This window comes from Alkalibaculum bacchi, assembly GCF_003317055.1.
Classification (GTDB): Bacteria; Bacillota; Clostridia; order Eubacteriales; family Alkalibacteraceae; genus Alkalibaculum; species Alkalibaculum bacchi.
In genome coordinates this window covers 1-57,671 of sequence record NZ_QNRX01000002.1, presented here as the reverse complement: position 1 = coordinate 57,671, position 57,671 = coordinate 1, and the positions used below count along the sequence as shown (strand labels likewise).

Annotated in this window: 58 protein-coding genes, 1 tRNA gene, 1 other RNA gene and 2 pseudogenes; 53 read left to right on the top strand and 9 right to left on the bottom strand. The window is 34.4% G+C overall.

The annotated features are described in order from the left end of the window. The first annotated feature begins 316 nt into the window (after positions 1 to 316). The 19 genes from prmA to ppdK all read left to right on the top strand — a co-directional run bounded on the left by prmA (position 317) and on the right by ppdK (position 18,411). Positions 317 to 1,258: a 50S ribosomal protein L11 methyltransferase gene (gene prmA / locus DES36_RS01730; protein WP_113919493.1), complete on the top strand. Its 942-nt coding sequence runs from the start codon at positions 317 to 319 to the stop codon at positions 1,256 to 1,258. Between the two features lies 1 nt (position 1,259). Further along, positions 1,260 to 1,991: a 16S rRNA (uracil(1498)-N(3))-methyltransferase gene (locus tag DES36_RS01725; RefSeq protein WP_113919492.1), complete on the top strand. Its 732-nt coding sequence runs from the start codon at positions 1,260 to 1,262 to the stop codon at positions 1,989 to 1,991. Positions 1,992 to 2,269: 278 nt separating this feature from the next. Next, entirely contained in the window at positions 2,270 to 3,574 is a 1,305-nt protein-coding gene (mtaB, locus tag DES36_RS01720; protein WP_113919491.1) for a tRNA (N(6)-L-threonylcarbamoyladenosine(37)-C(2))-methylthiotransferase MtaB, read from the top strand. Positions 3,575 to 3,583: 9 nt separating this feature from the next. Next, complete coding sequence (locus DES36_RS01715) at positions 3,584 to 3,925, top strand: histidine triad nucleotide-binding protein (RefSeq protein WP_113919490.1); 342 nt, start codon at positions 3,584 to 3,586, stop codon at positions 3,923 to 3,925. Between the two features lie 120 nt (positions 3,926 to 4,045). Then, the gene (gene rpsU, locus DES36_RS01710; protein ID WP_113919489.1) at positions 4,046 to 4,231 is read left to right on the top strand and encodes a 30S ribosomal protein S21; all 186 of its coding nucleotides are present in this window, start codon (positions 4,046 to 4,048) and stop codon (positions 4,229 to 4,231) included. Positions 4,232 to 4,242: 11 nt separating this feature from the next. Beyond that, positions 4,243 to 4,683 (top strand): GatB/YqeY domain-containing protein, encoded by a 441-nt coding sequence (locus DES36_RS01705; RefSeq protein WP_113919488.1) that lies wholly within the window; start codon positions 4,243 to 4,245, stop codon positions 4,681 to 4,683. A 367-nt stretch (positions 4,684 to 5,050) separates the two neighbouring features. Next, entirely contained in the window at positions 5,051 to 5,335 is a 285-nt protein-coding gene (gene yqfC / locus DES36_RS01700; protein ID WP_113919487.1) for a sporulation protein YqfC, read from the top strand. A gap of 11 nt (positions 5,336 to 5,346) precedes the next feature. Then, positions 5,347 to 6,522: a sporulation protein YqfD gene (locus DES36_RS01695; protein WP_170128134.1), complete on the top strand. Its 1,176-nt coding sequence runs from the start codon at positions 5,347 to 5,349 to the stop codon at positions 6,520 to 6,522. 45 nt (positions 6,523 to 6,567) lie between these two features. Further along, the gene (locus tag DES36_RS01690) at positions 6,568 to 7,509 is read left to right on the top strand and encodes a PhoH family protein (RefSeq protein WP_113919671.1); all 942 of its coding nucleotides are present in this window, start codon (positions 6,568 to 6,570) and stop codon (positions 7,507 to 7,509) included. Positions 7,510 to 7,967: 458 nt separating this feature from the next. Then, complete coding sequence (gene ybeY / locus DES36_RS01685) at positions 7,968 to 8,417, top strand: rRNA maturation RNase YbeY (protein ID WP_113919485.1); 450 nt, start codon at positions 7,968 to 7,970, stop codon at positions 8,415 to 8,417. 11 nt (positions 8,418 to 8,428) lie between these two features. Next, complete coding sequence (locus DES36_RS01680; RefSeq protein ID WP_113919484.1) at positions 8,429 to 8,779, top strand: diacylglycerol kinase family protein; 351 nt, start codon at positions 8,429 to 8,431, stop codon at positions 8,777 to 8,779. A 199-nt stretch (positions 8,780 to 8,978) separates the two neighbouring features. Then, positions 8,979 to 9,380, top strand: a complete 402-nt coding sequence (locus DES36_RS01675) for a cytidine deaminase (protein WP_113919483.1) — start codon at positions 8,979 to 8,981, stop codon at positions 9,378 to 9,380. 123 nt (positions 9,381 to 9,503) lie between these two features. Beyond that, on the top strand, positions 9,504 to 10,394 hold the full coding sequence (era, locus tag DES36_RS01670; protein ID WP_113919482.1) for a GTPase Era: 891 nt from the start codon (positions 9,504 to 9,506) through the stop codon (positions 10,392 to 10,394). Positions 10,395 to 10,403: 9 nt separating this feature from the next. Then, complete coding sequence (recO, locus tag DES36_RS01665) at positions 10,404 to 11,138, top strand: DNA repair protein RecO (RefSeq protein ID WP_113919481.1); 735 nt, start codon at positions 10,404 to 10,406, stop codon at positions 11,136 to 11,138. Positions 11,139 to 11,471: 333 nt separating this feature from the next. Beyond that, positions 11,472 to 11,996 carry a DUF4342 domain-containing protein gene (locus DES36_RS01660; protein ID WP_113919480.1) on the top strand — a complete coding sequence of 175 codons (525 nt, stop codon included), beginning with the start codon at positions 11,472 to 11,474 and terminating at the stop codon, positions 11,994 to 11,996. A gap of 635 nt (positions 11,997 to 12,631) precedes the next feature. Beyond that, positions 12,632 to 14,020: a glycine--tRNA ligase gene (locus DES36_RS01655; RefSeq protein WP_113919479.1), complete on the top strand. Its 1,389-nt coding sequence runs from the start codon at positions 12,632 to 12,634 to the stop codon at positions 14,018 to 14,020. A 272-nt stretch (positions 14,021 to 14,292) separates the two neighbouring features. After that, complete coding sequence (gene ccpN, locus DES36_RS01650) at positions 14,293 to 14,934, top strand: transcriptional regulator CcpN (protein ID WP_113919670.1); 642 nt, start codon at positions 14,293 to 14,295, stop codon at positions 14,932 to 14,934. A 13-nt stretch (positions 14,935 to 14,947) separates the two neighbouring features. Beyond that, complete coding sequence (locus tag DES36_RS01645; RefSeq protein WP_113919478.1) at positions 14,948 to 15,769, top strand: pyruvate, water dikinase regulatory protein; 822 nt, start codon at positions 14,948 to 14,950, stop codon at positions 15,767 to 15,769. Then, positions 15,766 to 18,411 (top strand): pyruvate, phosphate dikinase, encoded by a 2,646-nt coding sequence (gene ppdK / locus DES36_RS01640; protein WP_113919477.1) that lies wholly within the window; start codon positions 15,766 to 15,768, stop codon positions 18,409 to 18,411. Before DES36_RS01645 ends, ppdK begins: the two co-directional genes overlap by 4 nt. Before the next feature lie 170 nt (positions 18,412 to 18,581). Here ppdK and DES36_RS01635 read toward each other — a convergent pair whose 3' ends face one another. The 3 genes from DES36_RS01635 to DES36_RS01625 form a co-directional block, all read right to left on the bottom strand. Beyond that, positions 18,582 to 18,800, bottom strand: a complete 219-nt coding sequence (locus DES36_RS01635; protein WP_113919476.1) for an RDAC family protein — start codon at positions 18,798 to 18,800, stop codon at positions 18,582 to 18,584. Positions 18,801 to 18,873: 73 nt separating this feature from the next. Next, complete coding sequence (locus DES36_RS01630) at positions 18,874 to 20,151, bottom strand: alkaline phosphatase family protein (RefSeq protein WP_113919475.1); 1,278 nt, start codon at positions 20,149 to 20,151, stop codon at positions 18,874 to 18,876. A 315-nt stretch (positions 20,152 to 20,466) separates the two neighbouring features. Then, positions 20,467 to 21,702 carry an MFS transporter gene (locus tag DES36_RS01625; RefSeq protein ID WP_113919474.1) on the bottom strand — a complete coding sequence of 412 codons (1,236 nt, stop codon included), beginning with the start codon at positions 21,700 to 21,702 and terminating at the stop codon, positions 20,467 to 20,469. 326 nt (positions 21,703 to 22,028) lie between these two features. On the opposite strand from DES36_RS01625, the gene DES36_RS01620 reads away from it, so the two are divergent. From DES36_RS01620 to DES36_RS01560, 14 genes and pseudogenes are all read left to right on the top strand, one after another. Further along, positions 22,029 to 22,247, top strand: coding sequence for a FeoA family protein (locus DES36_RS01620; protein WP_113919473.1), 219 nt, complete (start codon positions 22,029 to 22,031; stop codon positions 22,245 to 22,247). Positions 22,248 to 22,304: 57 nt separating this feature from the next. Further along, positions 22,305 to 24,470, top strand: a complete 2,166-nt coding sequence (gene feoB / locus DES36_RS01615) for a ferrous iron transport protein B (RefSeq protein WP_113919472.1) — start codon at positions 22,305 to 22,307, stop codon at positions 24,468 to 24,470. A gap of 44 nt (positions 24,471 to 24,514) precedes the next feature. After that, on the top strand, positions 24,515 to 24,685 hold the full coding sequence (locus DES36_RS01610) for a FeoB-associated Cys-rich membrane protein (protein ID WP_113919471.1): 171 nt from the start codon (positions 24,515 to 24,517) through the stop codon (positions 24,683 to 24,685). A gap of 377 nt (positions 24,686 to 25,062) precedes the next feature. Beyond that, positions 25,063 to 26,061: a deoxyguanosinetriphosphate triphosphohydrolase gene (locus DES36_RS01605; RefSeq protein ID WP_113919470.1), complete on the top strand. Its 999-nt coding sequence runs from the start codon at positions 25,063 to 25,065 to the stop codon at positions 26,059 to 26,061. Positions 26,062 to 26,080: 19 nt separating this feature from the next. Next, a complete protein-coding gene (locus DES36_RS01600; protein WP_113919469.1) occupies positions 26,081 to 26,530 on the top strand; it encodes a DUF188 domain-containing protein in 450 nt (149 codons plus the stop codon). Between the two features lie 37 nt (positions 26,531 to 26,567). After that, on the top strand, positions 26,568 to 28,346 hold the full coding sequence (gene dnaG / locus DES36_RS01595) for a DNA primase (protein ID WP_113919468.1): 1,779 nt from the start codon (positions 26,568 to 26,570) through the stop codon (positions 28,344 to 28,346). A gap of 39 nt (positions 28,347 to 28,385) precedes the next feature. Continuing rightward, positions 28,386 to 29,459, top strand: a complete 1,074-nt coding sequence (rpoD, locus tag DES36_RS01590; RefSeq protein ID WP_113919669.1) for an RNA polymerase sigma factor RpoD — start codon at positions 28,386 to 28,388, stop codon at positions 29,457 to 29,459. 176 nt (positions 29,460 to 29,635) lie between these two features. Further along, a tRNA-Asn gene (locus DES36_RS01585) sits at positions 29,636 to 29,710 on the top strand. A gap of 229 nt (positions 29,711 to 29,939) precedes the next feature. Beyond that, positions 29,940 to 30,629, top strand: a complete 690-nt coding sequence (locus DES36_RS01580) for a tRNA (adenine(22)-N(1))-methyltransferase (protein ID WP_113919467.1) — start codon at positions 29,940 to 29,942, stop codon at positions 30,627 to 30,629. After that, positions 30,620 to 31,738, top strand: coding sequence for a Nif3-like dinuclear metal center hexameric protein (locus DES36_RS01575; protein WP_113919466.1), 1,119 nt, complete (start codon positions 30,620 to 30,622; stop codon positions 31,736 to 31,738). The genes DES36_RS01580 and DES36_RS01575 overlap by 10 nt, the downstream gene beginning before the upstream one ends. 128 nt (positions 31,739 to 31,866) lie before the next feature. After that, positions 31,867 to 32,592, top strand: a complete 726-nt coding sequence (locus DES36_RS01570; RefSeq protein ID WP_113919465.1) for a hypothetical protein — start codon at positions 31,867 to 31,869, stop codon at positions 32,590 to 32,592. 180 nt (positions 32,593 to 32,772) lie between these two features. Beyond that, an RNA gene (gene rnpB / locus DES36_RS01565) (RNase P RNA component class A) lies at positions 32,773 to 33,140 on the top strand. A 117-nt stretch (positions 33,141 to 33,257) separates the two neighbouring features. Continuing rightward, positions 33,258 to 33,404 (top strand): LDCC motif putative metal-binding protein, encoded by a 147-nt coding sequence (locus tag DES36_RS14700; protein WP_170128133.1) that lies wholly within the window; start codon positions 33,258 to 33,260, stop codon positions 33,402 to 33,404. A gap of 187 nt (positions 33,405 to 33,591) precedes the next feature. Then, positions 33,592 to 33,843: pseudogene (locus tag DES36_RS01560) on the top strand (N-acetyltransferase family protein); the annotation flags it as partial. A 237-nt stretch (positions 33,844 to 34,080) separates the two neighbouring features. Here DES36_RS01560 and DES36_RS01555 read toward each other — a convergent pair. Next, a complete protein-coding gene (locus tag DES36_RS01555; RefSeq protein WP_113919463.1) occupies positions 34,081 to 34,293 on the bottom strand; it encodes a PF20097 family protein in 213 nt (70 codons plus the stop codon). A 384-nt stretch (positions 34,294 to 34,677) separates the two neighbouring features. Here DES36_RS01555 and DES36_RS15015 point away from each other — a divergent pair, with 384 nt between their 5' ends. The 3 genes from DES36_RS15015 to DES36_RS01540 all read left to right on the top strand — a co-directional run bounded on the left by DES36_RS15015 (position 34,678) and on the right by DES36_RS01540 (position 36,398). Next, positions 34,678 to 35,139 carry a hypothetical protein gene (locus DES36_RS15015; protein ID WP_207657416.1) on the top strand — a complete coding sequence of 154 codons (462 nt, stop codon included), beginning with the start codon at positions 34,678 to 34,680 and terminating at the stop codon, positions 35,137 to 35,139. A gap of 249 nt (positions 35,140 to 35,388) precedes the next feature. Continuing rightward, entirely contained in the window at positions 35,389 to 35,709 is a 321-nt protein-coding gene (locus tag DES36_RS01545; protein ID WP_423230745.1) for a DUF7010 family protein, read from the top strand. Between the two features lie 182 nt (positions 35,710 to 35,891). After that, positions 35,892 to 36,398, top strand: coding sequence for a GNAT family N-acetyltransferase (locus tag DES36_RS01540; RefSeq protein ID WP_187387043.1), 507 nt, complete (start codon positions 35,892 to 35,894; stop codon positions 36,396 to 36,398). A gap of 396 nt (positions 36,399 to 36,794) precedes the next feature. Here the strand turns inward: DES36_RS01540 and DES36_RS01535 are convergent, their stop codons facing one another. After that, complete coding sequence (locus tag DES36_RS01535) at positions 36,795 to 37,475, bottom strand: GerMN domain-containing protein (protein WP_113919462.1); 681 nt, start codon at positions 37,473 to 37,475, stop codon at positions 36,795 to 36,797. 582 nt (positions 37,476 to 38,057) lie between these two features. Here DES36_RS01535 and DES36_RS01530 point away from each other — a divergent pair. From DES36_RS01530 to DES36_RS01480, 11 genes are all read left to right on the top strand, one after another. Beyond that, positions 38,058 to 39,986: a sigma-54-dependent Fis family transcriptional regulator gene (locus tag DES36_RS01530; RefSeq protein ID WP_113919461.1), complete on the top strand. Its 1,929-nt coding sequence runs from the start codon at positions 38,058 to 38,060 to the stop codon at positions 39,984 to 39,986. A gap of 211 nt (positions 39,987 to 40,197) precedes the next feature. Beyond that, complete coding sequence (locus tag DES36_RS01525) at positions 40,198 to 40,506, top strand: DUF6506 family protein (protein WP_113919460.1); 309 nt, start codon at positions 40,198 to 40,200, stop codon at positions 40,504 to 40,506. 35 nt (positions 40,507 to 40,541) lie between these two features. Beyond that, a complete protein-coding gene (locus DES36_RS01520) occupies positions 40,542 to 41,636 on the top strand; it encodes a glycerol dehydrogenase (protein ID WP_113919459.1) in 1,095 nt (364 codons plus the stop codon). Between the two features lie 181 nt (positions 41,637 to 41,817). Next, positions 41,818 to 42,807, top strand: a complete 990-nt coding sequence (gene pdhA, locus DES36_RS01515; RefSeq protein WP_423230744.1) for a pyruvate dehydrogenase (acetyl-transferring) E1 component subunit alpha — start codon at positions 41,818 to 41,820, stop codon at positions 42,805 to 42,807. Then, a complete protein-coding gene (locus tag DES36_RS01510; RefSeq protein ID WP_113919458.1) occupies positions 42,804 to 43,790 on the top strand; it encodes an alpha-ketoacid dehydrogenase subunit beta in 987 nt (328 codons plus the stop codon). The genes pdhA and DES36_RS01510 overlap by 4 nt, the downstream gene beginning before the upstream one ends. 50 nt (positions 43,791 to 43,840) lie before the next feature. After that, a complete protein-coding gene (locus tag DES36_RS01505; RefSeq protein ID WP_479722697.1) occupies positions 43,841 to 43,978 on the top strand; it encodes a hypothetical protein in 138 nt (45 codons plus the stop codon). A gap of 14 nt (positions 43,979 to 43,992) precedes the next feature. Beyond that, a complete protein-coding gene (locus tag DES36_RS01500; RefSeq protein ID WP_113919457.1) occupies positions 43,993 to 45,297 on the top strand; it encodes a dihydrolipoamide acetyltransferase family protein in 1,305 nt (434 codons plus the stop codon). 12 nt (positions 45,298 to 45,309) lie between these two features. Further along, the gene (gene lpdA / locus DES36_RS01495) at positions 45,310 to 46,704 is read left to right on the top strand and encodes a dihydrolipoyl dehydrogenase (RefSeq protein WP_113919456.1); all 1,395 of its coding nucleotides are present in this window, start codon (positions 45,310 to 45,312) and stop codon (positions 46,702 to 46,704) included. A 694-nt stretch (positions 46,705 to 47,398) separates the two neighbouring features. Next, positions 47,399 to 47,911, top strand: a complete 513-nt coding sequence (locus DES36_RS01490; RefSeq protein WP_113919455.1) for an NADH-quinone oxidoreductase subunit NuoE family protein — start codon at positions 47,399 to 47,401, stop codon at positions 47,909 to 47,911. 12 nt (positions 47,912 to 47,923) lie between these two features. Further along, on the top strand, positions 47,924 to 49,633 hold the full coding sequence (locus tag DES36_RS01485; protein WP_113919454.1) for a (2Fe-2S) ferredoxin domain-containing protein: 1,710 nt from the start codon (positions 47,924 to 47,926) through the stop codon (positions 49,631 to 49,633). A 12-nt stretch (positions 49,634 to 49,645) separates the two neighbouring features. Beyond that, a complete protein-coding gene (locus DES36_RS01480; protein WP_113919453.1) occupies positions 49,646 to 51,397 on the top strand; it encodes an NADH-dependent [FeFe] hydrogenase, group A6 in 1,752 nt (583 codons plus the stop codon). 227 nt (positions 51,398 to 51,624) lie between these two features. Here the strand turns inward: DES36_RS01480 and DES36_RS01475 are convergent, their stop codons facing one another. Beyond that, the gene (locus DES36_RS01475; RefSeq protein ID WP_113919452.1) at positions 51,625 to 51,813 is read right to left on the bottom strand and encodes a hypothetical protein; all 189 of its coding nucleotides are present in this window, start codon (positions 51,811 to 51,813) and stop codon (positions 51,625 to 51,627) included. 78 nt (positions 51,814 to 51,891) lie between these two features. Next, a complete protein-coding gene (locus DES36_RS01470; RefSeq protein WP_207657415.1) occupies positions 51,892 to 52,149 on the bottom strand; it encodes a hypothetical protein in 258 nt (85 codons plus the stop codon). 335 nt (positions 52,150 to 52,484) lie between these two features. Between DES36_RS01470 and DES36_RS01465 the strand changes: the two genes are divergently transcribed. From DES36_RS01465 to DES36_RS01445, 6 genes are all read left to right on the top strand, one after another. Next, entirely contained in the window at positions 52,485 to 53,423 is a 939-nt protein-coding gene (locus tag DES36_RS01465; RefSeq protein WP_113919451.1) for a hypothetical protein, read from the top strand. Between the two features lie 301 nt (positions 53,424 to 53,724). Further along, on the top strand, positions 53,725 to 53,916 hold the full coding sequence (locus DES36_RS01460; protein ID WP_113919450.1) for a DUF4177 domain-containing protein: 192 nt from the start codon (positions 53,725 to 53,727) through the stop codon (positions 53,914 to 53,916). Positions 53,917 to 53,965: 49 nt separating this feature from the next. Then, positions 53,966 to 54,133, top strand: a complete 168-nt coding sequence (locus DES36_RS14695; RefSeq protein WP_170128132.1) for a hypothetical protein — start codon at positions 53,966 to 53,968, stop codon at positions 54,131 to 54,133. A 125-nt stretch (positions 54,134 to 54,258) separates the two neighbouring features. Beyond that, positions 54,259 to 54,750, top strand: coding sequence for a GNAT family N-acetyltransferase (locus tag DES36_RS01455; protein ID WP_113919449.1), 492 nt, complete (start codon positions 54,259 to 54,261; stop codon positions 54,748 to 54,750). 64 nt (positions 54,751 to 54,814) lie between these two features. Continuing rightward, complete coding sequence (locus DES36_RS01450) at positions 54,815 to 55,285, top strand: YbaK/EbsC family protein (RefSeq protein ID WP_113919448.1); 471 nt, start codon at positions 54,815 to 54,817, stop codon at positions 55,283 to 55,285. A gap of 218 nt (positions 55,286 to 55,503) precedes the next feature. After that, a complete protein-coding gene (locus tag DES36_RS01445; protein ID WP_113919447.1) occupies positions 55,504 to 56,055 on the top strand; it encodes a GNAT family N-acetyltransferase in 552 nt (183 codons plus the stop codon). 37 nt (positions 56,056 to 56,092) lie between these two features. Here the strand turns inward: DES36_RS01445 and DES36_RS01440 are convergent, their stop codons facing one another. Then, the gene (locus DES36_RS01440; protein WP_113919446.1) at positions 56,093 to 57,478 is read right to left on the bottom strand and encodes a HAMP domain-containing sensor histidine kinase; all 1,386 of its coding nucleotides are present in this window, start codon (positions 57,476 to 57,478) and stop codon (positions 56,093 to 56,095) included. A gap of 13 nt (positions 57,479 to 57,491) precedes the next feature. Continuing rightward, positions 57,492 to 57,569, bottom strand: a pseudogene (locus DES36_RS15415) (hypothetical protein); the annotation flags it as partial. Positions 57,570 to 57,671: the final 102 nt, after the last annotated feature.

Here is a 57,671-nt window from a genome sequence, read left to right as displayed (position 1 = left end):
GTTGCAACGGTGAGGCACCGTTCCCAACTTTATCTCGTCTGAAGGCCAGTATACTTTCATAGCCAACTAATTACTTTTTCCAATTTTACAACATACCAACATTTCAACTTAAAAGTTCTGCTTTCCGCTTTCAGCATTCCGCTGATTAAGGTTTTCTCATCCAACCGTCCAACCATTTCACTTTATGTCTTTTAAGGTTTTGATTTTTGTTTTTTGGTTTTGCTTACCACCTGACCACCTCATACCACCTTATCACTTGACCAAAGAAATTCCTTTATATATAATATACCAATAGTATTTTCTAGGAGGAATTACAATGATTTGGACGGAAATAAAGATAAAGTCTACTCCAGAGTCAGAAGAAGCAATATCTAATATTCTTTATGAAGCTGGTGCAGATGGAGTAGTAATAGAGTCACCAAACAATTTATCTATATTAAAGAACAAAGAAGTACTATGGGATTATATAGATGATGATTTAATAAACATGGATCCAGAGGTTTCTATAATTAAAGGGTATATAAATGAAACGGAAAATGTAAAGGAAGCAATTGCTCAGATTAAAAAAAGGATTGATCAATTGCCTTCTTTTGGTTTGAATACGGGAAATGTAGAAACTACAATTACAGAAGTGGATCAAGATGATTGGGAAAATTCGTGGAAACAATATTACAAACCTACTTTAATAGGACAACATTTTATCATAAAACCAAGTTGGGAGCCCTATATATCGCAGGAAGGTGATCTGATTATAGAAATGGATCCTGGTATGGCCTTTGGATCAGGTTTACATGAGACAACTCAACTTTGTATCATCAATTTAGAAAAACACGTAAAAGAAGGAGATATAGTCTTTGATATAGGCTGTGGATCAGGAATATTATCTTTGGCTGCAGCAAATCTCAATTGCAAAAAGGTAATAGGAGTAGACGTAGATTCTCTAGCAGTACAGGTAGCTAAGGAAAATGCAATTCACAATCGTTTAGATAAAATTATCGATGTTCGTCAAGGTGATCTTCTAGACGTAGTAGATGAAAAAGCAGATGTAATAGTAGCCAATATTCTAGCGGAAGTCATTGTAAAATTAGCAGATCAAATAAAGCCTTGTTTAAAGGAAAATGGAATCTTCATTTCTTCAGGTATCATACTAAGTAAAGTAGAATTAGTAGTAGATAGTCTTCTAAGTAATGGTTTTGAAATAATTGAAGTTCAACGAATGGGAGAATGGGCGGCAATAATGGCTCAATATAAGGGATAAAATGCATCGTTTTTTTATAGAAGATCATCAAATTGTAGACGAGCAAGTATATATTAGTGGTGAAAATCATGAACATATGACCAAGTCTTTGCGCGTGAAAATAGGCGAAAAGGTAGAGCTGAGCAATGGAAAGGGTTTAGAATATATAGCCACAGTACAAGAAATAGACAAAAATCAAGTCTTATTAGAAATCATAGAAAAAACTACAAATTCTTCTGAAATGCCAGTTAAAATAACCTTATACCAAGGTCTTCCTAAAGCTACAAAAATGGATTTAATTGTACAGAAGACAGTTGAATTAGGTGTGACAAATATTGTGCCAGTGATTATGGAGCGGACGATTGTAGAAATGGATAAAAAGGCTAATAAGAAAATCGAACGATGGCAAAAAATTTCAGAAGAGGCAGCAAAGCAGTCTAAGAGAGGCATTATTCCCATAATAAAGCCTGTTGTAAAGCTAAAAAATATAGATAAAGAATTTGAAAAAAATGATTTGAATCTTATAGCTTATGAAAATGAAGATGATAGCAATTTAAAAAAAATTTTAGAGGCACATAATAAAGTACAGAAAATAGGCGTATTAATCGGACCAGAAGGCGGCATATCCGAAAAAGAAGCTCAGTATTTAAAAGAACTTAAAGCAAAATCCATTTCCTTAGGGAAAAGAATACTTCGAACGGAAACAGCCGGCATGGCTGCACTTTCTATGCTAGTTTATCATTTTGAATTATAAGGTGGTTAGGTGGTCAGGTGGTCAGCAAAAACTTAAAAACTAAAGATTCTTCGGCTAAAGCCTCAGAATGACAAAGAAGGAGCTAGAGCTAAGAGAATAAGCTAGAGCCAAGAGAATGAGCATTGGCAATTAAAGTCTCACAGCACCAGCCCTACCTAATACCCTAGTCATTCTGAGCAAAGCGAAGAATCTTTCAAAACAGCCACCACTGGTGGCTAAATTTCAGCTTTCCGCTTTCAGCATTCCACGCATTTAAGAGAAAAGGAGAATTTATATAGATGAAAACCGCCGCTTTTCATACATTAGGTTGTAAAGTAAATACCTATGATACTGAATCGATGATGGAATTATTTGAAAAAGCAGGTTATGAAATAGTGAGTTTTGAGGAACAAGCAGATGTTTATATCATTAACACTTGTACAGTAACAAATGTAGGTGATAGAAAGTCTCGTCAGATGATACGAAAGGCAAAGAGAGTAAGTCCTCAAGCTATAGTAGCTGTAACAGGTTGTTATGCTCAAACATCTCCTGAAGATCTAAAAAAGATTCCAGAAGTCAATATTATTATAGGCAATCAAGATCGAAATCGAATTGTCCAATTAGTAGAAGAAAAAAAGGTATCTGGTCACAATATAGATATTGTACAAGATATTATGAAGACAAAAGAATATGAAGAATTAAAAATATCTAAGGTAAAAGATCATGGGAGAGCCTTTATAAAAGTTCAAGAGGGTTGCAATAATTTTTGCTCTTATTGTATTATTCCTTATGCCAGAGGTCCAGTAAGGAGCAGGAGTATAGAGAATATTCTTGAAGAAGGCAGGCAAATAGCAGGACAAGGTTATAAAGAAATCGTCATAACGGGTATTAATGTATCTTCTTATGGTAGAGAATTAGAGGGTGTTACTTTAATTGATGTGCTAAAAGGTTTAAATAAGATAGAAGGTATAGAGCGTATTCGTCTTGGCTCCTTAGAACCTATGTTGTTAGACGAAGAGTTTATTATGGGTTTAGAAGATATCGATAAATTGTGTGACCACTTCCACTTATCTTTACAAAGCGGAAGTGATGAAGTACTAAAGAAAATGAATCGTAAATACGACACAAAAACGTATAAAACCATTATAGATAATATTAGAAAAGTTTTTCCCCAAGCATCTTTGACCACAGATATAATGGTAGGATTTCCAGGAGAGAGCCATGAAAACTTCAGAGAAAGCTACGAGTTTATTGATCAAATTGGCTTTAGTAAACTCCATGTATTTAAATATTCAAAAAGGCAAGGTACTCCTGCGTCAAAGATGGATAATCAAATACCGGAGTCTATAAAAGAAGAGAGAAGTAAAGAAATTATTCAACTTTCTGACAAATTGGAAAAAAGGTATTATAAACAATTTTTGGGTAAAAAAATGACTGTATTGATTGAACAAAGCTCAAAAGAAGATTATAATATTTATCAGGGACATACTACAAATTATATATTGGTAAAAATACAGAGTAATAAAAATATGATCAATCAAACAATTCCTGTAGAGATTAAAGAAATACGTACAGGTTTTGTCAATGGAATCCATAAAGAATAGGAGATTTATATGGACGATTGTTTGTTTTGTAAAATTGCAAGTAAAGAAATTCCTGGCGAAATAGTCTATGAAGACGATAATGTAATAGCCATAAAAGACATTAATCCTCAAGCACCTATACATCTTTTGCTTATACCAAAAGAGCATTACGATTCCGTGCTTACCGTACCAGCTGGCAATGAAATCATCACCCAAATACACACTGTTGCAAATCGATTAGCCTTAAAGTTTGGCATAGTAGATACTGGATTTCGATTAGTAAATAATTGTGGTGAAGATGGAGGACAAACGGTACTTCACTTACACTATCATTTATTAGGTGGAAGAAATTTGGGTTGGCCTCCAGGTTAGAATTATTTGACATGATATAATTGTATATTATATAATAATAGTGTTAAATGCCCGCTATTACGATAGTAGCAATAACTCTAACAATCTGTTACATTAATGTAGTAGAGGGGAGGGTGGAAAATGTCTGAAGTAAAAGTTAAAGATGGTGAATCATTAGAGAATGCTCTACGCAGATTTAAGAAAAAAACAGCTAGAGCAGGTGTATTGTCTGAGGTTAGAAAAAGAGAACATTACGAAAAGCCTAGTGTTAAAAGAAAAAAGAAATCTGAAGCTGCTAGAAAAAGAAACACTAAAAAGTTTAGGTAAGAGGTGTTTACATGTCCCTCAAAGAGCAATTAGTCGCTGACTTAAAGCAGTCAATGAAGGATAAGGATACAATCGCAAAATCAGCCATCACATTAGTAAGAGCAGCAATACTTCAAGTCGAAAAAGATGAAAGACGAGAATTGTCTGAAGATGACATTATCGGCATCATTTCGAAACAAGTAAAGCAGCGAAAAGATGCGCTTATAGATTTTCAAAAAGCAAATAGGCAAGACTTAATCGATCAAACGGAAAGGGAAATCGAAGTTTTAACGGAATACCTTCCCCAACAATTAAGTGAAGAAGAACTAAAAGTCATTGTACTTGATGCGATAAATGAAGTTGGCGCAACCTCCATGAAAGATATGGGCAAAATCATGGGCATAGTAATGCCTAAGATTAAAGGCCGTGCTGACGGTGGAATGGTCAATAAAATAGTAAAAGAAAATCTGTAGTTTAAAAAAGTCCGAGAACTTGCGTTCTCGGACTTTTTTTAGCTATCAACCAGCAAAATGGCTACCAAAGGTAGCTGTAATGCTTTATGTATCTTGCTTATCATTTGTAGTCAATTAATCCCACCTCGCAATATTCTGTCTTCTGATTTATTTTATTTAATAAGAAGTTCTACTTATATACATTAAACAATGTGTGAATTATTGTGCAAATGCTACTACTAATTCTAAATGACCCGAAAGGAATGCAATAAACTAGTAGCTGATCGCTGATTGCTCATCATTGGCAGCTGCCAATGATGTTTAAGTCATATCTACAAATTCTTAAACATAAGATACCATATGGAGAGATACCATATGGAGGGGTTCTATGGGAAAAAAAGAGAAAATTGAAAATATAAAAGAAAATGTAAGTGATGCGTTAGAGTTACCAAAGGAAATCACCTTAAATCTGCCGAAAGTGACTATGGTAGGAAGTACACAAATTCGGATAGAAAATCATAAGGGTATAATAGAGTACAGTGAGAGTAAAATAAGAGTCAACTCCAAAATTGGCATTATCGTAATAACTGGCAAAAATCTGTTTATTAGAAATATCATTAAAGAAGAAGTGCTCTTAGAGGGGAAGCTTGAGAGTGTACAAATAGATGGATAGGAGGTGTTAACTTGATCATTGTTAAGTTATGGCATTATATTAGAGGTTATGTTATTATTAACATAAAAGGCAGACATCTTGAGAGATTAATCAATCTTATCCACCATAATAATATTTTGATCTGGGATATTTTTAGAATAAGCTCAGAGGAAATAAGCGCGAAAATAGAGATAGGGGATTACAAAAAAGTTTCTGAATTATCGGATCAGTTATCTTGTACTATTGAAATCATAAGAAAATCAGGAATGACATTATGGAAATGGAGAGTAAAAACGCGAAAAATTTTTGTCATAACTTCTTTTCTTGTCTTACTAGGCATTTGTTTTATATCTTCTTTAGTATTAACCGTCGATGTAATGGGTGATATCACTGTAGATAAAAATGAAATTATAGAGGATATAGCAAGTAGAGGTTTAAAACCTTGGAAATTAAAAGGTACTGTAGATATCGAAGAAATTAAAACATCTTTTTTAAACGATTATAAAAACTTTGAATATATAGATATTGAATTTAATGGGACGAAAGCTATTATTGATTTAGTAGAGGCAAAAAAGATAGAAAAAATATATGATAAATCCCTTCCTGTAGATCTTATAGCTAAAAAAGATGCTATTATTAAAGATATTCTAATTATCAACGGTACTGCTAATGTAGAAGTAGATCAAGAAGTGAAAAAAGGAGATTTATTAGTAAAAGGTGAAATAGTCACCTCTAAACAAAATGATGAAGGAGAAGAGATCTTTTTCAATCAGATTCACGCTAAGGCTAAGGTCATGGGTTTAGTAGATTATACAGAAAAATACGATATACGAAAATATAAAATGATTGATGAAGATCGCTATAAAATAAATAGAGTAATACATATCGGAGATTTAGTGATTAATTTCCTCGATAGCGACGAAAACTATTATTATCACAGCAGTGAAGAGGCAAATCTTCATATTTTTGATTTTAAACTTCCTGTTAAAATCAATAAAATAAAGTATTATGAAAAAGAAAACTGTGTTAATAAATCGAAAGAGGAATTAGAAGACGAAGTACAGGAAAAAGTAAAAAAGAAATACAGAGAAATTGGTCAAGTGCAGGATATACAGATTGTTTCTATTCAGGAAGAAAATAATATTAATAAATATGAGGTAAAAGTCCATGTACTTGAGGAAATAAGTGAGGAGCAGCTCCTCGATTAAAACACACTAAGGAGGAATCACTTTTTGTCAGATTATACAATAAGTATGACCATTGAAGATGGGGAACTACTAATGAAATTGCTAGGCCAATACGATGAAAACCAAAAAATAATTGAAGAACAAATGAATGTACACCTTGTATTTAGAGATGGAGATCTCAAAATTGTTGGTGAGCAGAAGAATACCGAGAATGCTAAACGAGCCATTGATAAAATGGTGCAAACCATTAAAGATAGCGGCCCAATCGACTCTCAAAAGGTATCTTATATTATTGAACTAGTAAAAAAAGATCATGAAAATGATTATGATAAATTGAGCGATATTATTTGCTATACTCATAAAGGGAAGCAAATTCGCTGTAAGACTTTAGGACAAAAAAAATATATTAAATCCATAGAAAAAAATGAAATTGTTTTTGGGATTGGACCAGCTGGTACAGGTAAGACTTACCTTGCCATGGCTATGGCTGTAAAGGCCTTTAAAAGAGAAGAAGTCAGTAGAATCATCTTAACTCGTCCAGCAGTAGAAGCTGGAGAAAAACTCGGCTTCTTGCCAGGAGACTTACAGGATAAAGTAGATCCATATCTAAGACCATTATACGATGCATTGTATGATTTAATTGGCGCAGAAGCCTATACTCGTTTTAGAGAAAAAGGATTAATTGAAGTAGCTCCATTAGCGTATATGAGAGGAAGAACTCTAGACGATTCCTTTATTATATTAGATGAGGCTCAAAATACAACCCCAGAACAAATGAAGATGTTCTTAACTCGTATGGGCTTTGGTTCAAAAGTAATCATAACAGGAGATATTACTCAAGTTGACCTGCCTATGGGCAAAGTTTCCGGTCTGACAAGAGCAGAAAAAATTCTAAAAGATATTAAGGGCATCGAGTTTATCTATTTAACAAAGGACGATGTAGTAAGACACCGAATTGTTCAGAAGATTATAGAGGCTTATGATAAATATGATAATGAACATTTATAAGGTGGTCAGGTGGTCAGCAAATATGCGACTACGTCGCAGTGAGCAATGAATATGGAACAATGAACAGTTAACAATGCAATAAGAAATTTACTATAAAGTCGCATATTTGTACTGTTCAATATTCAGTGTTTATTTTTCATTGTTCAATTTAATATTAAATTCTTATACAGTGAATTTATTTATAGTTAGCATGCAGAGATCCTTCGCTGCGCTCAAGAATGACAAAGCAGTAGCTAGGGTAAGACCCAAGAGACAGCTTTAACTAACTGCCTAGGTCATCCTGAGGAGCTTGCGACCAAGGATCTTACAGAACTAAATACTAATACTAGTTAACATAAATCAATTCAAAAAATATACGGGGTAACATTTGCTCGCCTTCGGGCGAGGTATGTTTTTGCTTACCATCTTGTCTTACTTAGAACTTACAACATAAAACTTAGAACTAACATGGAGGATTAATGGAATTATTTATCGATAATAGGTACGATATTGAAATAGATGAAGAGCTTGTTGCAAAATTAGAAAAATGTGCTCAGGAGTGTTTGAAGGTAGAGGAATTTCCTGATAATGTGGAAATTAGTTTGTCTTTAGTAGATAATGAAGAAATTCATCAATTAAATAAACAGTATAGAGGAAAGAACTCGCCTACTGATGTACTTTCTTTTCCTATGGTTGAAGATGATGATGACTTAGGTCAAGAGATGATTCTTTTAGGAGATATTATCATCTCTATTCCCAAAGCACAAGAACAAGCCATAGAGTATAGGCATAGTTTTGAAAGAGAATTGTGTTACCTTACAATTCATAGTATGTTTCACCTTTTAGGTTATGACCATATGGAAGAAGAGGACAAGCGAGTTATGAGGGGAAAAGAAAAACAAGTAATTAAAAACCTAAATATCTGTTAGTTGGTGTATATATGAAAAAATTAATATCTAGTTTTAAGTACGCTTTTCAAGGTATTCAATATGCCTTTACGACTCAAAGAAACATTAAAATTCATTTTGGAATAGGAATAATAGTGCTCCTTCTAGGTATTTACCTCAAACTGAGTTTATTACAATGGTGCATTTTATTTTTGACCATAAATATGGTTATTACAGCAGAAATGATCAATACAGCTTTAGAAAAGACAATTGATTTAGTTACAGAAGAATATAGGATTCTTGCAAAAATCGTCAAAGACGTAGCAGCTGGTGCAGTACTTATAAGTGCTATATTTTCTGTTATTATAGGGATTTTATTGTTTTATCCAAAAATCTTTGGATAAAACAGTGGAATGCGGAAAGTGAAACCAGAATGGAAAAAAATCATCTCGCTTATAGATGAGAAATTATAAAGATAGTACGTTAGCTTTTATCACTCATTAGGCCACTCTAAGTGGTTTGAATTTTTCCGTTTTCCGCTTTCCACTAGAGATTAATTGGGAATATCTACTTAGAGCTTATATTGTAATTAAGGAGGCAAATATGAACGAGCGATACACAGAATTAGTAAATGCGGCCATTGCTGCAAAGGAATTTTCTTATTCACCTTATTCACATTTTAGAGTAGGTGCTGCAATACTTTCTGAAGATGGACAGATATTTAAAGGTTGCAATATTGAAAATGTATCCTACGGAGCCACCAATTGTGCGGAGAGGACGGCTATTTTTAAGGGCGTTTCTGAAGGGGTAAAGTCTATAAAAGCGATTGCCATTACATCAGATGAAGAAGATTTCACCTATCCGTGCGGAATATGCAGACAAGTAATTTGTGAATTTGGAACAGAAGTTGATATCATACTAGTCAATAATAAGGGGGAAACTAGGATGAGTTCCATCGAAGAATTGTTGCCTAGTAGTTTTTCGAAGGAGACGCTACTGGATTAAAAAGCAGGTGGTCAGGTGGTCAGGTGGTCAGTAAAACCATATCTCGCCTATAGGAGAGTAAATGTTTTCCCGTCCAACGATCCAACCGCTTTTATAAAACTTAGAACTCAAACGGAGGAATATATGAATAAATTTAAATCAGGATTTATAACGATTATTGGGCGTCCTAATGTAGGGAAGTCTACATTGCTTAATAATATTATTGGGGAGAAGATGGCTATTATGTCGTCAAAGCCTCAGACTACGAGAAATACTATTCGGTGCGTTCACACTACAGAAGATTATCAGATGGTCTTCATCGATACACCAGGTATGCACAAACCTAAAAATAAATTAGGCGATTATATGGTGGATGTAGCTACTTCTACATTAAAAGAAGTAGATGTAGTACTTTTTCTTGTAGATGAACCAGGTAAAATGGGACCAGGAGACCAGTATATTGTCAATATCTTAAAAGATCTTAAAACAAAGAAGATTTTAGTAATCAATAAGGTGGACAAGATGAGCCAAGAAGAGCTTCTTGGTAAAATTGATGAACTTAAAGAGTATCATTTTGATGAGATTGTGCCCATCTCTGCAATTGATGGAAAAAATGTAGATACTTTATTAAATCTCGTATACAAATACATCCCAGAGGGTCCACAATATTTTCCAGAAGATACTATAACGGAACAACCTGAAAAAATTATTGTCGCAGAATTTGTTCGTGAAAAAGCCCTACAATTTCTCAAAGATGAAGTGCCCCATGGTATAGCTGTGGAGGTCATGAGCATGAAGGAAAGAAAAAATGGGGAATTATATGATATAGAAGTTAACATTTATTGTGAACGAAAAAGCCATAAAGGGATTATAATAGGTAAAGAGGGTAAAATGCTAAAGAAAATTGGTACTCGTGCCCGACAAGATATTGAAAATCTATTAGGGTGCAAAGTAAACCTGCAACTTTGGGTAAAAATACGTCCAGATTGGAGAGATAAAGACTTTGACCTGAGAGATTTAGGGTATAGGAAATAGAGGAATACAATGGAAAAAGTCTCTGGCGTAGTAATAAAAAGAACAGATCTAAGTGATAACGATGTAATTGTAACCATCTTCACAAAGGAAAAAGGAAAGATTCAGGCCATTGCAAAAGGCGCAAAAAAACCCAAAAGTCAGTATACAGGTACAACACAATTATTTTGTTACTCAAACTTTGTCTACTACCCTGGAAAATCGTTGGGTTATTTAAGCCAATCGGAATTAATTGAATCTTTTTATAAGTTGAGAAATAGTCTTGAAAAACTCTATTCTGCTACATATATAATAGAGATGATTAATGCAACCTTTTTGGAAAGTGAAAAAGACGAAAGAATCCTCAGCTTACTCCTTCATACACTCAGTTTATTGGCAAGCGACAAGACCAGAGATATAAGAACAGTACTATTGTCTTTTCAATTAAAATTTGTGGGATTTTTAGGTTATGTGCCTCATTTAAATCATTGTAGCCGATGTACGAAGGAATACGAAGAATACTATTTTTCAAAAAAAATTGGTGGTCTGATTTGCCCTAAATGCAAAGGAAACAGTACTTTTGAAAGAAAAATCAGCAGAAATGGTCTTGAAATACTAAAGACAATTCTATACTACGATATTACAAAAATCAGTCAGTTAATATTTAATGAAGAGCTGATGAAGTACTTAATTAAGCTAATGAATGATTATATTGTATATCACATCGATAAAAAGCTATATTCCTTTGAGTTCCTGGAGACAATATGAATAAGGTGGTCAGGTGATAAGGTGGTCAGGTGGTAAGGTGGTCAGGTGGTAAGGTGGTCAGGTGGTAAGGTGGTAAGGTGGTCAGCAAAAGCCAAAACCAAAAGCCAAAACCAAAAGCCAAAACCAAAAGCAAAGCCAAAAGCAAAGCCAAAAGCAAAGCCAAAACCAAAGCCAAAAGCCAAAAGCCAAAAGCCAAAAACCAAAACTAAAAGTCAAAACTAAAAGTGGAAAGTGGAAAGTGGAACATGACTCGCCTTTGGCGAGATAGATAATTTTCAATTCTTAATTCTCAATTAATAATTGTGCACGAAGTGCACAAACGGAGGTGGTAATATGAGTTCTATTACAGAGATTGCCAATAAACTCATCGAAGAGACCAATTGTACTACTGCTGAGGCTATTGAAGCTCTTGCTGAAGCCAATGGCGATTATGAAGCTGCATTGCAGTTTTTAAGAGAAAAAAATGCACAACCCATCAATATTGTCTTAGTAGAAAAGGAAGAATCCCAGAAAGAAAATCAAGAAGAGGATGAAGAAAAGACAAACAGCAAAGAAGAGTATACTGCTAAGGGTAAGGATATTTTAAAGCTTATTAAGAAGCTTTTAAAAGAAGGTAATGTAACAAAGCTTACGGTTAAAAAGAAGGATGAAGTAGTCTTAAATATTCCTGTTAATGCAGCAGCAATAGGTGTTGTGTTAATACCTTATCTATCCATTTTAGCAGGAATTGCAGCTATTGCTACAGATTGTACCATACAAGTAGAAAGAAAAGGCGATGTAGTCGTAAATGTAAATGATACACTGAAGAATGCTAGCGACAAAGTTGAAAAGACAGTAAAAGACATACTAGACCGCTAATTGTTATGTACTAAAAATCTACTTTAAACAATAACTTCATCTCAGTCATCCTGAGCGAATGCGAAGGATCTTTGACGCGTAAGACTTGACGTTGATAATTATTTACTAGTGGCTAAACAAAAAGTTTCCCTTGACATTAACCCCGTAATTTAGTAATTTATTAGTTATAGATAAATGAATATATGCAATGACAAAGAAGAGTAACTTGGGAACGTATCTAGCGAGTGGAGAATGGTGTAAGCTCCATTATGAAACCATGTGAAGGGAGCTTTGGAGCATAAACTAAAAAAAAGTTGGGTAACTGTACCAAATAGGGTGGAACCGCGGTAATAATCGTCCCTTGCTGATGAAGCAAGGGATTTTTTTAATTTAAGGTGGTAAGGTAGTAAGGTGGTAAGGTGGTAAGGTGGTAAGCAAAACCATCCTCGCCTAAAGGCGAGATAATGTAAGATTCTTCGCTTCACTCAGAATGACAGAAGTAGTAACTAGAATTAATGCGCAAGGTGCACATAGGTTATCATGGGCTCTAATCTAAAGGATCTTTCATAACAGCCACCAACGGTGGCATAAATGTTTTTGCTGACCACCTTGAAGCTGACCACCTGACCACCTAAAAGAAAATAGGAGGATAACGAATGAGTAAGCAACTAGAGATTAGTGAGATTGTAAGTATTTGCAAGATGAGAGGTATTGTATTTCCTGGTTCGGAAATATACGGAGGTTTAGCGAATAGTTGGGATTATGGCCCACTTGGCGTAGAAATTAAAAACAATGTCAAAAAAGCATGGTGGAAAAAGTTTGTGCAAGAATCTCCATATAATGTAGGATTAGATAGTGCAATTTTAATGAATCCTCAAGTTTGGGTGGCTTCTGGTCATGTAGGTGGCTTTAATGACCCACTTATGGATTGTAAAGAGTGTAAGACAAGATATAGAGCAGATAAACTTATTGAAGATTATCTATTTGAGAAAGGCAAAGATGCAGTTGTAGATGGCTGGAGCAATGATCAAATGAAGGACTATATCTTAGAACATGAGATTAAATGTCCTAACTGTGGATCTTTAAACTATACAGATATACGACAATTCAATTTGATGTTTAAGACTTTCCAAGGTGTTACAGAAGATTCTTCAAGTGAAATCTATTTAAGACCAGAAACAGCTCAAGGGATTTTCGTGAACTTTAGTAATGTGCAAAGAACCACTCGAAAGAAAATTCCCTTTGGTATAGCACAAATAGGTAAATCCTTTAGAAATGAAATTACACCAGGTAATTTTATTTTTAGAACTAGAGAATTTGAGCAAATGGAATTAGAATTCTTCTGCGCACCAGGAGAGGACATGGAATGGTTTGATTATTGGAAGAATTATTGCCTAAAATGGTTATCGGACCTAGGAATGGAAGAAGAAAGCATTCGAGTAAGAGACCATTCCGCAGAAGAATTGTCCCACTATAGCAATGCAACAAGTGATATTGAATTTAAATTCCCATTTGGTTGGGGTGAACTTTGGGGCATAGCAGATCGTACGGATTTTGACTTAAAGCAACATGGCAACCATTCAGGAAAAGAAATTATTTACACAGATCCAATGACAAATCAGAAATATGTACCCTATTGTATAGAACCTTCACTAGGTGTAGATCGAGTATTACTTGCCTTCTTATGCAATGCATTTAAAGAAGAAGAACTTGAGGATAATGATAAGAGAACTGTATTACAATTACATCCATTCCTTGCACCTTTTAAAGCTTGCGTACTTCCTCTAACAAAGAAATTAAAGGATAAAGCTGGTGAAGTTTACAGTGAACTTTCTAAATATATGATGGTAGACTACGATGAGGCTGGTAGTATAGGTAAAAGATACAGAAGACAAGATGAAATAGGCACACCTTACTGTATAACCATTGACTTTGACACTTTAGAAGATAACACAGTAACCATAAGAGACAGAGACTCGATGGAACAAATACGAATTAGTATAGCAGAATTGAAAAGTTTCTTAGAGAAAAAGATGGAATTTTAAAAAAATAAATATAAATAATACCTCAAATATGTTATACTTTATTATGTCAATCATAATAAGTATAACATATTTTGCGTTTCTAACGAGCTAAGCGAAAGCGTAAGCTTTCGCAGTACATAGATGATAAAGCAGCCAAATAGCTTGCCAATTTGGCTGAGAAATCATATATGTACGTAAATGAAAGTTTTAGCTTTCATTTAGTGAGTAGCACTGCAGAAATTTGTGTATCAAATTTCTGCAGTGCTAGCTTCCCAATACTATATCATCAGGGGGTGGACTTTATCCAACTTTCAAAACGGCAAATGGAAATAATGGAAATTGTAAAAGCAGATCAACCAATTACTAGTGAACAAATTGCAGAGAAGCTTGGATTAACTCGAGCGACTTTAAGGCCAGACTTAACTGTTCTAACTATGATTGGCATACTAGAAGCAAGACCAAAAGTGGGATATTTTTATTCAGGCAAATCTTTACTTAGTGTTATGGGAAGTTACATTAAGAATTTAAATGTAATGGATGTGAAAACACACCCGGTGGTTGTATCAGAAGAAACCACAGTATATGACGCTATAGTAACTATGTTTTTAGAAGATACAGGAAATATATTTGTCCAACATAATGGATATTTATCTGGAATTGTTTCAAGAAAAGATTTTATCAAAGTTACCATAGGAACAAACGACATCAAAACATTACCTGTCGCTATGATCATGACGAGAATGCCTAATATTGTATATGCAGAGACCCATGAATCTGTCTTTGATGCAGCACAAAAGCTAATTCTCCACGAAGTAGATTCGCTTCCTGTTGTTGAAAAAGTAATCTCTGACAATTCAGTAGTCTATCTAAAGGTCATTGGGAAAATCTCAAAAACAACGATTACCAAAGTCATGGTACAAATCGGGAATGAGTAGGGAGGAAAAACAAATGTCAGATAATAAAACAGGGGTTATATATGTGGTTTCTGACTCCCTTGGCGAAACAGGAGAGTTAGTTGCAAAGGCGGGAAAAATTCAATTTAGTAGCATTAGAGAAATCAAAAAGTTTCCTTTTGTCTTAGAATATGAACAAATTGATGAAATTATTGAAGAAGCTTCTCAACACAACTCCATTATTATATACACTTTGGCAGTTCCTGAAATGAAGGAATACATGAACAATGCTGCTAGTAAATACAATATTAAAGCAATTGACGTATTGGGACCAGTAATTCATACTTTGAGGGATATTACAGGTCAGGAACCTCTTTATGAAGCCGGTTTAAATAGACGATTAGATGCAAATTATTTTAAAAAAGTAGAGGCGATTGAATTTGCCGTTAAATACGACGATGGCAAAGATCCAAGAGGTATTAAAAAAGCAGATGTAGTACTAGTAGGTGTGTCTAGAACATCAAAGACTCCCCTAAGTATGTATCTAGCCAATAAAAATCTCAGAGTTGCTAATATTCCTCTTGTGCCGGAAGTAGACGCGCCTAAGGAATTATTTGAAATATCGAATAAAAAGATTATTGGACTGACGAATAATCCTGATAAATTAAATGGTATCCGCAAGGAAAGGTTAAAAGCATTAGGCCTAGACTATACTGTTGCAAACTATGCCAGTTTAGAGCGAATCATGTTAGAGTTGCAATATGCCGATGATCTCTTTCGCAAATTAAGGTGTCCTGTTATTAATGTTTCTCATAAAGCAATAGAAGAAACTGCAAATATAATATTATCAATAATTCGTAAGGAGGATTTACTTTGAGCAAAAAATATGTATATTTATTTAAAGAGGGCAATGCAGAAATGAAAGCAATTCTTGGCGGGAAAGGTGCTAATTTAGCAGAGATGACTAATATTGGTTTACCTGTACCTCCAGGTCTAACAGTCTCTACTGAGGCTTGTACAGTATTTTATGAAAACGATAAAAATCTTACAGATGAAATAAAAGAGCAGATAGATGCGGCGCTATTACACCTTGAAGAGCAAACAGGTAAAAAATTTGGTGATCAAGATAACCCACTACTAGTTTCTGTTCGTTCAGGTGCAAAATTCTCTATGCCAGGAATGATGGATACGATATTAAATCTCGGTCTTAATGATCAAACGGTATTAACTCTTGCTGAAAAATCAAATAATTCACGTTTTGCTTATGATAGTTATAGAAGGTTTATACAGATGTTTGGAGATGTAGTATTAGAAATTGAAAAATATAAATTTGAAGGCGTATTAGATCGATTTAAAGAAGATAATGGTTATGTGGATGATACTCAGTTAACAGTTGAAAATCTAAAAGATATTGTTGAAGAATTTAAAGCTATTGTGAAAAAAGAAAGAAGAATCGATTTTCCACAAGATCCAAAAGAGCAATTAATGTATGCTATTAATGCCGTATTTATGTCTTGGAACAATCCTAGAGCAATTACATATCGTAATTTAAATGAAATACCACACGATATCGGTACTGCTGTAAATGTACAATCTATGGTATTTGGAAATATGGGTGATGATTGTGGTACAGGAGTTGCTTTTACAAGAAACCCATCTACAGGTGAAAAGAAATTATTTGGCGAATTTTTGATTAATGCACAAGGAGAAGACGTTGTAGCAGGTATTAGAACGCCAAAATCTATTGATGAATTATCAGAAATCATGCCTGAAATTTACAAGCAATTTGAAGATATTACACAGCTTCTTGAAAAACACTATAGAGATATGCAAGATGTGGAATTTACAATAGAACAAGGTAAATTATATATGCTTCAAACGAGAAGTGGTAAAAGAACCGTTCATGCTGCACTAAGGGCTGCAACTGAGATGGTAGACGAAGGTTTAATCACAAAAGTAGAAGCCATTCAAAGAATAGAGCCAAAGCAATTAGATCAATTACTTCACCCTAATTTTGATCCTGAAACGATGAAGGCAGCAACTCCTTTAGCGCAAGGATTACCAGCTTCTCCAGGAGCAGCTACAGGTAGAGTATACTTTAATGCAGAAGATGTTGCTAAAGCTGTTGCAGATGGAGAAAAGGCAATTTTAGTTCGTAGAGAAACATCACCAGAAGATATTGAAGGAATGATTGCTGCAGAGGGAATCTTAACATCTAGAGGTGGTATGACTTCTCATGCTGCAGTTGTAGCAAGAGGTATGGGAAAATGCTGTGTAGCTGGTTGCGAAATGGCAAAAGTAGACGAAGAACTAAAATTATTCATTATAGGTGATGTAAGAATTGCTGAAGGCGATTACATCTCCTTAGACGGTAGTACTGGAAAGGTATACAAAGGAAGCATTAAGACTGTAAAACCAGAATTATCTGGAAACTTTGGCATCTTAATGAATTGGGCAGATGAGGTTCGAAGAATGAAAGTGCGCACAAATGCAGATACGCCAAGAGAGGCACAAACTGCATTAGATTTTGGAGCAGAAGGTATCGGTTTATGTAGAACAGAGCACATGTTCTTTGATGAAGAAAGAATCCCTGTAGTCCGCCGCATGATTTTATCTACCTCAACGGAGCAAAGGGTGCAGGCTTTAGACCTATTAATGCCAATGCAAAAGGGAGACTTTAAAGGTCTTTACAAAATAATGAAAGAAAAGCCAGTAACTGTTCGATTATTAGACCCACCGCTTCATGAATTTTTACCAACAGAAGAAAAGGACATTGTAGCTTTAGCTAAAGATTTTGATATGCAAGTAGATGAATTAAAAGCAGTTATTCACAGCCTACAAGAAATTAACCCAATGTTAGGTCATAGAGGATGTAGACTAGCAGTTACTTATCCAGAGATAGCAGCAATGCAGACAAGAGCTATTATGGAAGCAGCTATTGAAGTATCAAAAGAAGAAAACTGTAATATTATACCAGAAATTATGATCCCATTAATAGGCATCCAAGCAGAGCTAGAATATGTGAAAAAAGTCGTTGTAGAAACAGCAGAAAAAGTTAAAGAAGAAAACAATTCTTCTTTGGAGTACTCTGTAGGAACCATGATCGAAATACCAAGAGCTACATTAATCGCAGATGAAATCGCCAAAGAGGCAGAGTTCTTCTCCTTCGGTACTAACGACCTGACTCAAATGACTTATGGATTTTCTAGAGACGACGCAGGTAAATTTATCAGCGAATACAGAGAAAAAGATGTCTTACCAGAGGATCCATTCCAAAGCATCGATCAAGAAGGCGTTGGAAAGCTAGTAGCCTTAGGCGTAAAACTTGGAAGAACGACTAATCCAGATCTTAAAATAGGCGTCTGTGGGGAACACGGTGGAGATCCAAAATCAATCGAATTCTTCCATAAAACAGGTTTAAGCTATGTTTCTTGCTCACCATATAGAGTTCCAATTGCAAGATTAGCAGCAGCACAGGCAGTTCTAAAAGAAGAATCAGATTTTCAAAATGATAAATAAATAAAGAAGAGGGTATTATTTCTTATAAATCAAAGAAATAATACCCTCTTCTTTAATAAAAATAGGTAATAAAAAGAATAAGGCATTGTCCTTAAGAATGTTTAAAAACAATACCCTATTTTTATAAGCTGAAGAAAGATCATATAGATTTGATTCAATGTAAGATTATCTTATTTCTCCCTAACTGTAAACCATAGGTTGTCGTCTGCAAAAACTGCTGTTAGGTTGTGCTTTTTTAAATAATCATGAATGAACGATTTAATGTCGTCACTTGTTTGCTCTAAAGAAAAAGACTGACCGCCACAGCCGTCATGGAAATGCAAATATACGGAAAAGTTGTCCTGTAGAGCATTTTTGAGTTCTTTAACAAAATCAAAAGATAATACCACAGCGATTCCTCCCTAGATTTCAAATTTTATATAAGTTCATATATTATACTAAATTTGAGTCTTAAAGTCAATTCTAGCGAAAAATCTCATCTAAAACCCTTCCATCACGATTTTTAAGTTCTATTCCAAAGATTTTTCCAATAGTAGGGGCTATATCTACCATTTCAATATCCTCTAAAAAATAATTCTCTTTAATCAAAGGGCCTGAAGCTACGAATACGCATTTGTAGTTTTCTTTATCAGGTGAATATCCGTGGGTAGCATATTTTATGTCTTTTTCCTCTAAATCTATAATCATTGGTCCTTTAAGAGTATCCACAAAGCTGTAACCAGATTTGGACTCAACCATGGTGTTGATAGATTTGTTCACATGAAGGCTGTCCAATTCTTCTCTTGAGTAGATATGCTCTATGCCGTAATCGCCCTTCTGCATTGCATCTTTTAAAACAGTATAGGCTACTGTTTCTGCTTCTAGGTCACCTTCTTTAATGTGAAGGTATGCTGCTCCACCTGTACTTTGGAGACAAGCTCTCCACTTTACTTCTCCCTTTTCTTTAAAAATCAATCCCTTCTCCTTAAGGAGATGATTTAATGCAACTTTGTATTTCACATTTATTTGACTGTGGTCGCCTATGATGAATAATGTCGTATCTTTTTTTATTCCAGCATCTTCAATAGCATCCATAATTCTGCCGAGTCTAATGTCCATTCTTAAAATGGCTTCTTTTACTTCCTTACTGTCTGTGCCAAAACCGTGCTTAGCATCATCTAAATCAATGAGATGGATGAGGAGAAGATTTGTTTTTTTTGTCTTGATAGTGTCTACAGTACATAAGGTTGTAAAGTCATCTAAATTAGGTTGTTGAATTCCCTTTCGGTAACGTCCGTATTTTAGTTCAAGTCCTAGGCAGAATAAAGGACTGCCACCTTTTAAAACTTTTAGGCTTTGATTTTCATTTTTAAGGGCATGTATTTCAGGTAAATTGTATTTAATGGAAGATTTTCCTGATACAGGCCACAAAAGCCCTGCTGTACTTAAGCCCTTTTTCTTAGCTAGATCATAAAGAGTAGGAACTTTAATAGCATCTTGGTACCAAAACCAAATTTGATTCTTTTCTTCCACAAAAGGCTGGAAAGGGTTATTGTGAAAAATACCATGCTTGTCTGAATGCACTCCAGTCACTATAGTAGTATGAACGGTATAAGTCAGAGTAGGATAAACGCTTCTGAGTTTCGTGCTTACAGCTCCATTTTTTATCAATTTAGAAAGATTAGGTAAACTTTTGGCCATTTCCCAATTGTCTTCAGAAAAAGCATCATAAGAAATGACAATTACATGTTTAGGATTCATTGAAATCACTCTATTCTTCTTCGAAATATTGTTGCATCTGGTGATTATTGGCTTAAAGTATGTGGGAAAAGCAGGTGGTCAGGTAGCCAGGAAAACCTTTACTCGCCTATAGGCGAGATAGAGTAAAGTATAAGATCCTTCGGCTAAAGCCCCAAGGATGACAAAAGCAGGAGCTTGGGTCAAAAATGTGACTTTGGCACTTAAAGGGCCACAGAGCTGACCTAGTTAACTACCCCAGTCATCCTTGAGCGAAGCGAAGGATCTTGACGCAAAAGGAATACCTCAATGCTAGTGACTAGAAACTAAGACTAGCGCCTAAGGCACCTTCGGTGCTTTAGGTAGTGTCAAAAATACCAAAAGTCCTCCAATAAATAATGGAACGACGGCGAAGATACTGTAACGGGGATTTCCAGTAATTGTTGTAGTTAAAGCCATCATAAAGGGTCCAATGATGGCTGCAAATTTACCAAAAATGTTGTAAAAGCCAAAGAATTCATTGGAGTTTTCTTTTGGAATAATCTTAGCATAGTAAGACCGGCTTAGTGCCTGAATGCCTCCTTGAGCAGAACCTATTAATGCACCGAGAATAAAGATATGCCCTACATTAGAAATAAAATATGCTGCAACACATGCGATTATGTAAGTTGCAATGCCTACAATAATCATAGTCCTTGCAGAGAATTTTTTAGCCAGATTGCCGTAAAGGATAGCACAAGGAAATGCAATAATCTGTATAACCAACAAAATGCCGAGCAAAGTGAAAGTATCTAGGGAATTATTGCCTAGTATTCCAGTAGCGTAAGGTACGACCATTTTAATAATCGTATCGACCCCATCGATGTAGAGGAAATAAGCTAGTAAGAAAACAAATATCGTCTTATATTGTCGAATGTTTTTAAAGGTGTTCCATAATCTTTTAAAACTGTTTACCACAGGAGCAGGTTCAGGTTCGATGAAGTGAATTTGTTTAACATGGCGAACTAAAGGCAATGTCAAAAGACCCCACCAAAGGGCAGTGATAATAAAGCCTATCTGATAACCTAAAGCTTTGTCCATTCCTAATATATAGATGATTCCAAGGCTAATACCAAAGGGAATTACGCTAGAAATATAGCCAAAGGCAAAACCACTAGTAGAAACCTTATCCATTCGATTATCTGTTGTTACATCTACTAAGAAAGAATCGTAAAAAATATTAGCTCCTGCAAAACCAATGGCAGAAAGAACGTAGAAAATAACTAATAGCTGCCACAATCCGCTTTTTGGTGAGATAAAGGCTAAAGAAGCAGTAAATAAGATGCCAAGAAAAGCAAAAAATACAAAAAAGCGTTTCTTATTGTCCTTATAATCAGCAATAGAGCCTAAAATAGGGCTTAAAAGGGCTACTAAAATACTAGCTATAGAATTAAAGTAACCTAGATCCATACTGCTGTTCACGTTATCAAACATGCCAAAGATAACAGGTAAAAGAGCAGTGGTGACGGCCATACTATAAGCTGAATTACCACAATCGTACATAATCCATGATCTCTCTTCTTTTGTCAGCTTCATGAGAAACCTCCTACTAAATTTTTTCACTTATAAATGCATTATATGTAAAAATAAACCTTTACTTACAAATTAGCAGAGCAATATTTAAGGGTCAAGAGCTCTCATATAAAGTTATTTGTAATTATTAAACTCTTTACCGTTATTAATAAGACATATTCCTTTAAATATTTGCATTTTTTTATTATTTTTTTCCAAAAATGATATTGACATAAACAGTTAGCAGTGGTAAACTTTAATTAAAAGTTAGCGTATGCTTCCTAATTAGAATAAGAGCCTAGCCTGGCTTAACAATCGTAAAAAAGCAATATATTAAGGGGGAAAAATCCATGAATTTAAACGATGCAAAAATAGGTGAAAAAGTAAAAGTTGTTAAACTTCATACACAAGGTGCACTTAAACGTAGAATTATGGACATGGGTATTACAAAAGGTGCTGAAATTTTTATCCGAAAAGTAGCCCCATTTGGTGATCCATTACAAATAAATGTTCGTGGCTATGAGCTTTCTCTTCGAAAATGCGATGCAGCAAATATTGAAGTAGAATAGATAAGTAAAAGTACGTAGTAGAGTTAGTGTAGACTAACTAAGAGGGGAGATTTGTATATGGTTACAAAAATTGCACTTGCGGGAAATCCTAATAGTGGGAAGACCACATTATTTAATGATTTGACAGGATCAAATCAATACGTTGGTAACTGGCCAGGAGTTACTGTAGAAAAAAAAGAGGGAAAGATACAAGGCCATGAAGATACTATACTAATGGATTTACCTGGGATTTATTCTCTTTCTCCATATACTTTAGAAGAAGTAGTTACAAGAAATTACCTCATTAATGAAAAACCTAATGCGATTATCAATATTATAGATGGTTCTAATCTAGAACGAAATTTATATTTGACCACCCAATTATTAGAACTAGGCATTCCAGTCATCGTAGCAATTAATATGATGGACATCGTCAAAAAACGAGGAGATAAAATTGATACGGCAAAGCTCTCAAAGGCTATCGGTTGTGAAATTGTTGAAATAACGGCATTAGATGGTACGGGAACAAAAGAACTCATAAATAAGGTTGTAAAACTAGCGCAAAACCCTAAGAAAAAAGTCCCCAAAGGTATTTTTAGTCTAGAGGTGGAAAAGGCTCTTTCTACTATAGAAGATCAATTACCAAAAGAAATTAGCATAACTCAAAGGCGTTGGTATGCAATAAAATTATTTGAACGAGATAAAAATGTACTAAAGGAATTAAATATAGCTTCTAATCTAGATGGAATAATTACCTTTGTAGAAAACACTTTAGATGATGACAGTGAGAGTATTATTATTAACGAAAGATATAATTATATTACTAAGACAATAAAGGGAATCTATGTAAAGAAAAATGGATCAGATCTTACTACTTCAGATAAAGTAGATGCAATTATCACTAATAGATGGCTAGCATTACCTATTTTTGCTGTAATCATGTTTTCTGTTTATTATATTTCAGTCACTACAGTTGGTACTTTTGTAACGGATTTTACGAACGATACAATCTTTGGAGAGTGGATTATTGCACCTTTAGGAGCATGGTTTGAAAGTGCAGGAGTATCTCCCTGGTTGTCAGGATTAGTTGTAGATGGTATGGTAGGCGGTGTCGGTTCTGTTCTTGGCTTTGTACCACAGATGTTTGTACTGTTTTTCTTATTGGCCATCCTTGAAGAGTGCGGATATATGTCACGTGTAGCATTTATCTTAGATAAATTATTTAGACGTTTCGGCCTTTCTGGAAAATCCTTTATTCCTATGTTAATTGGAACAGGTTGTGGTGTTCCTGGAGTAATGGCATCTCGTACCATTGAAAATGAGCAAGAGAGACGAATGACTATTATGACCACGACTTTTATGCCATGTGGCGCAAAACTTCCAATCATTGCACTTATTGCTGGAGCATTGTTTGGAGGAGCTTGGTGGGTTGCTCCTAGTGCATATTTCCTAGGTATTGGTGCTATTGTAATCTCAGGTATTATATTAAAGAAATCAAAGATGTTTGCAGGAGAACCTTCTCCTTTCGTTATGGAACTACCTGCTTATCACATTCCAAGCTCAAAGAGTGTACTTAAGAGCACTTGGGAAAGAGGTTTTTCCTTTGTAAAAAGAGCGGGTACAGTAATCTTACTATCTAGTATGATTATCTGGTTCTTATCTAATTTCGGTATGGTAAATGGGTCCTTTGGAATGGTTGAAGATATGGACCACAGTATTCTTTCTGTAATTGGTGGAATAGTTGCACCATTATTTGCTCCACTAGGCTTTGGAAATTGGCAAAGTGCAGTTGCAACTGTAATGGGTATTTTAGCAAAAGAAGAAGTAGTGGCAGTATTTGGCGTTCTTTATGGAATAACAGGTGATGCATTATCTATTGTAGAAGAAGGGTCTTTTAATCAATTAGGGACTATTGCAGCACATTTTACCCCTCTTGCAGCATATAGTTTTATGATATTTAATTTATTGTGTCCTCCTTGCTTTGCTGCAATAGGTGCAATCATGAGAGAAATGAACAATACAAAATGGACTTGGTTTACAATTGGATATCAGTTTAGCTTAGCTTATGCAGTATCCTTGATTTTCTATCAAATTGGTTTATTCCTATCAAGTGGCGTTTTCACTTTTGGAACAGCAGCAGGCTTTGCCGTATTAATAGGAATGCTGTATTTAATCTTTAGAACACCTAAAACAAATGAAACAAATAAAAGAAATAAAATGAAATTATCCCCAGAAGTAGAGTAAAGTGATCTATAAGAAGTAAAGTATAAATTAGAGGAGGTTTTTATATGTTTACTTGGATAGCATCAAATATGGCTAATATCATTATTATTGCCATTCTCACAATAATAGTAATCCTTGCAGGACGATATGTTTATAGAGAAAAGCAAAAGGGTGGTTGTGCAGGTTGTCCATCAAACAAATCTGACAACAGCTGTCACAGTTGTAGCGGTAAATAAGCTTAAATATAAGAGAAGCACGGTGTAGCCGTGTTTTTTCTTAATTGTGCGGAAAGCGGAATTCTTAAACCAATGCAGAATGAATACTGAATAATACAAATATGCGAGTCTTGCAAAAATTTCATGTATTATTTACTATTCATTGTTCTGTATTCATCATTCACTGCGACGTAAGTCGCATATTTGACCACTTGCTTTTAAAAAAATCTCATCAAAAAAGAAGGAATTTAAGGGGCTGATAGCGAATAATATATAACAAGAATTAAGTTCTATGTTCTAAGTTATAAGTTGTATGTAAAACCGCTGTTTTATTTACAGAGAAGTAGCTACATAGGACTTACAACATAAAACTTAGAACTAGAGTAGGGGCGAGGAGAATGAATATTCGAGAAGATCGAGAACAGCAAGAATTGACCATGCTCTCAAAATATGCTACATTTAGTATTCAATCAAAGGGTAGAAAAACACCTATTTCTAAATGCGATATTCGGACAGATTTTCAAAGAGATCGAGACCGAATATTGCACTCTAAATCCTTCAGACGTTTAAAATATAAAACACAAGTATTTATTTCTCCTGAGGGGGATCATTATCGCACTCGTCTTACTCATACTTTAGAGGTGTCTCAAATTGCTAGAACCATATCAAGAGCTTTAAAATTAAATGAAGATTTGACAGAAGCCATTGCATTAGGCCATGATTTAGGACATACCCCTTTTGGACATACTGGTGAAAAGGTGTTAAATAGCATCTGTAGCTTTGGATTTAATCACAATCAGCAAAGCCTACGAGTTGTAGAGATTATTGAAAACAACGTAGGTTTAAATTTGACATGGGAAGTACGAGACGGGATTTTACATCATTCAGGTAAAGTTAGTCCTGAGACTTTAGAGGGACAAGTGGTTCACCTTTCAGACCGGATTGCTTATATTAATCACGATATTGAGGATGCTATAAGAGCAAATCTCATCACACAGGAGCAATTGCCTAAGGAGCATACTTCTATTCTTGGAGAGACAAAAGGGAAACGCATCGATAATATGATACGTAGTGTAATTTACGAGTCTTATGGGAAGAATGTTATTAAAATGGATGATATAATATGGAATTCTACAATGAAATTAAGAGAATTTTTATTTTCAAATGTATACATCAGTCCGAGGGCAAAGGAAGAAGAAGGAAAAGCAACATTTATTATTTGTTCGATTTTTAAATATTTTTTAGAAAAACCAGAAAAACTACCACCTGAGTTTATAAAAAGATTAGATGATGAAAACTCAGAGAGAGTCATTTGCGATTATATTGCAGGAATGACGGATCGATACGCTATTAGGAGATTTCAACAATTGTTTGTACCCAAACCATGGGGGGTATAACTAGAAATAGAGGTTTAGAATGAGGATATTAGTTGATGGAGACGCATGCCCAGTAAAAAAAGAAATAAAAAAAATCTCTTTAAAATATTCCATAGATGTTATATACTACACTAGTGTGTCTCACTATACATTCGACAAATTATTTCATAATACGATATATTTAGACAATGAAGCACAGGAAGTGGACATTCGGATTATTAACGATATCACTAAAGAGGATTTATTAATTACAGATGACTATGGACTAGCTTGTGCCACTCTAGAAAAGTGTAAGGCTGTTTTATCTTCTTCTGGAAATATTTATACTAAAGATAATATTGAATTGTTATTATTTCAAAGACATTTGGCTCAATTAGCACGTAAAAAAAGAGAGAAAGTATCGAATAAAAAGAAACGAAACGAAGAAGCAGATGAACATTTTTATCAGATACTGAAAACAGTTGTAGAAAAGGAAATAGACAACAAATAAATCTTTTGGTTTGTCATGAGAATTGGGGTGAGAAAATTTGAGCAGTAAGAATTATTACTCCAGCGATGTCATAGATGAAATCGTTAGTGCAAATGATATCGTCGATATTATTTCTGAATATGTAACACTTAAAAAAATGGGTACAAGCCATAAATGCTGCTGCCCATTTCACGTAGAAAAAACGCCTTCATTTGTTGTGACAAGAGAAAAGCAGTTGTATCACTGTTTTGGTTGTGGTGCAGGTGGTAATGTCATAACGTTTATCATGGAAATCGAAAAACTAAACTTCGTCGAAGCTCTAAAATTTCTTGCAGATAAAGTCCATATAAAATTGCCTCAAAACCAACAATATAATAGTGAAAGAAATGAAAAAAGAGAAAGACAACTTCTTATACACAGGGATGCAGCAATATACTATTATAAGACATTATTACATGACTCTAAGGCAATGGCGTATTTATTAGACAGGAAAATAGATAAAGCCACTATTAAAAAATATGGTTTAGGTTATGCACCAAAATACGGTAATGGCTTGCTTCGTTACCTTTTTAGTAAGAAGTACAATGTCAATGAATTATTAGAATCTGGATTAATATTAAGAGGCAAAAACAGATCTACAAATGATTTATATGATCGTTTTAGAGACCGCATTATGTTTCCTATACAAAATGTTACAGGAAAAGTAATTGCCTTTGGAGGCAGAGTGCTTGACAATAGCATATCACCAAAGTACTTAAATTCTCCTGAAACTCAAATTTTTCATAAGGGGAAAAATTTGTATGGGTTAAATAATGCAAAAAAACAAATCGTAAACGAACAAATCATAATTGTAGAAGGTTATATGGATGTCATTGGCCTTTATCAAAAAGGCATTAAAAATGCTGTGGCCTCATTAGGTACAGCTTTTACCCAAGATCAAAGCAAGCTGCTTAAACGATATGCTAAAGAACTAGTTGTCATATACGATGGGGATCGAGCGGGTCAAGAAGCTACGTCTAAAGCCATAGAAATACTACAAGATAATGATATCGATATAAAAATAGTCTCTTTGCCAGATAATCTAGATCCTGATGAGTACATAAATCAATATGGAAAAGATGCTTTTGAACTACAAATGTCAAAAGGGATGACTCCTTTAGAGTATAAAATTTCCAAGTTAAAACAATCATATGACATAAGTAGTGTAGATGGCAAGATCAAATTTACAAAAGAAATGGCTGCATATCTGAGTAATGTTAATAGCGGTATTGAGCGAGAGGCCTATTTAAACAAAATGGCTGCAGACACAGGTATCTCAAAAGAAACAATTCTTCAAGAAATTAAAAAAAATGTTACAAAAGAGCATAAAAAAATTTCTGATGGAAAATATAGGAATGAAAAACCAGAAAAATTTGTAAAAAATGCTTACAGTATTGCTCAAGAAGAAATTCTAAAAATTTTAATCAATAACAAGAATATCTTTCCTTTAATTGAATCTAAAATTAATTTAAGTCATTTTCAAGATGGAATTTATAAAGATCTAGCAGAATATCTATTTCGTCAAATAGAAAATGAAGAAGAAATCCAAGGTAATAAATTCATAAATGACATAAGTAATAAAAATGACCTAGAAATTGCAACGTCAATATTTACATCGGATGAAATAAGCTCAGAAGAACAAGCTATTATTAGCTACTGTAATACGATTAAAAAATTTAAGATTCATAATGATAATAAATCTTTACAAAATCAATTATTAAATGCCACAGATGATGAAGAAAAGAATAGAATATATTATCAAATTATCGAAAATAAACGTAAACTAGAGAAATTATAGTTGAGAGGAGGGTTAAGAGTGGACGTTAATGTAAAACAGATGCAAAAAGTTAAAGAACTCCTTGCAAAAGGAAAGAAACAAGGTACTTTAACTGGAGAAGAAATCCAGAATTCTCTTTCTGATATAGATTTAGTACCAGAACAAATTGAGGATATATATACAATTTTAGAAGAAGACGGTATAGAAATTTTTACACATGATATTACTAAATCTGCCGAGGATGACGAACACGAAGACATTGAAAAAGACATTCATGCGAAAGAAATAGATGTACCAGAGGGAATCAGTGTTAATGATCCAGTAAGGATGTATTTAAAAGAAATTGGTAAAGTTCCACTTTTAACAGCTGAAGAAGAAATTGAATTAGCTCAGCGAATGGAAGCAGGCGATGATAGAGCAAAACAACAATTAGCAGAGGCCAATTTAAGATTGGTAGTAAGCATCGCCAAAAGATATGTTGGTCGAGGGATGTCTTTTCTTGATTTGATTCAAGAAGGTAATCTAGGTCTTATAAAAGCAGTAGAAAAATTTGATTATGGCAAAGGTTTTAAATTTAGTACTTATGCCACATGGTGGATACGACAAGCGATTACGCGGGCTATAGCTGATCAGGCTAGAACAATCCGTATACCAGTACATATGGTAGAAACTATAAATAAACTAATCCGCGTTTCAAGACAATTGCTGCAAGATTTAGGTAGGGAACCGACACCTAAAGAAATCGCTGAAGAAATGGGTTTTACAGAAGAAAAGGTAAGAGAAATTCAAAAAATTGCTCAAGATCCAGTATCATTAGAGACACCTATTGGCGAAGAGGAAGACAGTCATTTAGGTGATTTTATTCCAGATGATGATGCTCCAGCACCAGCAGAAGCAGCATCATATGCTTTATTAAAAGAACAATTATTAGATGTATTAGAAACACTAACAGACCGAGAAGAAAAAGTTTTAAGACTCAGATTTGGTTTAGACGACGGTAGAGCAAGAACTCTTGAAGAAGTAGGAAAAGAATTCAATGTAACAAGAGAAAGAATTAGGCAGATTGAAGCCAAAGCTCTACGAAAACTAAGACATCCAAGTAGAAGTAAAAAACTAAAAGATTATTTAGATTAAACAAAAGACGCCCTTTTATAAGGGGGTCTTTTGTTTGAAACAAAATTAAATAAAAGTGTATATTAAATTTCTAATTTGGCAATATTATTACTGCAGGTGATTCACACGGAATTTGTTTCTAGATTTTGCAAAACTCTTGACAAAATAAAAAAAATCACTATAATATTATTTAACGTTCCTTAGTAGCTCAATGGTGGAGCAATCGGCTGTTAACCGGGAGGTTGTTGGTTCGAATCCAACCTGAGGAGCCATTTTTTAAGAGAATAAAGACTAGAGACATATGTCTCTAGTCTTTTTATTTTTTAAGCAAACTTTAAAATAACTATCCCATATATTCCCCAAATAAAGCATACTTTCCCAAAGTCATATTTTGATGAAATATGGTATAATGGTATTACAAGAAAGTTCATCTACATAATTTCATTATTCTCATAAATTCACCTGATTTCTTAAATAGTTAAATATAGAATGGAGTAGTTTATGCAATTAACACCTAGGCTTGAAGCCATTGCGAGAAAAGTAACCTATAAAGCTACAGTTGCGGATATAGGTACAGATCATGCGTATATTCCAATTTACTTAGTGGAAAACAATGTTACAAATATTGTATATGCCTGTGATATTAATCAAGGTCCAATTAATATGGCCAATAAACAAATTGAAAGGTATGGATATACAAGAGAAATTACTACAATGTTAGGACCTGGTCTAGATCCTATTGTAGGTATGGATGTAGAAAACATCATTATTGCAGGTATGGGTGGTATCTTAATTAAGGAAATCATCGAAGCCAATAAAGAAACAGCTCTAAATGCTCATAGATTGATTTTACAGCCTATGATTGCTCAAGAGGAATTACGACAGTACTTAATTCAAAATGGATTTCAAATAATCGAAGAGGACTTAGCTCAGGAAGATAGGCGTATTTATCAAATAATACTTGCTAAAAAAGGTAAAAGCGAACCATGGGCAGAAATTGATTATCATATAAGTCCTATTCTAGTACAAGACAAACACCCACTGCTTCATGAGCTAATCACTGCAAAAGAAAATGAACTAAACAAAATTATCAAAGCTTGTAGCGTAGAGAAAAGCGAAAATGCCAAAGTGCGAAGAGAAGAATGTAGTTCCTTATTAGAAAAAATAAAGGTTGTGAAAAAGTGTCTATAAAATGCCAACAAATTATTCAATTCATTGAAGAGCTTGCACCAAGAAAATTAGCTGAGAGTTGGGACAATGTAGGTCTTATGATTGGAAGCCCTAATATGGAAGTTAACAAGGTTTTAGTATGCTTAGATGTAAATGATGCAGTACTAAAAGAAGCCATTGAAAACCAAGTAGACCTTATTGTGTCTCATCATCCTTTTCTCTTTTCACCTTTAAAAAATGTAAGATGGGATAATTATAAAGGAAGATTAATTAAAGAATTAATTACAAGAGAAATTGGCGTCTACAGTGCACATACAAACTTAGATATTAGTCATAAAGGCCTTAATTATTGGTTAGCAAATCATCTGGAAATTAGAAATTTGGAAGTTTTAGATAAAATAAATTATGAAAACTTGTATAAACTTGCTATTTTTGTACCAAAATCAGGTATAGGGCAAATTAAGGAAGAATTAGGACGCCAAGGTGCTGGATGGATTGGAAACTACAGCCATTGTAGTTTTTCAACAGAAGGAGTCGGTAATTTCAAACCTTTAGAAAATACGAATCCGTATATAGGAACACCTGGAAAAATAGAAGAAGTGGATGAAGTAAGAATTGAGACCATTGTAAAAGAAGGGGATTTAGAGCGGACATTAAAGGCCGTTTTAAAAGTACATCCTTATGAAGAAGTAGCGTATGACATATATCCTTTAAAAAACAATGGAAGAGTACAAGGACTAGGTGTTGTTGGAAAATTGGACAAGGAAATGAATACAAATGAATTCATAGACTTTGTAAAAAATAAATTGAATCTAAACAACTTGCGCGGAAGTGGTCCTATGCCAAACATAGTAAGGAAAATAGCAGTTTGCTCTGGTGCTGGTGCTAATTATATGCATAAAGCAAAGTTCTCTGGAGCTGATGTTTTTATTACTGGAGATCTAAAATACCACGATGGCCAAACAGCAGAAGAAATCGGACTATTTGTGATAGATGCGGGTCATTTTTCAACAGAAATCATTGTGATCCGGTACTTAAGTGAATACTTAGAAGAATGTGCGAAAAAGAGCAAAGCAAATATAGAAATCATGCAGTCTACTTCTGGAAGAGATACACTAAAAGTTTACTAGATTATAGGGCTGTTAAATGAACCAATCACAAGAGTGGGGTTTCCACCAATGTGTTGATATAGATAAATAGAGTAGTATAAATGATTAGATTTTTAAATGATTTGTAGTGCTTGATAAGGAGTGTAAAAATGGTCGATATAGAAATGTTATGGGAATTACAACAATTAGAAAATAAAATCATCGAAGTAGAAAAAGAAATGGGCGTAACGGATTTACAAAACCACATTGAAAAAAGCAAAGAAACTTACAATAAACTATTACAAACAACTAAAAAAATTGCAGTAGAGTATAAAGACAAAGATGCTATTGCGCTAGGATTAAAAGAAGAGGTAGAAAATATACAACAGGCTATCGTCATTGCAGAAGAAATGCTAAATAGCGGTGAGGTTCTTAAGCCGAAAGCAATTAGCCAATTAGAAAAAGACATTCAAGATAATACAAATTTATTGGAAGAAAAAAATAAAACGCTTCAAGAATTAAGAAAAGACAATTTAATAAATATTAAGCAAATTAAGAGATTTAAATCAAAATTAGAACAGATCTATGAAGCAGTAGAATCTTCTACAAAGCAATTAGAAAAACTGCAAAAGGATGTAAGAAAATCACTAGCTTCCGTTTACGAAAATATAGAGAAGATTAACGATAATCTTACACCAGAATCTTATAGATTTTACTATGACAAGAAGGAAAATCTTTACCCAGTTTTAGTTCCTTATACTGGAGATAGCTGTGATGGCTGTAAGATGCAGTTCTCATTAATGTTCACACAAAGCATTGAAAAGAACCATCTACATTCCTACACCTGCGAAAATTGCGGCAGAGTCATCATCATCCCACAGACGCAAGAAATATAAAAGGCAGCGATCAGCTACCAGCTACCAGCTACCAGCGGCTGATTGCTAAAGTAGCCGTAGGCACCTTCTTGTAACAGCCACCATCGGTGGCTTATATGGTTTTACTTACCACCTTACTACCTTACCACCTTGATGTTTTTTCCATTGCAAATAAAATAAACATATGTTAAGATAACATTCTGAGTAAGTCAGATGATCGCTGGTACAAAACCGCAAGGTTGTACGAGAGGAAAGTCCGAGCTCCATAGAGCAGGGTGCCGGGTAATACCCGGTGGAGGCGACTCTAAGGCAAGTGCAACAGAAAGTAAACCGCCACCAAAAATGCTCCGCATTTTTGGCGGTAAGGCTGAAACGGTGAGGTAAGAGCTCACCAGCGGATAGGCGACTATTCGGCTAGGTAAACCCCATTCGGAGCAAGACCAAGAACGGACACACAAAGGCAGCTGCTCGTTGCCGTCCAATGGTAGGTCGCTTGAGCTTATTGGTAACAATAAGCCTAGATAGATGATCATTTAATACAGAACTCGGCTTATAGACTTACTCATATAAAACGAACTTAAAATAAGGCTTTCGGGCCTTTTTTTATTATAAAGAAGGTTCTATTTTGACCCTAACTATTAGAGGTTTTAGCCTATAGATGAAAGATACTATGGAGGAGATACATAATGAAGAGTATAATCAATAGATGGTTAGAAAAATTAAAAGAAGCAAATAAAAAGAGTTTCGGATCTGAGCCGTTAAATTGTTGTACTGTGGGCAGGGATAAGAAAAAGAATAAACCTACTGCAAGAGCACAGCATAATAGAAAATAGCAAAAAACTACAGAGATATAATATGTTTTTATATTTATGCTATTGTTACTAAGGCTAATGAAGAAGTTTGTTTACATTAAGGTCTATCTTTGAAACTCTTATTAGAATATAATTTTTTTAATGGTACAAAGATATTTTGTGAAAGCGGGTAGTAGAATGAATACAAACATTAAAATACGCATGGCAACTAAAGCAGCAAAATATTCTTAATCTGAATGCTTGTATAGCCTATACACCTACCGAGAATGCTTATCTTACCAATGCCAGTATATATTTTCATAAAAGCTTAGAATATAAAAAAGTTGGACATTTTACGAAGTGCGGATATAAGTTTGAAACTTGGTACGATGTGATTTGGATGGAGAAAATTATTGGGGATCATTCTGCAAATCCCAAACCAGTTATTCCAATATCAGAATTGTATGAATTACAGTTATGAGTTAATGTTGATTTTGTGCATAATATTTCTAGACTAGGTCATTACAGTCGATCATTGCGTCGTGCAAACGGGCGACCAAAGGCACGCCCCTACCTATTGGCTCCTAGGTTGTAGGGGAGGTCTTTGACCTCCCGTGACGAACATTATTTAGATATCATGCAACAAGGTTAAAACTGTTCATATAAGGAGATAATGTGATGCCAAAAAAATACTAGATAATAACTACAATTATTATAGCTAATCCAGCTCGTAATTCAGAATAAGCTTTTGGCAATTACGGCAACAATTTGTAATTACGGCACTGCCAGTTAGAAAACCATTTGCGAGGAGAACCTCATCTTCATGGGTAGGTGTAAAAAAGGCTTTGTGTTTTCTTGGCCCCCAAAAAATTTCACTACTGCTCTGAAGAAAACCACTTTCCATTTCTAGATCACAATAAGGACATTTCATATAATTGCCTCCTTCGTTAAAAACGAATACTCTTTAAGTCTATTAGTTTATACAACTCTGTCATCATCATTATACAACAAATTTAATTTGCAAAAAATAAAATGTTAAGAGAATTTACTATTTGGTATTAATATAATAAAAAATAGGAAGTATTAAGCATTTTAATAATTATTTGGCAATCGCTTATTCGAGGGTAAAGTTATAAGATATCATGAATGATCCAGTAGCATTAGCTAAAGCTTACACAAAATTTCCTAATGTAGTTATATGATAAAATGTTATAATAAGGGATACATAAGAAAATTTGGTGGCAATTATTGAAATAAAAGATTTCAAATTTAATTTTTAGCAACAATTAACATACTGATATAAGAGGGGTGTATTATGGAAAGTGATCATTTAAAAAGATTGCATAGAAACATTGAAGTTCTGAAAAGCATATTGACAGATAAAGAAGTAAAAAAGCTCGATTTTGATTTGCTCCAACGAGTAATCATCAGATTAAATTCTTTTGATTGTAATGAGTGCGGGAGATACCTACAAGAAATCGATGAACATACTAAAATGTTGATAGAAAAAGGCAATCCAGTAGATAAATCAGATTTTAAGGAATATCACAAAAAGATGAGTGGTATTATTTCTCATTTAGAAAAAGAACACAAGCTTGTTAGAGAAGGTTATTACATGAGTGTGTACATGTCTATAGGTATGAGTATAGGTTTGGTATTTGGTCTTTCAATATTTGAAAATAATATAGCTTTGGGATTGCCAATAGGAATGAGCATTGGAATTGCCATAGGTAGTGGCTTGGACGCAGATGCAAAGAAAAAGGGAAGAATCATATAAGATGAGGTTGGATTTTCGTGTATAGCCTCTTGTCTAACTATCAATCATTTTTAAGTTATGGGCGTATCAGAGTCCATACCCTAGAGCATTATATATTTTAGAATGTAGGGGCGACCTGTGGTCGCCAGTTTGAAAAAACACCACTATCAGATTGTGGGAAAATTGTTGCTGAAGATTTTACAGGAAAATACCATCCTTGATAGATATAAGTAATAAAGAAGTTATTTTTTGTTTATTGGAGAGTTGATTATGAACTTAGAAGAATTACGATTGAATTGTGCGATTAAACATTTACTGATTGCTATGTGGGTATATCCGACATTACCTGAAAAGATGCTAATGGTAATAGCAATGATTTTTGGAGCACATTTGTTGCCATATGGGTGGTTATATAAATCTAAATCCTACATACTGTTCGCTATTTTAGTACCGATTTTATCGCTTATAATTGGCGTAAGTTTTGAACCCTATAAGCTTGCAATTATGATGATTATAATAGAAATATTGTTTAGTATTTGTTTGATAGTTGAAAACAAAAAGATTTTATCGGAGTTTAAACTTAATCTTTAATATTAACGAATATACAATTTTTAAATATTGCATCGTGCAAACGGGCAACCAAAGGTACGCTCCTACCGATTGGTATCTGGGTCGTAGGGGAGGTCTTTGACCTCCCGTGAACAATTTTATTAGATTGCGCCACACAGTAGGATAATGCGTTTTAATTTACTTATACAGTGAGAGGTATACAAATGTTCATTGATACTAATTTAGATGATTTCAAGTTAAGATTTGCAGAGATAAAAGATGTTCCATTAATTTTAGAATTTATAAAGGAATTGGCTAATTATGAAAAAATGTTAAATGAAGTTGTAGCTACAGAAGAAATTTTAATAGAATCTCTATTTGAAAGAAAAATGGCTGAGGTTATTATCGGTGAATATAAAAATAAACCAGTAGCTTTTGCATTATTCTTTCACAATTTTTCTACTTTTTTAGGGAGACCAGGTATTTACTTGGAAGATCTATATGTTAAACCTAAAATGAGAGGAAAGGGTATAGGGAAAATTATACTTTCTTTTCTTGCTAAATTGTGCGTTGAAAGAAAGTGTGGAAGATTAGAGTGGTGGTGCTTGGATTGGAATCAGTCATCAATTGAATTTTATAAACAAATGGGTGCAGTTCCAATGGATGAATGGACAGTATATAGAGTATATGATGATGCGTTAGATAAGTTAGCTATGAAATTCAGTAAATAAATTTTGTCTAAAGAACCAGCTTTTAAGACATATCTTTCTCATTTGTTGTCGTAGTTGTAGGGAAAGATGAACTAAGACAACTCATTGTTGAGTTCCCTTAAGAAGTGTTGTATTATCAACACTTCTTTAAATTTATCAAGAGTAAATTTAAAGAAACTAAAAAATCTTAATTTTGATATATCATATATGTATAGTATATGATATTAACAAAGTCCAGCAATAACTTTGCTGGACTTTAATTCGCAAAATAACAAGAATATACGACAATGTGAAGTTAATATTATGTTTTATATAGCATAGGCTAATGTTCAAACACATAATAAGGCTTTTGATGAGCCCCATTAATTTGGTTGTACAATCGTTTCTGCACTGAAATCATCAAGTAATTATTTTGTATTATGGATTATACACTTTAGCAGAAGGATAATTTACATTGAAGTACCCTTCTGGCAAATCTCCTTTTACGCTGGTATATAGCTCATCGTTAAAATATATGGCAACCTTATCTACTCCGAGATTATAACCATAAGTAGCTAGTAAAGACGTTAAGAGACCATCTTCGGTATTGGTTCCTAAGTTCATATGGTCTACATAAGAACCAGAGAATACTATTTTAAGAACGCCTGTTGTTTCATCTACCTTTGCAGATTTTACCTTTATTTTATCTGTTAATGACAAAAAATCTTTGTTATAAGAAGTACTTTGTAGCTCTTTTGTTAAAGCAGTAATCAATGCATTATCTTCTACAGGTATTATTTTATCAATATAATAATACTCTAATTCAGTTGCAGCTAAAAAATAAAGCCTACACTTGGTATTTTTGATTGAAGATTTTTCAGTGGTAGGAGATTTCATCTCAGACTGTTTGTTAGCATCTGACATATTCTCACTGGTCGAATCATTATTAAGAATCTCAGACGGTTTGTTCGTATCTGATATATTCTCACTGGTAGAATTATTATTAAGAGTTACCTGTGGTGTGATATCTGAAGTATCAACCTTCTCGTTATTCTTACAACTAGTTAGAAAGAGAATAGATATTACTAGAAGGGATATTACCCAAAATCTAAATTTCATTTTATACCTCCAAAATATAATGCAGTAGTGTCAAGTTTGACAAACAATTGCGACTTAGTTTATAGATTTAATTATACCATAACTTTTATATAACCACAAATGTTTACAAACTAAAGGGGATATATCTCGTGCGCTACGAAGGTGACACTCCAAGTAATAAATATTACTTGAAGATAGCTATGCTATACAAATGATGGTGGAGGGCCCACCGAATTCGCCATACAGGTGATAATTTTAAACTATCTTAAGGTGCTGTAGACAAAAGCTACCTGTTTACTAACTAGACGGTGGGCGGCACATAGGTGGCATGAATCTAGCATAGGCGTTTGTAAAGAGATAAATAAATTATAAGATTCACCCTCCTTATTAATTATTGGATACGAATGTTTGTTTGTATTTTCTCATAAAATATAAAAACCTGTAAGGGGGATTTAGAAAATATTGTAATTTATTAGTTAGAATATGATATTATAGAAATGATGAGAAATTGAGAAGTGCCTCCAAAAATTGTATTCGATTGTAAAAATTAATAAAAAAGGCAGACGATTAAGAATAGGAAATATGTAGAAGCAGGAGGGATGTATGTTGAATACTATTTCGGAATTAAAGAGAATTTGGACAGATTTTGTAGAAGAGGAGCAAATATCACCTGAAATAAGACCTGTGATACTAGAATCCTGGAAAAGATGTAAAAATAATTTAGTTGATTTTTATGGAGGCAAGGGTAAGGTTCTATCTGATGAAGAGATGAAACACCGTTTGGAAAAAAATAAAGAATTAATTGAAATTGCCTCACCCATCATTAAAGACATCTATAATATTGTTAAAGAGACAAATTACAGTGTGGTGTTGACAGATACGGATGGTATTTTAATTGAGACTATTGAAAACGAGAAAATAAGACCCGAACATAGGGATCTCAATTTTATGCAAGGAACCAGCTGGAACGAAAAGGATGTTGGAACCAATGCTATAGGGACATGTTTAGCCATTGGGCAACCTATACAAGTAGTGGGCAGTGAGCATTACTGTAAATATCATCACGTATGGACGTGTTCAGCAGCACCCATTCGCAATAGTGAAGGAAAAATCATCGGCTGTTTAAATTTATCGGGGAGAGTGGAAGATGTACATCCCCATACCTTTGGCATTGTAGTGGCTTCTGTAAAGAATATAGAAAAGCAACTGGCTATTTTGGAATACTACCGTCTCATGGATACGGCATTTGATTCTATACTGGATGGGTTAATTATTATGAATCGACATTTTGAAATTGAACGGATTAATAACAAATTGCCCCATATTTTTAAAATGAGTATAGAAGAAATATACGCCATTGATATGAAAAAAATGCTGGAAGATGTGGAAATAGAAAAGGATATATTCCAGGCAAGAAATAAAATAAAATATACGGATTATACTTTAGATATAGGCAAAAGAAGAATTGACTGCGTATTAAATATTTCTCCTATTGTTTTTAATGATGAAATTATGGGTGTAGTATTAATTATTAAAGAAGCTAAGCAGTTACGTAAAGAAGTAAGTAAGATTGCAGGTTTTCGAGCAAATTATACCTTTGAAAATATAATTACCCAAGATAAAAAAATGAAAGAGCTGATTCAGACAGCCAAAAGAATTGCAAAAAATGATTGTTCTATACTGATTGAAGGAGAAAGTGGAACAGGAAAAGAATTGCTGGCCCAGTCCATACATAATGCAAGCAATTGCAACAGCGGTCCTTTTATTCCTATTAATTGCGCCGCTTTGCCTAAAGAATTAGTAGAAAGCGAGCTGTTTGGTTACGAAAGGGGAGCTTTTACAGGAGCACTAAAAGAAGGAATGCCCGGAAAATTTGAATTGGCAAACGGAGGAACTATTTTTTTAGATGAAATAGGCGAAATTCCCATAGAAATCCAAGCAAAACTCTTGAGAGTGTTGGATGATCATAAAGTCAGAAGAATCGGAGGGACCTATGAGAGGGATTTAAATATACGCATTATTGCAGCCACCAATCGTAACTTGTATGAAGAGGTAGCAGAAAAAACTTTTAGGCGAGATTTATATTATAGGCTCAATGTAATTAATCTGGAAATATCTCCTTTAAGGGATAGGCCTGAAGACATTCTTACTTTGGCTAAGTTTTTCCTGAAAAGCTTAAATGAAGAAAATCCCCACAACCCTAAAATGTTCAGTGCAGGGTTTAAAAAGGAAATCATTACCTATGAATATAAGGGCAATGTAAGAGAACTAAAAAACACGATTCAAAGAGCTTATTATTTGTGTGAAAAGGAAATTATTGATGAAAATTATTTGCCACAAAAAGAAAAAAATAACTGTACTCCATATGATATGAAGCCGTACACAAAGAGCTTACAGGAAATCGAAAAGCAGAGCATACAAGATGCTTTGATTTTATCTCAAGGAAATGTAGTACAAGCGGCACAGTATCTTAACATTAGCAGAGCCACTATTTATAGAAAAATAAAACAGTATCAAATTTCCACCAAATAAAAATTGTAAAGAAACAGTTCTGAAAATATTTTAATACACTTGTCTCATTTTGAGAAATAGTATTAAAATGAGATAAATAAAATGAGAAAATGATATACACTACGAAAAGGATTACAAAAAAACCGCTATTTTAGCGGTTTTTTTTTTCTTTATATATTGGCATGATATTTGCTAAATAGATAGTGAGAACAATTTGAAAGGAGGATTGTCCATGTCATTAAAAGCTGCATTTATCTTTATTGCACCAAATGCCGATGATGTTCAACATCGGTCTCATATCCATACAGACGAGATTACATTAATTACAGTAGGTGTGGATTCTTATGCATCAGGTATAAAAGCGGCAAAAGAACTTGTGAAGCAAGGAGTTAAGATCATTGAACTATGCGGTGGTTTTGGCCACGAAGGAGTTACAAAGATTTCTGAATCGATTAAAGGAGAGGCGGTGGTAGGAGTTGTAAGGTTTGATAACCATCCAGGATTAGATTTTAAGAGCGGAGATGAATTTTTCAAAGAATAAGTGCTGCTTTTTAGAAAGAAAGGAGAAATTTTATAATGACAAATATTATTATTTCGCCCAGTAAATACATTCAAGGTAAAGATGAAATTCATAATGTATCTAAACATACTTATTTTTTTGGAAACAAATTTTTATTGTTAGCTACTGAAAATGGCATAAAGAGAATGAAGGGCATTATTGAAGAAAGTTTTAAAGGAACAGATGCAAAATTAACATTTGAGACTTTCAATGGTGAATGCTCGAGAAAGGAAATCCAAAGAATAGAAAAAATCGTGGAAGAAAAGGGTTGCGATGCCGTAATAGGCATTGGCGGAGGTAAGACATTGGATACAGCCAAAGCGGTAGCATACTATAGAAAAATCCCTGTAGTAATTATTCCTACCATTGCATCCACAGATGCCCCATGTAGTGCCTTATCCGTTATTTATACTGAAAAAGGAGAATTCAGCGAATATTTAATACTTCCTAAAAATCCAGATATTGTACTCGTGGATACAGCTATTATTATGAAATCCCCGGCCAGATTTTTGATAGCAGGTATGGGGGACGCTTTGGCCACGTATTTTGAGGCAAGAGCTAGTGTGAGATCAAATTCTGATGTCATGGCGGGAGGAAAAGCAACAAAGACAGCATTTGCAATTGCAAAATTATGTTATGAGATCTTATTGAGTAATGGTTATAAAGCTAGAATTGCAGCAGAGAAAAACGTTGTTACCCAAGCAGCGCAAGCAGTTATTGAAGCGAATACATATTTAAGTGGTGTAGGGTTTGAAAGCTGTGGTATTGCAGGAGCACACTCTATTCATAATGGTTTTACAATACTTCATGAGTGCCATCATCTTCTCCACGGTGAAAAAGTAGCCTTTGGGACCATTGCACAGCTGGTGCTTGAAAATAGTCCTATAGAAGAAATTGAAGAAGTCATCCATTTTTGTACTCAAGTTGGTTTGCCTACTACACTAGAAAAAATGGGGATTTCAGATGTAAAAGAGGAAGAACTTATGAAAGTAGCAGAGTTAGCTTGCGGTGAAGGAGAAACGATTCATAATATGCCTTTTAAAGTAGAGCCTCAGGATGTTTATGCAGCTATTCTTATTGCAGATGAACTAGGGAGACAGTATATAAAATAATTATGAAAAAATGATTGAGCTGATAAGAGCTATATAAGAATCTGCAATTTTTATACTGAGGGGGATAAACAGTGAAGGATTTTATTATTTAGGTAGGAATATGGGGACATTGATAACACTATTGAAATTTCTGTTGCTTGTGTGAAAGTAAAAATTTAAATAAAGAATAGGAGGGTATATTTTGAAAATACCAAACAAAGATATTATTGAGATGTACAAAAAAATGTTGAAGATTAGGCAGTTTGAAACAAAAGGAATGAATCTATTTGCAGAAGGAAAAATTCCTGGATTTGTTCACTTATACATAGGAGAAGAAGCTGTCGCTACAGGTGCTTGTGCCAACTTAAACGATGATGATTTTATTACCAGTACTCATAGAGGTCATGGTCATATTATTGCCAAAGGCGGAGATTTGAATTACATGATGGCAGAGCTTTTCGGTAAAGAAACGGGATATTGCAAGGGAAAAGGTGGTTCCATGCATATTGCTGATGCCACTAAAGGGATTTTAGGTGCAAATGGTATCGTAGGTGCAGGACATAATATTGCTGTAGGTGCAGCATTAAGCGCACAGTATAAAGATACCCAACAGGTTTGTATATGTTTCTTTGGTGATGCGTCTACTAACCAAAGTACTTTTCACGAAGCCATGAATTTAGCAAGTGTATGGAAACTGCCAGTAATATTCCTTTGTGAAAACAATGGTTATGGGATTTCCGTAAGTCAAGAAAGGCACCAGGCCATTACCGATATATCCGTTCGTGCTGTTGCTTATGATATGCCTGGAATCACTGTGGATGGAAACGATGTTTTTGCTGTATATGAAGCTGTAAGAGAAGCTGTTTCTAGAGCTCGAGAAAAACAAGGACCTACATTGATAGAAGCAAAAACCTATCGTCAACGTGGTCATTTTGAAGGAGATCCCACTTCATATAGAAGTGATGAAGAATTGCAAAAATGGAAAAAGAAAGATCCTATTCCAAGATTAGAAAAATATATGCTTGAAAACAATGTAGTTTCTGAGGAAGAATTGAAAAAACTTCAAGATGAAGTGGAGCAGGCCATAGAAGAAGCCATTGATTTCGCATTAAATAGTAAAGATCCTGATTTAGATACGGCAGTAGAAGATGTTTATACAGATTTAAAAGTTGAGGAGGTTCGTGTAAGATGAAAAAAATGACCTATGGCCAAGGAATTAAAGAAGGAATGAGAATTAAAATGCTAGAAGATCCAGATGTATTTATTTTTGGAGAAGATGTGGGAGCCTTTGGAGGCTGTTTTGGTGTTACTTCTGGTATGTTTGACGAATTTGGAGATAGAAGGGTTCGAGATACACCTATTTCAGAAGGTGCAATTATCGGGGCAGCTGTTGGTTCAGCAGCAGCAGGGTTAAAACCCATTGCAGAGTTAATGTTTGTAGATTTTTTGACCGTTGGGATGGATCAATTGGTAAATCAAGCGGCAAAAATGCGTTATATGTTCGGTGGAAAAATTAAACTACCTATGGTAGTACGTTTACCTAGTGGCGGTGGTGTAAGCGCTGCTGCTCAGCATTCGCAGTCTTTAGAATCTTGGCTGACTCATGTACCTGGATTAAAAGTAATTTATCCCTCTAATCCTCAAGATGCCATTGGAATGATGATTTCAGCAATAGAAGATGAAAACCCTGTAATGTATCTGGAGCATAAGGCTCTCTACGCTATGACTGGAGAAGTAGAAGATAAAGTAGATGCTATTCCTTTAGGAAAAGCGAGCATTAAAAAAGAAGGCAGCGATGTGACAATTATTACATATGGAAAACAGGTTTACGATTCTTTAAAAGCAGCAGAAATATTAGAAAAAGAAGGTATGGATGTAGAAGTAATTGATTTGCGTTCATTATTTCCTCTGGATAAAGAGGCCATTAAAACATCTATTGAGAAAACTGGAAAAGTAGTTATCGTTACAGAAGAAAACAAACGAGGTGGATTCGGGGGAGAGATAGCTGCAATTATTGCCGAAGAATATTTTTTCAATTTAGATGCTCCTGTAGCCAGAGTAGGTGCATTGAATTGTCCTATACCCTTTAATCCCGGTTTGGAAGATTATGTATTGCCAAACGAAAAAGATATTGTTCAGGCAGTTAAGGGATTATTAGGTAATGCATATTATTAAGAGGCTTTAAAGCCTCTTACATCTCTAATTTTAATAAAGGGGGTAAACAGATGCCACCTATAGGGATTATTGCTAATCCTGCATCGGGAAAAGATATCCGCAGATTGCTTTCCTATGCAACCGTTATAGACAACAACGAAAAGGTCAATATATGTTTTTTCAATTTGATGAGCCAAAAAATAGAATAGGAGGTCTAATTATTATGGCAGAGTTTATTGTTATGCCTAAATTGGGTTTAACCATGACAGAAGGTACAGTGAGTAATTGGAGAAAGAAGGAAGGCGATAACGTAAAATCAGGAGAGGTATTGTTTGATGTTGAAACAGATAAAATATCAAATGAAGTTGAAGCTACATCTGATGGTGTTATCAGAAAAATATTTATTGAAGAAGGTACAGTTGAGGTATTGAAACCTGTAGCTATTGTAGCATCTGCAGATGAAGATATTTCTTCATTATTGACAGAAATTGGAGGAGGAGAAAAAGAAGAGATAGACGAGACCATAGAAAAGAAAGAAATAAAAGAAGAGGCATCAACTGCCACTACAGCGAAAAAGGTGAAAGCATCTCCTAAAGCAAAAAAACTTGCTGCAGAACTGAATGTAGATATTAGCCGAATAGAGGGAACAGGGACACAATCCTCTGTAACAGAAGAGGATGTACGTAAGTTTGTAAAAGAAAGTAAGAAGGCAGAAAAGAAAACATCTCCCACGGCAGCAGTGGTGGCTGAACAATTAGGTGTAGATATAAATCAAATCTGCAAAGATAGCCGGATTATGAAAGATGATGTCATCGCTTATAAAGAGAGAGAAGATTTTGTGGCCATGGTAAATCCTCAGGAAATAAGAAAGTCCATGAGCACGATGCGTAAAGTTATTGCAAAAAGGATGTTAGAAAGTCAACAAGTATCTCCTACGGTAAATTATAACCTAAGAGTAGATACTACGAATCTTTCAATATTTAGAAATCAAATTAAAGATACTGTCAAAGTAACCTATACAGACCTGTTGGTAAAAATCCTTTCCAAGGCATTATTGGAGTTTCCATTGCTTAATTCCTCTATAGAGGGTAATGAAATTATTTTTAGGAATTACGTCAGTATTGGCGTTGCGGTAGGATTAGAGGATGGACTCCTTGTTCCGGTAGTAGAATATGCAAATAGCAAAGGATTAAAAGAAATATCAAAAGAAATTAAAGAATTAGCTACTAAGGCAAAAAATAATGAACTGCAACCTCAGAATTTAACGGGAGGCACATTTACAATTACCAATATTGGCATGTTTGGTATAGAGTCTTTCACACCTATTATTAATCAACCTGAAGTAGCAATTTTAGGGGTTAATGCAATTGTACAAACACCTGTAGCGGTAGAGGGACAAGTAACAATAAAGCCTTTGATGAATTTAAGTTTAACAGCCGATCATCGTGTGGTAGATGGTTCTGTAGCTGCACAATTTATGGCAAGAGTAAAAGAATATATAGAGAAACCGGCTTTATTGCTGCTATAAGGAGGAATTTACATGAAAATTGCAATTATTGGAGGAGGACCTGGCGGATACATAGCGGCAATACGTGCAGCACAATTAGGGGCTGAGGTATCCATTATCGAAAAAGAGCATTTAGGAGGAACTTGCTTAAATGTAGGCTGTATACCTACAAAAGTATTGCTTCATACAGCTAATTTAGTAGATACCCTAAAAAAAGAGGCCAAAGAGTTAGCCATTGAAGTTACAGGTATAGAAGCAGATTGGAGTAAATTACAGAAAAGGAAAAATAAAATTACGAAGAAGTTAATTGGTGGAATAGAAGGGATTTTGAAAAGTCATCAAATTATTAAATATATTGGGCAAGCCACATTTAGTGATAAAAATGAAGTAACTGTTAAATGTAGTAATGGGAAAATAGAAAAGGTAGCCTTTGATTATGCTATTATTGCTACAGGTTCTGAACCGAATGTGATTCCCATTCCAGGGATAGAATTGCAAGGAGTCATTACCAGTAATGAAGCGCTATCTTTGGAAGAGGTTCCTGAAAGCTTATTAATTATCGGCGGAGGGGTTATTGGATGTGAATTTGCCAGTATTTATAATTCATTTGAATGTAAAGTAAGAGTTATAGAAACATTACCGAGAATTGTAGCAAATATGGATGCAGAGATTACCAATGTTTTGCAAAATAAATTAGTAAAAGATGGAATCGAAATTCATACAAATACAAAGGTGAAAAAGATTGAAAAAACAGCAGATGGTTTAGAAATTCACACTCTAAAAGGAGAAAAATCGGAAGTTTTTAAGGCGGAAAAGGTGCTTTTATCCATTGGAAGAAAACCTGTAACTGAAGGATTGGGTTTAGATAAAATAGGAGTAAAGACAAAAGGTAGCGCTGTTGCAGTGAATGATAAATTTCAAACTAATGTGAGAAATATTTATGCTATCGGAGATTGTAATGGGGGTGTTATGCTAGCTCATGTTGCATCCGCACAAGGTATTTCTGCGGTAGAAAGAATTATGAAGAAAAAAACGAGCATAGATTTTAAAACAACACCATATTGCGTTTATACAAGACCTGAGCTGGCTTCTGCCGGTTTAACGGAAGAACAAGCAATTGAACAAGGGTATCATATAGAAAAAGGAGTTTTTCCACTGTTTGCAAATGGAAAATCCATGATTACATGTGAAACAGAAGGAATTGTAAAATATATTTCAGATAAAGCTACTGGAGAAATATTGGGGTTGCATATAGCAGGACCTAGAGCAACAGATTTAATCGTAGAAGGAGCTTTAGCCATTCGCCTGGAAGCAACTGTGGAAGAAATTATTACGACCATTCATGCCCATCCAACAGTTGGGGAGTGTCTTCACGAAGCTGCCCACGGCGTACATAATAATGCATTGCATCTACCTAAGATAAAATAAGTTATATCAGCTTATATAGTATTCAATCCTTAAATTTAACAAAGATATTTCAATTTTTGTGAGAGATATTTATAAAAAAGGGAATGAAAAGATGGACGGCTATCTTTGAAGGTGTAGGGTGAAATTTGTACTTGGTTGATGTGTACTAGAGTTGACTTTTTATACATGAAATATCTGCAACTATATAAGAGTAGTTGCAGATATAAGGACCTACCTATTTAATTGATTATTATTCCGCTGCTTTTTCATCTATCATATAAAAATCCATTAATGATTATGCGTAAATCGTGACACCGAATAATAATTCTGTCACTATTTATATTTCTATCAGGATATATCCACTATTTTCCTAATAAATAGATTTACCTACATTCATTCTAAATACTATCTTAATATGCCTGCAAGGTGTTTTTTCATTTTAAATCTCTTTTCCTAATATTTTGCTACAAAAATTTAACTTCTACGTACCACCCGAATTCGTTTAAAAAGATCCTCTCATTTACACACAATCATGCGCACACCTCTAATAATGTTCTGTTAACGCATACTTTATAATTTCATCCTATTAACTGTTTGTGTATTTTAATTAGCTTGTACTATAAAGATATCAGCATTTTTTCGAAAAATAGGTTATTAAATCAGGCTATATGGAAATAGTAAGGTCATAAAAAGTTAATTAGGCAGGTGAGTAGTAATGACAAGTACACGAGAAATAAGTGCAATAAAAAGTGATCATGATTTACCTGAAGAAAGTTTTAAAGAGTTGGAAAAATATATTGACAGCATTAAAACCACAAAGGGTGCATTAATTGAAATCTTGCATAAGGCACAAGAGATTTTTGGATATCTACCTCGGGATGTGCAACTATTTGTAGCTAGAAAATTAGGAATTCCTGGAGCAGAAGTTTTTGGTGTAGTTAGTTTTTATTCATATTTTACAATGAAACCTATGGGGAAACACACCATTAGCGTATGTATGGGTACTGCGTGCTTTGTTAGAGGCTCGGACAGAATCATAAAAAAGATGAAAGATACCCTTGGAATTGAATCAAATGAAATAACAGAAGATGGATTGTTTTCCCTAAAGGATGTACGCTGTGTTGGTGCCTGTGGTTTAGCACCGGTAATTTTAGTAGATGATAAGGTTTATGGTAGAGTAAAAGAAGAAGATATTGAAGAAATAATTAATAACTATCGAGAAAAGTAGGAGGTGGGCATATTGAGAATAGATTCTCTGGAAAAGTTAGAGAGAATAAAAGAAACGCATAAAGTGGAAGACTTTAATGATCCAACTGTAAAGAAAATATTAGTATGTGGCGGTACGGGTTGTTTAGCCAATGATAGTGAAAAGCTTATTGAGTTCTTAAATCATGTAATAAAAGCTAGAAAATGTAGTGAAAAAGTTAAAGTAGTGAAAACAGGATGTTTTGGTTTTTGTGAGCAAGGTCCAATAGTAAAAATAGAGCCTGATCATGTTTTTTATGTCAAAGTTGTACCTAAAGATGCAAGAACTATTATTGATGAACATATTCTACAAGGAAACATAGTTCAACGGCTATTATATAAAGAACCTATCAATAATAGAAAAATAGAAAAGCAGGAAGATATGCCGTTTTATAAAAAACAAATGAGATTAGCACTTCGTAATTGCGGTCTCATAAACCCTGAGGAAATCTATGAATACATTAAAAATGATGGTTATAGCGCATTAGGTAAAGTGATTACTCAAATGTCACAAGATACAATAATAGATATAATAACAAAATCAGGATTAAGAGGAAGAGGTGGCGGTGGCTTTCCCACAGGCCGAAAATGGGAGATAACGAAAAAGCAACCTGGAAAAACTAAGTTTATCATCTGTAATGCAGATGAAGGTGACCCTGGTGCTTTTATGGATCGCAGTATTTTAGAGGGAGATCCACACAGTGTTATTGAAGCTATGGCTATTGGCGGTTATACCATTGGTGCAAATAAGGGAATTGTATATATAAGGGCAGAATACCCTATGGCGATATCCAGATTAAATACAGCCCTTTTTCAGGCAAGAGAGTTAGGTTTATTAGGACAGAATATCCTTGGTACAACATTTAACTTTGACATAGAATTGAAACTTGGCGCAGGTGCGTTTGTTTGCGGAGAGGAAACTGCGCTAATCAATTCATGTGAGGGGAAAAGAGGAGAACCTAATTATAAACCTCCCTATCCTGCTGAGGAAGGGTATTGGGCTTATCCAACTTGTGTAAACAATGTGGAAACTCTTGCAAATATTCCTTTAATTATTTTAAAAGGGTCTAGCTGGTTTTCTTCTATTGGAACCGAGAAGAGCAAGGGGACAAAGGTATTTGCTCTTGCCGGAAAGATAAATAATGTGGGTCTCGTGGAAGTACCTATGGGAACGACTCTGCGAGAAATCATATGTGACATTGGCGGAGGAATACAGGATGGGCATCTATTTAAAGCAGTTCAAACTGGCGGTCCTTCTGGTGGCGTCATTACTGAGAAAGATCTAGATACGCCGATTGACTATGACAATCTCCTGGGAGTTGGTTCTATGATGGGTTCTGGAGGAATGATTGTATTAGATGATCGAGACAACATGGTTAATGTGGCAAAGTTTTACTTGGAATTTACTATGGATGAGTCTTGTGGGAGATGTACCCCTTGTAGGATAGGTACAAAAAGAATGTATGAATTACTTGTCAAAATCACGAAGCGAAAGGCTTCCATGGCCGATATGGACGCTCTCAAGCAATTAGCTTATATGGTTAAAAATTCTTCATTGTGTGGTTTGGGTCAGACGGCCCCTAATCCTGTACTCAGTACTATGAAATATTTTTGGAATGAATATATGGAATTGATAAAGGATGTGGACCACCCCCAAGGAGAAGGAAAGTATAAAGCAAAAAATAGGGAAAGAATAGAGGTTTAAGGGAGTGGAAAAATGGAAGAAGCAAAAAAAATATCAATAAGAATGAATGGTCTAGATTACGAGGTACCTCTTGGCATAACAATCCTGGAAGCAGCGCAAGAAGCTGGGATCAGAATACCTACATTATGTCATCTAGATCTTCATGATCTAAAGATGGTGAACCAAACAGCATCGTGTAGAGTCTGTATGGTGGAATCACCCGGGAGAGATACTTTAGTTCCAGCATGCGTTACCAAAGTACATGAAGGAATGGAAATTAGGACGGACTCTCTAAAGGCGATTACGGCTAGAAGGATGGCAGTTGAATTGTTGCTCTCAAATCATCCAAATGAATGTTTTACCTGTCCTAAAAATCTTCAATGCGAACTTCAAGCTCTGGCAGCAGAGCTTGGCGTAAGAGAAATCCGTTGGGAAGGTGAACGGATGGATTATCCAAAAGATATTTCCAGTGATGCTATTGTAAAGGATTCAAATAAATGCATTTATTGTAGACGATGTGAAACCATGTGCAATGAAGTACAAACTTGTGGAATATTATCTGGTATTAGCAGAGGATTTAATGCTTTTGTTGGTCCTGCCTTTAACATTCCTATGGTAGAATCCTCATGTACCTACTGCGGACAGTGCGTAGCTGTATGCCCAACGGCTGCCCTAACTGAAATCAATCATAGCGATAAGGTATGGGAAGCATTAAATGATCCAGATAAACATGTTGTCGTACAGACGGCACCCGCCATACGCGTTGCTATTGGGGAACTGTTTGGTATGGAGCCAGGAACTATCGTTACAGGAAAACTAGTCTCAGCCTTAAAACGAATGGGTTTTGACGAGGTGTTCGATACGGATTTTGGAGCAGATCTTACGATAATGGAAGAAGCTTCTGAACTCATTCATAGGATAGAAAGTAATAAAACATTGCCCATCTTGACCAGCTGTTGCCCTGCGTGGGTAAAATTTATCGAACAACAATTTCCTGAATTGCTGGAAATCCCCTCTACCTGTAAATCACCCCATATCATGTTTGGTACTATTGTAAAGACTTATTACGCACAAAAGAATAATATCGACCCGGATAATATTGTAGTAGTATCAATCATGCCTTGCATTGCTAAAAAGGCTGAGGCAAAAAGACCAGAACTAACAAAAGATGAACACAATAATGTGGATATTGTTGTGACGACTAGGGAATTAGGTGCGATGATTAAGGAAGCAGGAATAGATTTTAATAGTCTACCTGATGAAGAATACGATAAGCCACTAGGGGAAACTACAGGCGCTTCGGTAATATTTGGTACTACTGGAGGGGTAATTGAAGCGGCTGTTCGGACTGCTTATGAATGGATAACCGGAGAACAACTAGGTAACGTTGAATTTGAACAGTTAAGAGGGTCGGATGGGTTGAGAAAAGCAAGTGTCAATATAGCAGGAAAAGAGATAAAAATCGGTATAGCTAGTGGCTTGGGAAATGCTAGAGAACTATTAGAGGAAATACGTGACGGAAAAAATGAGTATCATGCTATAGAAATCATGGCATGCCCAGGAGGATGTATAGGAGGAGGAGGTCAACCCTACCATCATGGAAATTATGAAATTGTAAAAAAACGCCAACAAGCTCTCTATCAAGAAGATCGCAATAAGAAAATTAGAAAGTCTCACGAAAATTCAGAGATTCTAAAATTGTATAAGGAATTTTTAGGAAAACCATATGGGGAGATGGCTCATGAATTGTTGCACACCCACTTTGAAGAAAGAGAAAGAATATAGTAATCATTATCGACTATATTCCCATATGAAAAAGAAATAAAAAAGACATGGAAAAGATCCCACGTATATAATGAACAATTATTTAGTGGCGTGAATGATGTAGGTGCACCATGCAGTTAGCCATTCTGATTTCTTTAAGAAGGTTTATATTTGGATTTCTTGCTTAGTAACTTAAATCCATTATTAGAGAGGCTGGCGGTTCTCTAAAAAGATGACGCCATACCTTTTTATTTAACCTTAGATCTCTTCCATTGTTTTAATTTTGAATTTATATCATTAGGTAAAAGACCCACGATAATAAAACATATAGCTAACCCCTGTAAAAATCCCAAAAATAAATCAGGTACATTAAAAAATCGATTTAGAATAATGTAAACTGTTTGTGCAAAAATTCCTATGAAGAGTTCTTTTCTCATATAAATTCCTCCTAAAGATCTAGTAAACTTTATTTCATATAATGCTGATATAAAAATTGTAAAGGATACTCTATTATATTAGCTTCTTAATAATGTCTGTGCATAATTGTAATCCTTTTTATGTACATAGATATAATACATTTTTGTATAATCTGTATTTACGCCAAAGATGCCAGTTCTTGCACGATTAGATGCACCAAAAAAATTAGGGCTAGTGCTATCCACTATTTTATAATCATATTTAATTCCATTTGAAGAAAGTATATGACCAATCTCATTAAATTTTTGTAGGGAGTTTCCAACAAAAACTTCTATTCTATTCCAAATCATTATCATAAATTTCAAATCCTTATAGAAAGTTAATTGAAAAACATTTATCATTATTATATAACAGATTCTGTTAATTAAAAATGAAAGATTAATAAATTTATCGAATTTTTCATCTTTAATATTGATATAATGATTCATATATAAGAGAGCTTATCAATCAGTAGCTGAGGAAATAAAAAGCGCTTTATCACCTACCGGCTTAATACCTGGTTTAGTGGGTATCTTATAAGAAATTTGAAACTACCATTTGATCATTTTGTCTAGAAGCAAAGAGAGAATACTATTCGTAATCTAAGTACTGCGGTAGTTATATTGTAATAATAAAAAATAGGAGGATTCGGATGTACAGTAAAATAAATCAGCAAATACAGTCTGCATTTCAATGTATGAAGCAATTGGAAAAGATAGATAAAATGTTATATAAGCTCCAAGATGAACAGGAAGAACTAGAAAATAAGGTATCTAAACTAAAGACCACAGTAGAAAAAGAAGATAAAGATGTAGAAAATCTAGAAAACAAAAGCATCGCTAAAATATTTTATTCTTTCCTGGGAAATCTCGATGATCGAGTAGAAATGGAGAGAAAAGAAGCCCTATCTGCCAGATTAAAATATAATCAAAGCATTCGAGATTTATCTAGTATTACCCGTAAAATCAGTGAATTAAATTTAGAGCGTACTAAGTATATAAATTGTAAGGCCCAATACCATAAATTGTTTAAAGAAAAGAAAGAATTACTCATAGCGTCCAATCCTGAAGTAGCGCAAAAGATTATGGCCATAACGGAGCAACTAAGCGAATCAAAAAATAATGTGAAAGAGATAGATGAAGCTATTGAAGCTGGCGAAAATGTTATTTATAGTATAAATAGAGCTTTAAGTAGCCTTGATAGCGCAGAGGGGTGGGGTGTTTGGGATATGTTAGGTGGGGGACTCATGACAGATCTTATTAAACATTCTCATATAGATGATGCAAATTCCGATGTTCAACAGATTCAATATCTACTGCGTAGTTTTAAGAGTGAGTTAACAGACATAAAGATAAGCTCTGATATATCCGTACAAACGGGCGGATTCACTAAATTTGCAGATTTCTTTTTTGATGGATTGATTTCCGATTGGTTTATGCAGTCTAAAATTCAAAATTCTAAAGAAAACATATCTCAAGTGAGAAGACAAGTGCAAAATGTAATAAATGAACTTATAACTATGAAAGATAAAGAAAGCATGACGCTCGAAAAGCTAGAAGCTGAGATGAAAGATATGATCAATCAGGCGTAAATAAAGGATAAAATCTATTCATTTATATGAGAAAACTATAAGGCATGTAAGGACGGTGACTTTTATCTCCTGAAATTTGGAGTAACAAGTTATCGTCCCCATATGCCTATGCCTCAAATTGATATATTGCGTAATAATAGAACATTGCGTTGTGCAAACGGGTGAGCAAAGGTGCGCCCCTACCCATTGGCATGCGGGTTGTAGGGGAGGTCTTTAACCTCCCATGATGAACAATATCTATATATTTTGTATCAATAATTTATTGTGCAATTAAATCTAATTTAACTAAAAGGAGTTAATTATGTGGGAATACACAACAGTAACTTTTAATAGCCTTTTTGATACTGAGAAAAGCTTAAAGAAAAAAAGTAATAGAGTGCTTGAACAGCATGGAAAAGATGGTTGGGAGCTTGTCAATTTCCAGTGTGTGGGTGCATTTGGTTCTATGATGGTATTTATATTTAAAAAAGAAAAAAGTAAGAGTACGTTATAAACATCATACAAGATTGAGTTGATTCGTTTTTTTAGATGGAGGAATTTATATGGAAAAAAATATTGCTCGCAAACTTTGGTTCTTTGGGGCTATTTGTTTTATAATAGCAGGAATAGTGGGTGAAAAAACAGAATTTATAGTATTAGGATGTGCATATATTTGTATTGGGTCTTCTATAAAAAAGAAAACTATAGATAAAGATGAAGCACAGAGGTAATGTTTAAAGTAGATTTGTATGTGAACAATTTTCAATATTGATATTATGACTAATATACGAGATAATTTACTTATTAATAGTAGAAAAAATGGCGAAAAAAGTTAATTAGGAATTGAGGCACAAATATGAATATAAAAATAAGAGCATACGATAAAAATGACATTTTAGAGTCAATCGCTATCTGGAATGAGATTGTTCAAGATGGTATTGCCTTTCCCCAAATGGATTCTTTAACAGAGAGTAGCGGTGATGAATTCTTTTCGCAACAATCCTTTACTGGCATAGCTTATGATGGGGACAGTAGAGAAATTATTGGTCTGTATATACTCCACCCCAATAATGTTGGGCGATGCGGACATATTTGTAATGCAAGTTATGCTGTAAAAAAGAGCGTGCGAGGTCATAGCATTGGCGAAAAACTTGTTATCCATTGTATGAATCAAGCAAAAGAATTAGGTTTCAAGATTTTGCAGTTTAACGCAGTAGTTAAGACAAATGAAAGCGCCCTTCGCCTGTATGAAAAACTTAAGTTTGTTCAATTAGGAATCATTCCTCAGGGATTTTTGATGAAAGATGGCACATATGAGGACATTATTCCTCATTACAGGGTGTTATAGTTTGTAAATACGGATTAGAGGAGAATAAAACACCAATTTCAGTACATAAGATGGAGGAAGAACAATGTCATATAAAAATGTAAAGAAATACTTTGAAGATGCTGGATTATGTGAGCGTGTGAAAGTATTAGAACAATCCAGTGCTACTGTTGAAATGGCAGCAGAAGCAGTTGGATGTGAAATAAAGCAGATTGCAAAAACCCTGTCTTTTATGGTAGGCGATGCACCTATACTGGTTGTTGCAGCAGGTAATGTTAAGATAGATAATAAAAAATACAAAACTACATTTCACCAAAAATCAAAAATGGTTCCAAGTGAATTGGTAGAGGAATATATAGGACACGACATAGGCGGTGTTTGCCCATTTGCAGTGAATCCTAATGTTTCAATTTATTTGGATATTTCTCTTAAGGAAAATGATATAATATATCCTGGTGCAGGTAATGAAAACAGTGTTGTAGAATTATCAATAGAAGAATTAGAAACTCATTCAAGTTATAAGGGCTGGGTGGATGTCTGTAAAGAAGTATCATAAATTTTCTGAAGAAAACCACTTTCCATTTCAACATTACAATAAGGATATTTCAATAATTGTCCCTTCGTTTCTTAAAAGGTGTTCATATTAATCCAGATAAAGCTTTTGAAAAATATAAGAAGTAAATATGGTTAGGATTATCACTGCTATAACATTGGGCAATAAGAAATTGCCGCCAAAGTGAATATTAAGTAGAAATTTCTTAAGGAGGCAAATACATGAGATACGTAGGTAAAAATATCGTTTTGAAGGATGGAACAAAATGCTTGCTTCGAAGTCCAGATGAACAAGATGCTGCTACTATGCTAGAGTATATGAAAATGACCTCGACAGAAACACACTATATGGTTAGATACCCTGAGGAAATAGAGCTAACAGACGCTAAAGAAGCGGAGTTTTTAAAGAACTATATAGAGAGTAAACAGGACATAATGATTGCTGCGTTTGTAGAGGATGATTTGGCTGGTGACGCTAGTTTAAATTGCGCAAACAACTATATTAAACTAAGACATAGAGCGGTTTTTGGTATCTCTATAAAAGAAAAATATTGGAACAAAGGGATAGGAAGTATATTAATACAAGAAGCCATAAAGATGGCAGAAGTAATGGGGTACGAACAAATTGAGCTAGGTGTGTTTGATGACAATATTAAAGCTAAAAAGCTTTATCGTAAATTTGGCTTTCATGAATGGGGAAGAGTGAAAAGTGCTTTTAAACTGAAGGATGGTACATATTGTGATGAGATTGTGATGGGTAAAATATTGAAGTAACTAAATTACAATTATATTATTTTATGACTTAAATACTTTAACGAGTATAAGGTATTACAATCGTGATGGTTGTACCCATCCCTAGCTTACTGTCTGCAAAAATATTTCCTTTGTATTTTTTCAGAATATCTTTTGCGATAGAAAGGCCAAGACCTGTCCCACCTTTTTCTCTGCTACGAGCCTTATCTACTCGATAAAAGCGATCAAAAATAAAGGGTAAATCTTGTCGGCTAATACCATATCCATTGTCTTGAATTTCTATTTTATATTTATTCTCATGATGACTGGATGTTATAGCGATTTTTTTCCGATCTCCACTGTACTTTATTGCATTATCGAATACGATGATTAGTACTTGTTTCAACTGTTCTTGTGGAATTGCAAGTAACGATTCCGTTTTCATTATATCCCCTTTTAATATCTCTAATTGCTCGTATATGAGTTCGTAGTCGTGAATCACCTCATTTAGGACTTCTGTAGCATCACAAGGGATGATACTTTCATGTTCTTCTTGTTTGTCTATACGAGTGAGCGTTAATAATCGATTTGTTAATGTAATCAATCGATTGGTTTCTTTGATGCTTGTTTGCAGAGAATTTTCTAATATCTTTTCATCATGTTTACCCCATCTTTCCAATAAAGAAAGGTGCCCATGAATAACAGCAAGTGGTGTCCTAAGTTCATGGGAAGCATCTTCCACAAATCGTTTCTGTTGTTCCATTGAAGCCTCAATTCGATCCATCATTGAATTAAAGATAGAACTTAGTTGGGAGAATTCATCATTGGTTTCCATAACAGGGATTCGTTCTTGAAAATGCTGGTCTTCAATTTTTCTCATCGTATGGGTTATGACAGCAAGAGGCGCTAGTAGCTTTCTCGCCAAAAGCTGTCCACCCATAATACTTAATATTAATGACAGAATAGTCCCTGCTAACAAGACCCAAAAAACTCGTTCTAAAAATTCTTCAAAGGTTTCAACACTCTGACCAATCTCAAGTATACCCTTAAAGGTCCCTACTATTAACGTTTCTTTTAATATAACAAATCTTTCATTATCTTCGTTTATTCGGTGAAAGCCATATTCCAATTGGTTACTTTGAGGATTAGGAAAGTCTTCAGAAATATTAAAGAGTTCTCGCCCTTGTTGATTCAAAATACGTATCATCTCGTCTTGCCCTATAATATTTTCAAAGAAATCTGCTGATAAGGCAGTTTTTATGCCGCCGAATTTAGATTTCTCCTCGATTAACGTACTAATCTCGTTCCAACGTTTATTTAATTGATCTTCTTCTTGCTTAGAGGTAAAAGTATGGATGAGAATAAGCTGCATGATGTTACACAACATAAAAATTATAAAAATGGAAATGGTTGAATAAATCGTCAATCTCCATTTAATTGAGATGCTCTTCATTCTTTTATTCATTCGTTTTACCCCCCTAATCTCTTATGACATATCCCGTACCCCTAACCGTTTGAATATAGGAGTCTTCTTCTCGATCTATTTTCGCCCTTAGATAACTAACTCAAACTTCGCACATCATAAATGGCATAAATCCATTGCAACATAATACTTTCACCTAAAAATAAAGTGTTATGCACAGCATTTTAGGTTGTTT

Bases quoted from the DNA above. Each gene is read 5' to 3' on its own strand.
- prmA (WP_113919493.1), top strand. From the start codon at position 317: ATGATTTGGACGGAAATAAAGATAAAGTCTACTCCAGAGTCAGAAGAA.
- DES36_RS01725 (WP_113919492.1), top strand. From the start codon at position 1,260: ATGCATCGTTTTTTTATAGAAGATCATCAAATTGTAGACGAGCAAGTA.
- mtaB (WP_113919491.1), top strand. From the start codon at position 2,270: ATGAAAACCGCCGCTTTTCATACATTAGGTTGTAAAGTAAATACCTAT.
- DES36_RS01715 (WP_113919490.1), top strand. From the start codon at position 3,584: ATGGACGATTGTTTGTTTTGTAAAATTGCAAGTAAAGAAATTCCTGGC.
- rpsU (WP_113919489.1), top strand. From the start codon at position 4,046: ATGTCTGAAGTAAAAGTTAAAGATGGTGAATCATTAGAGAATGCTCTA.
- DES36_RS01705 (WP_113919488.1), top strand. From the start codon at position 4,243: ATGTCCCTCAAAGAGCAATTAGTCGCTGACTTAAAGCAGTCAATGAAG.
- yqfC (WP_113919487.1), top strand. From the start codon at position 5,051: ATGGGAAAAAAAGAGAAAATTGAAAATATAAAAGAAAATGTAAGTGAT.
- DES36_RS01690 (WP_113919671.1), top strand. From the start codon at position 6,568: ATGACCATTGAAGATGGGGAACTACTAATGAAATTGCTAGGCCAATAC.
- ybeY (WP_113919485.1), top strand. From the start codon at position 7,968: ATGGAATTATTTATCGATAATAGGTACGATATTGAAATAGATGAAGAG.
- DES36_RS01680 (WP_113919484.1), top strand. From the start codon at position 8,429: ATGAAAAAATTAATATCTAGTTTTAAGTACGCTTTTCAAGGTATTCAA.
- DES36_RS01675 (WP_113919483.1), top strand. From the start codon at position 8,979: ATGAACGAGCGATACACAGAATTAGTAAATGCGGCCATTGCTGCAAAG.
- era (WP_113919482.1), top strand. From the start codon at position 9,504: ATGAATAAATTTAAATCAGGATTTATAACGATTATTGGGCGTCCTAAT.
- recO (WP_113919481.1), top strand. From the start codon at position 10,404: ATGGAAAAAGTCTCTGGCGTAGTAATAAAAAGAACAGATCTAAGTGAT.
- DES36_RS01660 (WP_113919480.1), top strand. From the start codon at position 11,472: ATGAGTTCTATTACAGAGATTGCCAATAAACTCATCGAAGAGACCAAT.
- DES36_RS01655 (WP_113919479.1), top strand. From the start codon at position 12,632: ATGAGTAAGCAACTAGAGATTAGTGAGATTGTAAGTATTTGCAAGATG.
- DES36_RS01645 (WP_113919478.1), top strand. From the start codon at position 14,948: ATGTCAGATAATAAAACAGGGGTTATATATGTGGTTTCTGACTCCCTT.
- DES36_RS01630 (WP_113919475.1), bottom strand. From the start codon at position 20,151: ATGAATCCTAAACATGTAATTGTCATTTCTTATGATGCTTTTTCTGAA.
- DES36_RS01625 (WP_113919474.1), bottom strand. From the start codon at position 21,702: ATGAAGCTGACAAAAGAAGAGAGATCATGGATTATGTACGATTGTGGT.
- DES36_RS01620 (WP_113919473.1), top strand. From the start codon at position 22,029: ATGAATTTAAACGATGCAAAAATAGGTGAAAAAGTAAAAGTTGTTAAA.
- feoB (WP_113919472.1), top strand. From the start codon at position 22,305: ATGGTTACAAAAATTGCACTTGCGGGAAATCCTAATAGTGGGAAGACC.
- DES36_RS01610 (WP_113919471.1), top strand. From the start codon at position 24,515: ATGTTTACTTGGATAGCATCAAATATGGCTAATATCATTATTATTGCC.
- DES36_RS01605 (WP_113919470.1), top strand. From the start codon at position 25,063: ATGAATATTCGAGAAGATCGAGAACAGCAAGAATTGACCATGCTCTCA.
- DES36_RS01600 (WP_113919469.1), top strand. From the start codon at position 26,081: ATGAGGATATTAGTTGATGGAGACGCATGCCCAGTAAAAAAAGAAATA.
- rpoD (WP_113919669.1), top strand. From the start codon at position 28,386: ATGCAAAAAGTTAAAGAACTCCTTGCAAAAGGAAAGAAACAAGGTACT.
- DES36_RS01580 (WP_113919467.1), top strand. From the start codon at position 29,940: ATGCAATTAACACCTAGGCTTGAAGCCATTGCGAGAAAAGTAACCTAT.
- DES36_RS01570 (WP_113919465.1), top strand. From the start codon at position 31,867: ATGGTCGATATAGAAATGTTATGGGAATTACAACAATTAGAAAATAAA.
- DES36_RS14700 (WP_170128133.1), top strand. From the start codon at position 33,258: ATGAAGAGTATAATCAATAGATGGTTAGAAAAATTAAAAGAAGCAAAT.
- DES36_RS01555 (WP_113919463.1), bottom strand. From the start codon at position 34,293: ATGAAATGTCCTTATTGTGATCTAGAAATGGAAAGTGGTTTTCTTCAG.
- DES36_RS15015 (WP_207657416.1), top strand. From the start codon at position 34,678: ATGGAAAGTGATCATTTAAAAAGATTGCATAGAAACATTGAAGTTCTG.
- DES36_RS01545 (WP_423230745.1), top strand. From the start codon at position 35,389: ATGAACTTAGAAGAATTACGATTGAATTGTGCGATTAAACATTTACTG.
- DES36_RS01540 (WP_187387043.1), top strand. From the start codon at position 35,892: ATGTTCATTGATACTAATTTAGATGATTTCAAGTTAAGATTTGCAGAG.
- DES36_RS01535 (WP_113919462.1), bottom strand. From the start codon at position 37,475: ATGAAATTTAGATTTTGGGTAATATCCCTTCTAGTAATATCTATTCTC.
- DES36_RS01530 (WP_113919461.1), top strand. From the start codon at position 38,058: ATGTTGAATACTATTTCGGAATTAAAGAGAATTTGGACAGATTTTGTA.
- DES36_RS01525 (WP_113919460.1), top strand. From the start codon at position 40,198: ATGTCATTAAAAGCTGCATTTATCTTTATTGCACCAAATGCCGATGAT.
- DES36_RS01520 (WP_113919459.1), top strand. From the start codon at position 40,542: ATGACAAATATTATTATTTCGCCCAGTAAATACATTCAAGGTAAAGAT.
- DES36_RS01510 (WP_113919458.1), top strand. From the start codon at position 42,804: ATGAAAAAAATGACCTATGGCCAAGGAATTAAAGAAGGAATGAGAATT.
- DES36_RS01505 (WP_479722697.1), top strand. From the start codon at position 43,841: ATGCCACCTATAGGGATTATTGCTAATCCTGCATCGGGAAAAGATATC.
- DES36_RS01500 (WP_113919457.1), top strand. From the start codon at position 43,993: ATGGCAGAGTTTATTGTTATGCCTAAATTGGGTTTAACCATGACAGAA.
- lpdA (WP_113919456.1), top strand. From the start codon at position 45,310: ATGAAAATTGCAATTATTGGAGGAGGACCTGGCGGATACATAGCGGCA.
- DES36_RS01490 (WP_113919455.1), top strand. From the start codon at position 47,399: ATGACAAGTACACGAGAAATAAGTGCAATAAAAAGTGATCATGATTTA.
- DES36_RS01480 (WP_113919453.1), top strand. From the start codon at position 49,646: ATGGAAGAAGCAAAAAAAATATCAATAAGAATGAATGGTCTAGATTAC.
- DES36_RS01475 (WP_113919452.1), bottom strand. From the start codon at position 51,813: ATGAGAAAAGAACTCTTCATAGGAATTTTTGCACAAACAGTTTACATT.
- DES36_RS01470 (WP_207657415.1), bottom strand. From the start codon at position 52,149: ATGATAATGATTTGGAATAGAATAGAAGTTTTTGTTGGAAACTCCCTA.
- DES36_RS01465 (WP_113919451.1), top strand. From the start codon at position 52,485: ATGTACAGTAAAATAAATCAGCAAATACAGTCTGCATTTCAATGTATG.
- DES36_RS01460 (WP_113919450.1), top strand. From the start codon at position 53,725: ATGTGGGAATACACAACAGTAACTTTTAATAGCCTTTTTGATACTGAG.
- DES36_RS14695 (WP_170128132.1), top strand. From the start codon at position 53,966: ATGGAAAAAAATATTGCTCGCAAACTTTGGTTCTTTGGGGCTATTTGT.
- DES36_RS01455 (WP_113919449.1), top strand. From the start codon at position 54,259: ATGAATATAAAAATAAGAGCATACGATAAAAATGACATTTTAGAGTCA.
- DES36_RS01450 (WP_113919448.1), top strand. From the start codon at position 54,815: ATGTCATATAAAAATGTAAAGAAATACTTTGAAGATGCTGGATTATGT.
- DES36_RS01445 (WP_113919447.1), top strand. From the start codon at position 55,504: ATGAGATACGTAGGTAAAAATATCGTTTTGAAGGATGGAACAAAATGC.
- DES36_RS01440 (WP_113919446.1), bottom strand. From the start codon at position 57,478: ATGAATAAAAGAATGAAGAGCATCTCAATTAAATGGAGATTGACGATT.